The following is a 57,671-nucleotide window of genomic DNA, read 5'->3' on the forward strand; positions in this document are numbered from 1 at the left end:
ACCCTCCGTGCTCACTGCCATGGCGAAGTGTCACGCCACCGAAATGATGCGCACACTGGTCAACCACAGCATGGATGTCCTCGGCGGACGCGGCATTCAAATGGGGCCGCGCAATTTTATGGCCCTCACTTACCAGACCGTGCCCATCGCCATTACCGTCGAGGGAGCCAATATTCTCACACGGTCGCTGATGATTTTCGGGCAGGGCGCCATCCGCTGTCACCCTTTCCTTGCCGATGAAATGCTGTTGCTCAACGACGACAGTGCCGAGGCGCCCCAGCGCTTCGATGCCCTGTTCAGCGCTCACCTCGGCCACACCGCGAGCAATGTCAGTCGCGCCATGCTGCTGGGCTTCTCCGGCGGACGACTCAGTACAGCCGGGCAGGGGAAAACACTGCGCAGACACTATCGACAAATGGAACGCTTCGCCGCGGCCTTTGCCGCCACTGCTGACGTGGTATTGGTCAGTCTGGGGGGCGATCTCAAGCGCCGGGAGATGCTGTCAGCACGGCTGGGCGACGTTCACAGCCAATTGGTGATCGCATCTGCATTGCTGAAATTCCATCACAGCCAGCCCCACAGCGATGCGGCCATTGCACACGCCGACTACGCGCTGCAGCGTTGTTTTTCCGCGGCCCAGCAAGCCTTGAACGCCCTGTATGCCAACTTCCCGGTGCCGGGCCTCGGCCCCGTGCTGAAACGCCTGTTCTTCCCCTTTGGCGACGCCGCCAAAGCACCTGACGATCAGCAGATTCGCCAATTGGGCGAGCTGATCATGCAACCTCAGGCCGTACGCGAACTGCTGGCAGACAAGGTTTACGTCAGCCACAACGCCGACGAATCGGTGGGACGGGTATTGGAAACCTATCGGCAACTGCTGGACATTGAGCCGCTCTACGAGCGCTTCCTGAAAGCGGAAAGCCGTCTGAGCGGCACCAACCGGGACGCCCGGGTCACCGCCGCAGTGGCTGAAGGTCTTATCACTGAGGAAGAAGCCGCGGCTCTCCGCGATTACGAGGCCATGCGCTACGACTGCATGCTGACCGATGCCTTCGACCACTCTCTGCAAAACCTCGATCTGCGCCCCTTGCGCCCCTGACTCTAGCGTGGCGGGCCGATACGCGGCCCGCCACAACATCTCCCATTGACCGAAATATCTGCTATAAGCCCTACAGCAGCCAATGCACGGGCCTTGGCCGCGCGCGACAATACATAGTTAAGTCGTTATTTGGGTCGCTCCCGAGTAAAGACCTCGTTGTATTTACGTCTTGCATCCATAACAAAAAGCGCACCCCTGGCCAGTAGCGGGTAGCGCAAGCGGTTCAGAGGGTCATCAATGAAAATTCGTATCCGCGCAGCTTCATCGCTGCTTCCCCTGCTTGTTTCCGGCGCAGCCGTTGCCGGCCCCGTTCTGGAAGAAGTCGTTGTTACGGCACAACTGCGCCAGCAAAGTCTGCAAGATGTGCCGGTCTCGGTGAGTGCCATTGGCGGTGAAAAAATGATGGAGGCGGGCATCGCCAAAATCGAAGACCTGCAAGCCTATGTGCCCAACTTCACCATGTCGGAGTCGGGCATTGGCACCGACATCTACATCCGGGGTATCGGCTCCGGCGAGAACCAGGGCTTTGAGCAATCCGTTGGTATGTATGTCGACGGCATCTACTACGGCCGCGCCCAGCTTGCCCGCGCGCCGTTTCTTGATCTGTCCCGAGTAGAGGTGCTGCGCGGCCCACAGAATATTCTGCTGGGTAAAAACAGTATTGCCGGTGCCATCAATATCAAGACCGCCGATCCCACCGAGGACTTCGAAGGCAATGTTCAGCTGACCTACGAGCCCGAGCTGAATGAGCGCATTGTCGACCTGGTATTAAGCGGCCCGATCAGCGACCGCTTCGGCTACCGTTTCGCCGCGCGTAAACGCGAAATGGATGGCTACATGGAGAACCTCGTACTGGACCGCGACGAAGCACAGCGCGACGAGGAAACCCTGCGCTTTAAACTTTTGTGGGATGTCAGCGACGACGTTGTCGCCAATTTCAAAATTGAATCCGGCTCCTTCGATGTCATCGGCCGCACCTCTGAAATCATCACCAACGAGCCCTCCACCGACGACGTCTTCCTGTTTAATGGCCGCACCTACGGTGAGATTATGGACCGCACCGTCTTCCCCGATCTCGGCGGACTGGGCGGGCTGGTCGGTATCCTTCCGCAATTTCTGCTGGACGCCCTGCAGTTACAAGGCAGCGGCGCGCTGGTCGATATCGACTCCGACTCCGGCGTACTGAATAACACTGCCGACCGCAAACGCCACAGCAACGGCGACTTCAGTTACAACGACACCTACAATTTTACCGCCAACGTCGACTGGTACCGCGATGGCCACCAGTTCACCTCGATCACCGGCATCATGGGCTACGAATACGACGAGGACTGCGACTGCGACTTCACGGGCGCTCCGCTGTTCCAGGTCGAGTTCGAGGAAGAATACAAGCAGTTCAGTCAGGAATTCCGCTGGATTTCGCCCGCTGGCGAAGAGTTTGAATTTATCGGCGGCCTGTACCTGCAGTACAGCGAGCTGGACTTCTTCGATTCACTGTACCTCCCCTCTGATATCGTGCCGCAACTGGTTAATGCTGCCGACCTGATCGAAGGCGGCGCTCGCGGCGACTATGATCCGCTGGCAGGTGCATCCAGCGCCTTCGAAATCGCCGGTATCGGCGACGCCGGCAACGCGCTGCGCGGCATCCGCACCCCCCGCACCTTCTACAGCGAGTCGAAAATTGCCTCAACCTTCCTGCAATCTACCTGGAATGTCAGCAGCGAGTTCCGCCTGACGCTGGGTGGCCGCCTGACATGGGAAAATAAGGAGGGCTCTCGCGACTTCAACTTCACCTTCGAAGACGGCACCGTGCAGCCCGCCGGAGAAGTGGATACCGCCGCTGCCGTCAGCTTCGGCGCCGAGCGCCACAGCCTGAAAGGCGAGCGCGAAGAAGTGCAGTTTGCGCCGCTGATCAATATTCAGTGGGACGCCACCGACACGCTGATGGCCTACTTCTCAGCCAGCCGAGGCTACAAGTCTGGCGGCTTCGATGCGCGCTCCAACGCCTCCCCCAGCGCCGACCCCACGCCGGTCAACCCCAACGCCCTCACCACCAACCAACAGGTGCTGATCGGCAGCTTCGAATTTGAAGAAGAGGAAGCACTGAGCTACGAGCTGGGCTTTAAAACGTCACTGCTGGACGGCGCCGCCGAGCTGAACGCGGCCCTGTTCCGCACCGAATTCGACAATCTGCAAGTCAGCGTCTTCGATGGCACCCTCGGCTTTAACGTGGGCAACGCCGCCAGCGCGATCTCACAAGGTCTCGAGCTGGATGGCCGCCTGGCATTGACCGAGAACCTGATACTCGCCGGGGGCCTGGCCTTCCTCGACTTCGAGTTTCTCGACCATGCCTTCGGCACCTGTATTCAAGACCAGGTACCGGACAACCCCAATGGCGTGAACTGCGACTTCAGTGGCAAGACCAACCAGTACGTCGCCGACTATTCCGGCAACCTGCTGCTGTCTTACGAGCGTCCTCTGAGCGACTGGCTGATGTTCCGCGCCAATATCGATGCTATCTTCACCGACGAATACCACCCCTCGCCGAACATGGATAATCGCATCAAGCAAGAAGCCTATATCCAGTACAACGGCCGAGTCGCCGTATCAGCCATCGACGGCAGTTGGGAACTGGCCCTGCTCGGCAAGAACCTCAGTGATGAACTGGTGGTTCTGTACGGCGTAGACGCTCCCACCGCCAAAACGGTTACCGGCGCCACCACGCACCACGCGCTGATCAATGCACCACGCACGGTTGCACTGCAAGCCAGCTACCGCTGGTAAGCCCGTCCCCGCTCTGGCGAAGTCGCTTGCCGCTTCGCCAGAGGCATGTAACAATCTTCTGCGGAGACTGCGGCATCTGCGTATACCAAAATTCTCGCGTTCGGATAACGTAATCACATTGGACAACTGTGGTTGATTTACCGAGCAGATTTTCAAGGTATACCGATATGACTCCCGGACTATTTTTACTCGCGTTCGCGGTAGTGCTGGTCGCCTGGCACTCACTGGTTCCCGCCCTCGGCACCAAACCTGCTGGCGGCGCAGAGAAACCAAGCCAACCGCACGATACGGAGTAACGCAATTCAGATGGATGCGTGATCGCACCGTTGCGTTTTTGGGACGGGTGACATCACTTTACGGGAAACTGCCGAAATGGGCGGCAGTGGACTAACACGATGACACCGATTTTATGGGGCCTTTCAGGCCCCTTTTTTATGTCTGCGACACGCCTCCAGAGATCATGACATCTGCCGCTGCAACCGCGACAATGGCTTTTTTTGACAAACAGCAGACTATGGCAGACACAGCATATCTCGGCGTCGACACCGGCGGCACCTTCACCGACTTTATTCTCGTCGATGGCAAGCACATTGCCTTGCACAAATGCCTGTCCACCCCGGCGCAGCCAGAGCAGGCCATACTGCAGGGCATTGCCGCCCTCGGGCTGAATGCCCGCGTGGCCGACGGCAGCCTGACCGTGGTCCACGGCTCCACCGTCGCCACCAACGCCGCGCTGGAAGGTAAAGGTGTGCGTACCGCGTATATTGGCAACCGCGGCTTCGCCGATCTCTTGAGCATAGGCCGCCAGACCCGGGAAAAGCTCTACGCACTTCGCCCCGCCGCAAAGGCTACACCCGTTCCGGCCGAGCTTTGCCTTGAAGCCGACTGCCGCGTCGATGCACAGGGCCAGGTATTACAGCAAATCAGCGCGGAACAGCTGGCCGAGCTGCGCGCCGCCGTCGACGCGCTGGAGGTCGACGCTGTCGCCATTAATTTACTGTTCTCCTTTCTCAACGACGAGGACGAAAAGGCCATCGAAGCGGCCATGCCTGACGGTGTATTTTGTGCCCGTTCGTCGGCCATCCTGCCCGAGTACAAGGAATACGAGCGCGGCATGGCAACCTGGCTGAACGCCTGGCTGGGCCCCAAAGTGCAGAGCTACCTGCAACGTCTGCAAGTGGCGCTGCGCAGTACGCCGCTGTCGATCATGCAATCCTCAGGCGGCACAACCGATGCCCACAATGCCGGTAACCGCGCGGTGAATCTGCTGCTATCCGGCCCCGCCGGGGGCTTGGCCGCCGCCCGACAACTTGGGCATAACATCGGCAAAAAACAGCTTATCACCTTCGATATGGGCGGAACGTCCAGCGATGTCGCGCTGATCAATGGCGATATTGCACTGACCAGCGAGGGCCGAATCGGGCCCTATCCCGTCGCCGTGCCCATGGTCGATATGCACACCATTGGCGCCGGTGGCGGCTCCATTGCCAGTCTCGATGACGGTGGACTGCTCAAGGTCGGCCCCGAATCCGCCGGGGCCGACCCCGGTCCCGCCGCCTATGGCAACGGCGGCACACAGGCAACGGTGACCGACGCCAATGTCGTACTCGGTCGCCTGCCTGCCAACGCGAAACTGGGCGGCAGCATGAGCTTGCGTTACGACGACGCCCACCGCGCTGTATCGGCGCTGGCCGGAGAGCTGGGTATGGCGACGGAAGAGGCCGCCGCCGGGATTATTGCGATTGCCAACGAGCACATGGTGCGCGCGCTGCGGCTGATATCCGTTCAGCGCGGCTTCGATCCGGAGGCCTTCAGCCTGTGCTGCTTCGGCGGCGCCGGCGGCCTGCACATTTGCGAGCTGGCGGAAGCCCTGGGCAGCCGGGAGGTGATCGTCCCCAACCACGGCGGCGTATTCTCGGCGCTGGGGATGTTGCTGGCCCCACGAGAACGCCAGCTCTCGCGCACCCTCAGTCAACCGCTGGCGGCATTGACTTCAGCAGCACTGCAACGTCCCCTCGACGAGATGCTCAACGAAGGGCGAACCGCGCTGTTGGCCGAGGGCGTGACCGCGGAGCAAATCCACACACAGTTATCGCTGGATCTGTGCTACCAGGGCCAATCCTACACGCTGAATATTCCCTATCAGGGCGATCTGAACGACTGCGCCGCCCAGTTTCACCGAGCCCACCAGCAGCGCTATGGCCACGACCTTGCCCTGCCGGTACAACTGGTCAATTTACGCATGGCACTGCGTGCCCCCGCCGCTGTCACAGCACTGCCGACACCTGAACCGCAGCCGACCGAACCACCCCGGTATCAGTCAGTGGCCTTTATCGATACGCCCGTACCCTGTTACAGCCGCCCGGCACTGGCGGTGGGGCAACAGATCGACGGTCCGGCACTGATCACCGAGGCCGTCGCCACAACCTGGCTGGCGCCGGGCTGGCGGGGCCGCGTCGATACGCAGGGCCACCTGCTCTTGCACCGCTCATGACAGCGAGCACGCGGCAGGCTACAGTGTAGACCTCAGGCTCAAGGTCAACAGTGATGCCAGGACGCGAGGCACTTTCCAAACTCTTCGACCGCGGAATCAATCCACACCGCATTGCCGAGCTGCGCGCCCGCTTCATGCAACTTAATACCGCCCGCCTGCAGCGCAATCGCACCGCACTGCAGGAACATCAACGCCTGCTCTTCGATCTGGTGCCGCTGCTGCTGCACGTCAACCATCCCGCACTGCCAGGCTACGTGAGCCGCCACACTCCCTGTGGTATCGACGGCTACCAGCCCAGTGAGCAGCTGCTCGGCCGCGCCCGACAATCATTGTCCAGCGGCTTCAGCTACCGCCCCCATGACGGCACGACCCACATCCACAGCCTGTTTGTAATGGGTTCCTGCGGCAGCATCGCTCAGGCCGAGGACTCCGATCTCGATATCTGGCTCTGCCACCGCAGCGACCTCGACCATAGCGCCCTGCAACAATTGCAGGACAAAGCCGATGCGCTGTCAGCATGGGCTGCTGGCCTCGGTCTGGACCTGCACTTCTTTCTGATGGACAGCGAGCAATTCCGCCGGGGAGAACGCGAGCGCCTGAGCGCTGACGGCACCGGCACCAGTCAGCATTATTTGCTGTTGGATGAGTTCTACCGCAGCGCCATTTTGCTGGCTGGCCGCTACCCGATCTGGTGGCTAGTGCCCCCCGATGAGGAGGCCAACTACCCGGAATATACCGCGCTGCTGCATGTGCAGAATTTTGTCGGTCCGGACGAAAGTATCGACTTCGGCGGGGTAGCGGCGATTCCCGCCGGGGAGTTTATCGGCGCAGGTGTCTGGCAGCTCTACAAGGCGATCGCCTCGCCGTACAAAGCCCTGCTGAAACTGCTGCTGACCGAAGCCTATGCCAGCGACTACCCCAATGTGCAGGCCATCTGCCTGACAATGAAAGCGCGGGTGCACGAGGGCGATACCAACCTCGACGAGTTGGACCCCTACATTATGGTTTACCGTCGCCTGGAGCAGCATCTCCGTCAACGCGGTGAAAAGGATCGACTGGAGCTGGTACGCCGCGCTTTTTACTTCAAAACCGGCCTGCACCTCTCCCGCCCCGGGCTCAGTAAACAGGCAGACCGACGAACACGACTGGAAGCGCTGGTAAAAGAGTGGCAATGGCCGTCTGAAACGCTGCTCAACCTCGACACCCGTCACCGCTGGAAGCTGCGCCGAGTCCGCGACGAACACCGTTTTCTGGTGGCCGAACTTACCCACAGCTACCGATTTCTGCAGGACTTTGCCGCGCGCAGTCAGCAGTCAGCGCTGATCAACTCTGAAGAAATGACTCTGCTGGGGCGAAAGCTCTATGCGGCCTTTGAACGCAAGCGCAACAAAATTGAATGGCTCAACCCCGGCATCTCTCCCGACCTTTCTGAGCAACAGCTGTACTTCTATACGATCGGCTTCGGCGATCGTCGGCGCTGGGTGGTTAGCAGCAGCCCCCGCAACGACTTCCACAGCGAAACAACGCTCAAGGAGGACGATCAGCTCTGCCGACTGCTCTGCTGGTGTCTGTGCAACGGACTCGTTCAGGAGAACAGCCGCTTGCGACTGGGCAGCCACAAGCTCGGCGTTACCGAATCCGACCTCAATCGCCTGGCCTGCTGGCTGCAAAAAGCGCTACCCGCCCGCCTGCCCGCCGCCGACCCCGACAAACACGAGGTTTTCAGCCGCCCCAAAGCACCGGAATACGTCCTGCTGTGTATCAACCTCGGACAGGACAGTCTGTCGCAGCTCAGCAGCCAGGGCGTAGGACAGCACCGCAGTTGTTACCCCGTCGCCAACGCCGAACTGGTCGTCGTCAACAGCTGGGGCGAAGTCTCCGCTACCGCAATCAGTGGCAGCGACACGCTGCTCAACAGTCTTCGCGCTTACCACCAGATCCGCATCGCTGCCGACCACGTCGGGGTTAGCCCCACTATCCAGATGCTCTGTTTCAACGATCCCGACGATCAACTCGTCAACCGCCTGCAACAGCTCACCACAAGCCTCGACAACTGCTTTCAACAGAATGCCAACAGTCGCTACATTCTCAAACTGGCCGACGGATTTCATATTGTCCGGCAGCGCAACAATGAACTGGATGTGGCAACACTCAGCAGCTACCCTGAATTAATCCAATGTCTGGAGCGGGGACAGGAGCAATTCAGTCCACTGCACCTGGATCCGTTTTGCGTACCTGATTCCGCACTCGCCGCCATCGTCGCCCACAGCCACAGCGACGACTGCCATCTTTTTCTTCACCCGCGTGAAGCCCTGGTCGACATTTTTGTCCGCGATGAACGTGGCTCACTGTGCTACCTCGCCAACGAAAGCCGCGACCCCGAAGCCCTGCTGCAGCAATTGCTGGGCTTTCTCCAACACTGCCGGCAGGAGCAGAACCGTCAGCACCGCGTACAGCTTCATTCTCTGCGGCGACAGGACGGCCGCTGGCAGGCTGTGGACTGTCCGCCACCACCCTGTCGCGCCCGCTCCGGACTCTATCTGGAAGCCATCGCCCACCCCCGGCCCGGCGCTAAACCGGTCTTCGACCTGCGCTGGAATAATCAGTTGCTGTGTCATGCCGACGAGGGCGACAGCGTCTTTCGACGACTCGCCAGCCAATTGCGGGAACGCTTCCCCAACCAGCGGCGCTTCTACCTCGACCGGCTCAGTCTGGCAGATTCCGAGCCACAGCAGACCTCGGTCTATCTTCGCTACAAGCGCTATGTAGAAGAATTATTGCTTCAAGCGATCAACGAGACTTAAAGAAAACAACAAACTACTGCGGAGGCACGACCGCAGTGATCACCTATACAGTAACAACAGGAAACACTGAGTTATGGAAGACAAAACATTAACTTACGGAAAATACTGGGCTGCTATTAAAGATGGAAAAGTCGTCAACTATCTTTCCATGCGCACGTCCAATGACATTGATTTCGAAGAGTTTCGCAGCCAAGCAATACGCACTCTCGAACTTCTAGGGGAAGTGAAGTCCGGAGAGATTATTTCTCGTGGTGGCAAAAGGCTGTTCCTGCAACGACTTTCCCACACCAATCGAGGCAAATCACCAAGAGCGCCACGAGAATATCCACTACCTGCGCCAATCGTGTTGGAATAAACCACATGAGACGCTGCCCATCATCAACCCCGATTTTGGGTCAGCGTCTTTATTCCCAAAAACGACGCGCCCACCAATAATCCACACTCAAATATCGTCCCGCGCCGGTAAAGAACAGCGACAGCAGCATGATGAAGTAGGTGGCCGCAAATTCGATACCGTTGTTAAGCACCACAAAGGGACCTGTTTCCGTCAGCCAGTTGTAGTGGCCATGCTCCTGCAGCAGGCCACGCGCGGCGTCCAGCCGTTTGCTGACTTCTTCACTGTTTTGCAAACTGGCCTCGGCACCGGGAACGCCGATAGCGGCCAGCGGCTGCGACATGCTGGTGGCAGGGTCAGAGGGGGCGATCGCATACCAGCCGTTGTCCCAATGCACCGCGAACGCCGCTACCAGCATGGTCACCATCAACGGCACGGCGATATAGCGGGTAGCCAGACCCAGCAACAGGAAGACACCCCCTAACAGCTCGGTGGCAACGGCGAGAAAGGCCATCAGCCAGGGCAGGGGCAGGCCCAGTCCCCAGTCGGCATTGCCAAACCATTCCACCGTGCTGTCGAAAGCCAGCAGCTTGTTCAAGCCCGCAGAAATAAACACCGGTGCGAGAAACAGGCGAAGCAGCAGCGGGGCGATAAAGTCGAGCTGACGACTGCCGTCAAGCCAGCCATGTACACGCTGCGGCAGGGATCGAATCATGATGAGTCTCCCGAAAGATTGGGGCGTTGAGAATTCAATAAACCGGATTCACGGCCTTTGCATCGTCCCGAGAATCAGGCCACGCGCCTGAAAATCGGTCAGCATATCGGCGCCAAAATGCAAAACCTGCTCCACCGGAATCTGCGGCAACTGCGTCGCAAGTCGTTGCAAATGCTCTCGGCCTGACAACTCGGGCATGCTGTTGAGCTGCTCAACGAACGCGGCGGTGATGTCGTTGATCTCCATAAACCGCACGACGTCACCGGCATCGCGGTACAGCAGCACCAGCATTGGCGTGCTCAATGGCGCATCGGGCTCACAGTTCACCGCAATCTGGCTGACCGGCCAGTGGTATTGCGCCAGTTGATAAACGGGGTTCAGTACCGGCACGTCATCTAACAAATCGCCCTGTGTAGCGGGCGGTACAAGCTTGGTGTCTTCGGCAATTTCCAGCACCAGTTCCAGCCACTCGTAGTGCGCCAGCTCAGGCAGATAGGGTGGCAGGGGGAGCGCCACCTCATCAGCCAGATAGGCCACAAAGCGCTCGGGCAATTCCGTAAAATAGGGGCTGTCGCAGCGGGCATTGGTGTAAAAATCGCGGACCAGGACATGCCACTGATCCCGGTCATCAAGTATCTCCCGAATCACCGGAAAGCTTTTGGCAAGCAGGCCCTCCACCGTGTTGTAGAACAGCTCGCGATAGACCTTGAGTCGCCGTTCTTCGATATTTGCTGGTGGCATCGTATTTTCGGGGTCGCGCATATAGGCGCTGAACTTCCGCTGCACATCACGGAAAGATTCGCTCATCGCAGTGCCCTCGCCGGTATCTCAACACCGGCCTGTAACTGGCGAATCTGTTCCACTTCCACCATCAAGTCCGCCAGCGGCGGAAAGTTGAAATCCCGCTCCAACAAGGTAGGCAGGGCACCGACACGCTGATAGGTCTGCGACAGTAAGCCCCATACCGGGTCGATGACATCCGCGCCATGGGTGTCGATTTTCAAGTCGTCCGCTTCATCGTAATGCCCGGCCACATGGATGTAGCAGACGCGTTCCAGCGGCAGTGCCTGCAAATAGGCAAGCGGATCGTAGCCATGGTTGATGCTGTTCACGTAGATGTTGTTCACATCGAGCAGCAGCTCGCAGTCAGCTTCATTCAGCACGGCGTTAACAAAGTCGATTTCCGACATATCGGCGCCAGGCGCCGCGTAGTAACTGACGTTTTCAATGCCGATACGCTCGCCGAGAAAATCCTGCACGGCTGCGATACGTCCGGCAACATGGCGCACGGCTTCCTCGGTAAACGGGATCGGCGCCAGGTCGTATAAGTGGCCATTGTCACTGCAATAGCTCAGGTGTTCGGTGTATTTCTGTACACGGTGCTTGCGAAGGAAGTCGCGCACTTCGCCAAGAAACGCCCAGTCGACGGGGTCGGTGCTGCCCAGCGACAGCGACAGGCCGTGACAAAGCAGCGGCCGTCGCTCAGCAAGTGCAGCGAAGCGGCGGCCAAAACGACCGCCCACCCGTATCCAGTTTTCCGGTGCAACCTCCAGAAAGTCCGGCCACGCTGTTTCCTCGTTCTCCAGCGGGTCCATCAGTGCCCGGCGCAGGCCGAGACCAGCGCCGGACACCTTGCCAAAGTCAGTGGAAAACATGGCCTTACTTCCTATCAGTTGTGCGTCAAATTAACCGCCGCACTTACCTTCGCCACATTTACCTTCCTGGCTTTTCATCGATTTCTTCTCTCCGCACTTGGCTTCCCCACACTTGCCTTCATGCTGTTTGGCAGCTTTCTGCTCGCCACATTTCGCCTCGCCACATTTACCTTCCATTTCCTTGGCGGGCTTGCGTTCGCCACACTTGGCTTCGCCGCATTTGCCTTCCATATCCTTGCTCGCCAGCTGGTAACCGCTGCCCAGATCTTTCGCAAGAAAGGGGTTTTCGCCCGCTGACGCCTGTGCTGAAACTGCCAGCCCCGTGGACATCAGCGCCAGACCGACCGCACTTTTTACCGCATTGATGGATTTGCTACGCATGGTGAACTCCTGATTATTAACAATGTGTTGGTGCTACGTAGATGCGACAGACCGCCAGCTTGTTACAGTCTTTCGCAAAAAACTATTCGCCACCGCCCCGATGCCCATCTGACGACCTGAGACCCCGCATCACCCGCTTGACTTCCTCGTCACTGGCCGGTTTGTGCATAAAGGGGATCGCGCCGAGCAATGCCCGCAACTGACTGAGATAACGGCGGCAATGTTTACAGATAAACCAGTGCAGGCGCATCGACAGACGCTGACGAACCGTCAGTTCGCCCTCTACCAGCGCATCAACGGTATCGACAAACTCCCGACATTTCAGCATTCCCCGGTCTCCTCGTAGTGATCCACCAGTTTCACTAACTGGCTGCGGGCACGGTGCAAAATCACCCGGGCATTGGATGCAGAAATCGACAGTTCGTTACAGATTTCCTCGAAGGCAATGCCAGCCGTATCGCGCAGCTCAAGCACCGCGCGCTGTGTTGTGGGCATTGCTTCCAGGATCCGATCGAGACAATCGGACAGGTCATCGCGCATCAGCAGACTGTCGGGGCTCTCCAGATCCCACTGCACCAATGGCGACTGCCAGTGACCGCGACGATCGAAGCGGCCCTCCAGAACGTCCGCCGCCAGCGCATCCGGGAAAATATCCGTCAGGCAAGCTTCGCGGCCGCCCTTGCGGAGCAGCATCTTGGCTTCATTGAGGGCGATACGTCCCAGCCAGGTACGAAGACTGGAGCGCCCCTCAAAACCCGGCAGCGCACGATGGGCCTTAATCCAGGCATTCTGCACCGCCTCCTCCGCGTCGCTGTGGCCGACCAGCGGCACCACCAACGCGAGCAAGGCGCGATGATGCTCTCGCACCACGTCAGCAAACAGCGCCTCGTCTCCGGCCTTGAGTTTCTCCAGCTTTGTCTCGTCCACCACACTTTCCGTTATCACCAGCCGATGCCTACAACGCTACACCGATTTCACAACGGAAAACATCTCGCTGGCGACAACTCAATCACGATTGCCGCAGATCAACCCGCCGTCTGTCCGCCATCAATCGCAAACGCTACGCCGGTAACGAAACGCGCCTCGGGAGAAGACAGGTAGGCAACGGCTGCCGCAACTTCGTCGGGCTTACTCATCTCCAGCAGCGGAAACATACGTCCCAGCAGCGCCGGATCCGACCCTTCCGGCATTTCAAACGCCGAGCTGAGCGGCGTCTCCACCGCACCGGGACAAATCGCATTCACCCTCACGCCCTTGCCGGAAAACTCCAGCGCCAGCGATTTGCTGAACATCACCACCGCCGCTTTGGTCGCGCAGTAGGCCGCATTGTAGGCCAGGCCTTCCAGCCCGGCGGTAGACGCCATATTGACAACATTTCCCCGAGTCTCGACCAGTCGCGGCATGGCAGCCTGACACATGAAAAACACGCCATTGAGATTGATAGCCACAATGCGCTGCCACTCTTCAGCCGTGATATCCACCAAGTGCCGACAGAGGGATATGCCCGCAATATTGCACAGCACATCCAGCCGCCCGAAATCCCGAATACACTGTTCAACTGCCTGCTGGCAGCTATCCTGTTGCGTCACGTCAAGTTCAACGCACTGCGCTGCTGTCGACGCAGGCAGCAAGGCGCGAGTCGCCTCCAGTCCCTCCCGATTGACATCCGCCAACATGACGCTGGCGCCCTCTTCGGCCAGCCTGACCGCGGTGGCGCGCCCAATACCTGAAGCCGCGCCGGTAATCAGCGCGACATGTCCCCTGTGCCTTTGCATAGTCATCCTCCCATCAATGACTCGCATTTTTGCAGCAGCACAGGCTGGACGCCCTCATCAGAATGGGCGACAGACAGGCACTCAGAAACACGGCACTTAGCAAAAGAGAAAGAGAGGGCTGAGGGAGTATGGAGGGGAAGCAAGGAGTCAGCGGAAGAGACAAAGCCCTTCCGCTGACTGAGGTTTACAGCTGATTAACGTCTCGTACCGCGCCCTTGTCGGCACTGGTCGCCATTTTGGCGTAGGCCTTCAACGCCGCAGAGACTTTGCGAGGGCGCTGTTTGACCGGCTGCCAGGCGCTGTCACCTTTGGCATCCATGGCCTTGCGGCGCTTGGCAAGTTCGGCGTCATCGATCAGCACGTTGATGGTCCGTGCAGGAATATCGATGCGGATGATATCGCCCTTTTCCACCAGACCAATCGCGCCACCTGATGCCGCTTCCGGCGATACGTGACCGATAGACAGCCCCGAAGTCCCCCCGGAGAAACGCCCGTCAGTCAGCAGTGCACAGGCTTTGCCAAGGCCCTTGGACTTGATGTAACTGGTGGGGTAAAGCATTTCCTGCATGCCGGGGCCACCTTTCGGGCCTTCGTAACGCACGATGACCACATCGCCCGCTTTCACGCGGTCGTTGAGAATATCGTCAACGGCATCTTCCTGACTCTCGCAAATGTGCGCCGGGCCTTCGAAGACCAGAATGCTTTCATCCACGCCCGAGGTTTTCACCACACAGCCGTCTTCCGCAATATTGCCGTGCAGCACCGCCAGACCACCTTCCAGAGAAAAGGCATTTTCCAGCGAACGGATACAGCCATTTTCGCGATCGGCGTCCAGCGACGGCCAACGCGTATCCTGACTGAAGGCCGTCTGGGTAGGAATACCCGCCGGGCCGGCTTTATAAAAGGTTTTCACCGCATCGTTGTCGGTGACCATGATATCCCAAGTCTGCAGCGCAGAGGCCAGGCTGCTGGCGTGTACCGTGGGCAAACCGGTGTTGAGGAGATCAGCGCGAGCCAGTTCGGCAAGAATGCCCATCACCCCACCCGCGCGATGTACGTCTTCCATATGGTACAGCGGCGTATTCGGAGCCACCTTGCACAACTGGGGAACACGGCGCGACAGCTCGTCGATATCCTTCATGCCGAAGTCCAGCTCCGCTTCCTGTGCTGCGGCCAGCAGGTGAAGAATGGTGTTGGTAGAGCCGCCCATGGCGATATCCAGCGCCATCGCGTTGTTAAAGGCATCGCGATTGGCAATATTGCGCGGCAGAACGCTGTCGTCATCCTCTTCGTAATAGCGCTTGGCCAGCTCGACAATGCGACGACCCGCTTCCAAAAACAGCTTTTCACGATCGGCATGCGTCGCCAGCAAGGAGCCGTTACCCGGCAGTGACAGACCCAGTGCCTCGGTCAGGCAGTTCATGGAGTTGGCAGTAAACATCCCCGAACAGCTGCCGCAGGTTGGGCAGGCTGAGCGCTCATATTCGGCAACAGTTTCATCATCGGCGCTGTCATCCACGGCGATCACCATAGCATCGACGAGATCGAGCTTGTTTTCAGACAGCTTGGTTTTACCGGCTTCCATCGGGCCACCGGAAACAAAAATGACCGGCACGTTCAGCCGCATCGCCGCCATCAACATTCCCGGCGTGATCTTGTCACAGTTGGAAATACACACGATGGCATCGGCGCAGTGCGCATTCACCATGTACTCAACGGAATCGGCAATAATGTCGCGGCTGGGCAGGCTGTAGAGCATGCCGTCGTGACCCATGGCGATGCCGTCGTCCACGGCGATGGTGTTGAATTCTTTGGCAACGCCACCCGCTTTTTCAATTTCACGCGCAACCAGCTGCCCCATGTCCTTCAGGTGGACGTGACCGGGTACAAACTGGGTAAACGAGTTAGCGACCGCAATGATCGGCTTGTTGAAATCGTCGTCTTTCATGCCCGTGGCGCGCCACAGGGCACGAGCACCCGCCATATTGCGACCGGCGGTGGAAGTTTTGGAACGGTATGCAGGCATGTGGACCTCTGTAGTTCAGCTCTCCGTTTGTAGCCGCACAGTCTACCACAGGGCCGTCGCGTCACTGAATGCGTTTGGTGGTCAACCGCCTGCGCCGCTACACTGAGCAAAAACGCATTTGGAGCGGGAATGGAAGAGACACTGACATCGCTGCCGTCGACCCTGGCCAGCGCCCTGCTGCCCTGGTTGCCGACCGCGATCGTAATGGGCGCACTGGTGATTGTCTGGCTGGTGGTTCGCCGGGTGTTCGCCGCGCAGAAAGCCCACGGGGCCGATATTCGCTACCGCGAGCAGGGCAGCCGCCTGGCAATGCGCCTGCTGGGCATTGTGCTGATTGTCGCGACAATCCCGGTGGACAATGATCTGCGCGGCCAGTTGTTCTCACTCATCGGCTTGCTGGCCAGTGCCGCTATCGCACTGTCGTCCACCTCGGTGATGGGCAACCTGATGGCGGGGTTTATGCTCAGAACGGTGAACAGCTTTCGCGCCGGGGACTATATTGAGTTTCGCAACGAGCTCGGCCGGGTCAGCCAGCGCGGCCTGCTCCATGTGGAAATTCAGAACGAAACCAGCGAACTGGTCACCGTACCGAACCTGCTGCTGGTCCAGGAACCCTACAACGTCGTGCGCGCATCGGGCACGGTGGTCTCTGCCGAGGTCTCGCTGGGTTACGACGTCGACCGACGCGATGCCGAAGCCGCGCTGCTGCGCGCCATTGAAAATACCGAGCTGGGCAACGGCTTTGTGCAGATTCGCGAACTGGGTGATTTCTCTGTGCTGTATCGGGCCAGCGGCTGGCTGGAAGAAGCCGGATTGCTGGTCAGCACCCGTTCCAAGCTGCGCGGTAAAATGCTCGACGCCCTGCACGATGCCGGGATCGAGATTGTCTCACCGAATTTTATGAACCAGCGTGTACTCGACCCCACCGAAGCCATTATTCCGGTCAAACAGCGCTTTGTACCGGAGCGGGACAAGACAGGCCATGCGGAAGAAGTGCTGTTCAACAAAGCGGAAATGACCAGTGCGGTGGAGGCGCTGGAAGGCAAAATCAAAAGCCTGAAAGCGCAGCTCAATGCCGAGCCGGAAGAAGGCGCCGAAGAACTCGACCGCGACGCCGTGAAAGCCGAGCTGAGCAAACTCACCGAAGAGCTGGAAGCCGCCCGCCTGCTGGCCAAAAATGAGGTCGAAAAAGATCGCCTCGCCAGCAAGGAAGAAGAGTAGGCGCCCTCAGGGCGCCGCGTTTAACAGGGCCTCAATCTGGCGCCAGTCCACCAGTTTGAAGTTTTGCGGTGCCGCCGGCGCCCGGTTGCGCCCGTCCTGTACCACCAGCACCCCCTTGGGATACCCGGTCAAGGCCGCGGTGCTCACGGCCAGACCATCGGTCTCCGACACACCGTCTATCCCCCGCGCGTAGTCGGGCACGATGCGAAACTTCGCCACATAGCGCCAGGGATCAAGCTCGTAGACAACATAGCTGTCATCCCCCTGACTGGACGCAATCAGCCAGCGCTGCTCGCCGTCGTATATATCCAGCCCTTCCACATCGGCCACCAGATGGCCCTGCTCAATGCTTTCGATCAGGCGGCGCTCGCCGCTTTCCGGATCAATCTGCCAGATACCGCGATCTTCCTGACCCACGTAGAGCAGATGGCGCCGCGCATCGTACACACAGCCCTCTGTTTGTGAGTCAAAATCGAAATCGCGGCGCTTGCTGGCCTGATCACCCTCGAGCCGCCAGTATTCCACGCGCCCTTCGGAATCACCGATGAACACCAGTGGCTGCCCGGTCGCATTGCGCCCCATGCACAGGCCGTAGGGGTCCTCGAGCGACACAGGGATACGTTGCGTCAGGGCAATGCTGTCCGCCTGCATGTCGGCCATAAACAGATCGATACTTTTGTGGGTGCGATTGCTCGCCGCCAGCAGAAAACGGTCGTCGCCCAGAGGCAGGGCATCGACGTTATTCTCACGTCCCTCGGGCAAAAAATGTCGCAGCTCACCGTCAGCGCTGTACACCGCCAGACCGCGCTTCTTGTCGGTGCCCACTACCCAGAAATTGCCGTCGGCCGCAGCGAGTATCGCCGGATCATCTGCGGCGTCACCCGGCCCCTGAACCGGTGTCGTTTCGCGGTCTGCGTGTACGCCCGGCACCTCAGGCTCCGGCATTCCATGAAGAGTGTCGGCAAACATCAGATAGCTGCCACTGTCCAACTGGCTTTGCTGCGCCGCCGTTAACGGCGCCGCCAGTGGCTGCAGGATCGCATCGCTTTCCGGATTGCGATCTGCGCGAATCGGGCCTAAATACGGGTCATTGAGCAGCAATTCATTGGCGGTCAACAGACACTGCTCAATATCGGGATTGGTATGCAGGCTGCGCACCGGGCGCAGTGACTGCGACGCCCAGTCCAGCCAGTACTGGAACACCCGGCCATCCCCGTCGCTGATCAGTACATCGAATACGCCAGGTGCAACCGGGGCAAAACACAGGCCATCCGCATCGTGATCGAGGTTCGCCAGCTTATTGGCATCCAGTCGCTGGTCGCCGAGTTCACCCGCCCACAGTGCGGCCTCGGCATCTTCTATCCACAGCAATTGCCGACCATTGCCAGCCACCGCTTCGATTTCGGACTCGGCCTCATGAATCACGGTGGCGACACCAGCCCGACTCAACATCAATTGGTGGTCGTCGGCGGAGACCGTCGCCAGCGTTGCCGGAGCCTCCGGCAGGCTGGCGCAAGCACCCAGCAGCAGGGCATTGAGGGTCAGGGCGGTACGTTTCTTAAAAATCATTTTCGCTCTCCCTCTCAGAAACGGCCGCGGAAGGTCAGGATGACGGAGGGGCTGGTTTCCTCAACCTCAACTTCGCGGGTATCAAAATTATCGGCGCGGTAGGCTGCAGAGTCGTCGTATTCTTTAATCAACTCACGCTTCTCCGCATCCAGCAGGTTTTGGCCGGACAATCGCACCACATAGTCCCCGTTGGCAAAGCGCTTCTCAATGAAAACCTCCAGATTGCCGTCGTAGGTAATGCGGTTCACCTCACCACCCTCGAACTCTTCAGCCGCCCCCTGGCGCTGATAGCTCATGCCGTAGCTGAACGCCATTGACTCAATTTCGTGCTCAAAGCCGATGTTATAGACATACTCGGCCTGCCCGCTGAAGCGACGCTCAACGCCCTCAAAATAGGGATCTTCCACTTCCGAATCCAACAGCGTGTAGTTGAGGAAACCCTGGAGATTGGGAAGACCAAAAGCCGTGAATGGCGTGCTGACATCCACCTCAACGCCCATGATGGTGCCATCGTTGCGGTTATTGATCGGCTCGCGTAAGTCGAAGTCATCCACGCCGACAGTAATCTCGGTCTGCTGGTATTCAATCAGGTCGCTGACTTCCCGATAAAATACATTGACCCCCACCACACCGGCATTGCCAATGAAGTGGTCGTAGCCGATATCAAGGCCCCAGGCGCTCTCTGGATCCAGTTCAGGATTACCGCGAAACTTTTCGTCATCGATGGTCAGCTCCACGGGGTTAAGCTGATCGAACTGCGGATAGCGCAGCGTGCGCGCCACGCTGGCACGAAACTGATCCTGCTCGGAGATATGCCAACGCAGATGAACTGACGGGTTGTACTCCCAGTTATCGCGATCGCTGTCAGTCTTTGCGCCCGCAAAATCCCGCCCTTCCACTTGCTGGTCGCGGTATTCAGCCCGTACACCGGCTTCCACTTCCCACTTGGGGTTGAGCGTCATTTTGCTGGTGGCGTAGAGGTCGTAACCGTCGATAGTGGCGCGGAAGTCGGCAAACTCGTCGTCTTCATCGTCCACAACACCGCTGTCGTCGGCCACATACACCGAAAACTCACGTTCCCGACGGCTAATCTCGGCACCGAACTTTGACGTCATCGACTCGCCATCCACCTTCCAGGCAACCCCGACACGCGTATCGCTGTCATCGATATCCGTCACCTCGATTTCATCCAGCTCCAGTGGATCGCCCAGATCTGCCTCGCGATTGGTTTCGGTTTTGTCCTGCTCAAACTGGTTGCTGTATGCGTAGAGATTCAGCTCACCGCGAGCGAGTGCCAAGTCGTAGTTCACCCCGAGGTTGGCGTTGCTCTGCTCAATTTTTTCAAGCTGGTTCTCGAGGGTTTGTTCATCCAATACAAACGGCGAGTTGCTGTCGGCGCGAAGGAAAACATTCTTGCGCGTGTTCTCTTCTTCGTCGCGCTCGGTATCCATATAGAAAAGGTTAAAGCCGAGCTTGGCGCGATCGCTGAGATGCACAATCGCATCCCCCGCGAGCGAGACATCGCGGCTGTCGCGCACATCAGATTCCACCACGTCCTCGCGCTCGTCGCCGTCGAGCTTGCTGGCAACTTTGCTCTTGGGATTGTGACGCTCCTGAATATTCGCCGACACATTGTATTCCAGTGTCTCACCCATGCCGGTAAAGCCGATAAAGCCGCTGCCGTCGGTTTCTTCCATATGCACCGCGCCCAGCCGCCAGATGCCACCCTGATATCGGGCGCCCTCTTTAAGCACGATATTCAGCGTGCCGCCAATGCCCTCGCTATCGATGTCACTGGTGGGGCTGCGCAGAATTTCGATCTTTTCCACCATTTCGGCAGGGATGCGATCCACCGCAATGGCGCCGTCATTCTCCTCACCCGGCAGCTTGCGCCCGTTGATCAGTACCTGCGTGTACTTGGAGTCCAGCCCGCGCAAACGCGGCAAATCATACTCACCGACATCGCTGGTAAAGCTGACACCCGGCACACGCTTAAGCATGTCGCCAACCGAAATCGGCTCGAAGCGCTGGAAAAACGCAGAGTCGTAAACCAATTTGGGGGATGGGCTGTCCACATGGTTGCGCTGCACAACACGGTCGGCAAAGACGTGAACGCTTTCCACTGGTTGAGATACATCATCGGCATAAACGCTCGGGGCGGCGACCGTAAACGCCGCCAGAACCAGACTAAAGGGGGAGGGTTTCATTTTGGCTCCTGGTTTCATCCATGCGGCCCCTCTACCCGGTGAGTAGAGAGCCTCGCTGCAATCAATTCAGGTGCACACGCTAGGCCCCGCAGATGACAGAGACTTGACAGCGCAAAGGCCGGGCGGTGAAGAACGGCGAATTTCGCGTCCTTTTCCGCCTGCTTGAGCCAATATGACCTTTTGCCGTCATACAGGGCTGTTAACGTGAGCCGCACGATCAGGCTGTACCTATGCAGACCTGCCATGTGACAACGATGAACAGGGCATCAGGCCGTGAAAAAACGCGATTCGCTGAGCTTATTTGACCCCCGCACACTCCGGCACTGGGCCAATACCGCCAGCTGGCAGGCATTTCTACACCGCTATGCCTACTGGCTGATCAGTGTGCTGGCGGTATCGACCGCTCTCTCGGCCATCACCCACGGCAACGCCAAAGCCTGGCCGGACATTGACTGGATGGACCTGTTCGGCGAGGGCAGTCTGGCGCTTGCCACACTGATGTGGCTTCACTTCATCCACCGCTGGCGGCCACCGGGGCCGGTGACCAGCCTGCTCACCGGCGGTTTTGCACTGCTGAGCTACGGCTTTTTTCTGGATACGCTGGATGAAGTGGTGCGGCTGGATGAGAGTTGGTTAGGCACTCAGCTTGAGTCGCTGGCGCTGCCCGCGGCTATCGGCATGATTACGCTTGGGCTGGTGAGTCTGGGCAGAGAGCAGCGCGTATTCAGCCGGCAATTGCGGCGGCGGGAAGCCCACTACCGCAACCACAGCGATATCGACCCGGTCACCGACCTCTACAGCGGCGCCTACTGCCGCGACGCGGTGGCCTCGGCACTCGCAGAAGGCCGACCGATTTCCCTGTGCCTGATCGACCTGGAAGACTTCAACAGCATTAATCAGCGCTATGGCTTTGCCATCGGCGATGCCGTACTGAACCGCGTTGCTCACACACTGGTGGCTGCCGCACCCAGTCACTCGCTGGTCTGCCGCTATGGTGGTGACCGCTTTGCCGTGATTATCGAGGGACATTCACCACTGCCCGATCTACGCCAGCGCCTGAATATCTTACTTACCGAAGCCGTGGGCTTGGCGCTGCTGCTGGAAACCGGTGAGCAACCGGATATCGGGGTACAAGCCGGGCAGTTGATTGCCCGACAGGATGAAACCGCCGAACAACTTCTGCAGCGCGCCGTGGCCGATGTGCAATCCCGTAAGCGCAGCAACACCACCGAGGCCCGTTGAGCCATGCGCAGCGATGTCCTTCTGCAAAACGACAAAGTGATTCCCGCCTGGGTGCAACCGGTAGTACTGCTCGACCTGTGTCATGCCCGCGGCGTGCCACTGCCCAAGCTGCTTCATAATACCGCGCTGTTTCTCGGCGACCTGCCGTTTCGCGGTGCGCAGCTTAGCCTGTCGCACTACCGTCAACTGCTCAGCAACGCCAACCGCCTCTGGCCCGGCGAGGACTTCCCCTTTCAGCTAGGGCACCAGCTCGCCAACAGCGGCCTCGGACCACTGGCTGAGCTTTTATCGCGTTGCGAGCGGATAGACGAGCAGCTTAATACGCTTTGCCGCTTTGCCTTTCTGTTAAACCCGGCGCTGCGACTTCAGGTTTACCGGCCCAACTCACAGTCGGCCATGGTGCTATGCCATGCCGCAGGACAACTCTGCTTGTCGGATACCGAACGCCTCGTTGCCATGACCACCTTGCGGCAGCTATTGAGCCAACACCCCGCTACTGACGAGATAAGCTGCTATCTGTCTGCCCCACGCCGCCATGCGATTGAGCACTACCACAGTCACCTCTCAGCAGACTGCCACTTTCAGGCACCCTGGGATGGCTTGCGACTGTCCCTGTCAATCAGCGCGGCGCCTGAAACATCATCGTCTTTGCGCTTCAGGGTGGTAGAAGCAGAGTGTGATCAACTTGTGAACGGGCGCCGTTACCTGATCGACGCGCTCCACCGCTACCTGCATCAACACCCCGATGCCAGCGACCTGCCCGATGCCGCCGCCTATCTGGGCACCAGTATTTCCACACTGAAGCGGCGCCTGCGCGAACATGCTTGTACGTATCAGGAAGTGCTGGACAGTGCCCGCCGGGAGCAGGCACTGGTCGAGTTGCTACTGAACGATGCGTCGGTGGATGCCATTTCTGAACGCCTGCATTTTCACGACAGCAGCAACTTCCGCCGCGCCTTCAAACGCTGGACCGGCACCACGCCGTCGCTGCTCAAGTCGGCGTTTCAGTAAGCCGGTGCGTTGACAATACCCTGGCGGGCCAGCCAGTCGTTAATCGCCAGACCGGTGCCCATATCCCAGCCTTTCAGCTGATCCACCGGCACGATTTTGTAGTCGTCCAGCTCGTGGTTGAGTTTGATCTCGCCCGCCGCTTTCACGTGATAGGCGATAATGACCTGATTCTGGTGGGGGAAGGGGTAAGCGCCTATCAGCTCGGTTTCCAGAGCGTGAAGGTTCAGCTCCTCCATCGTCTCGCGGCGGGCACATTCCACGGGGTCTTCCCCGGCTTCGAGAAAGCCGGTGATAATGGAATAGAACTTTTTCGGCCAGCTCACATTGTGCGCCAGCACCACGCCGCCCTCGACTTCAACAATCATCGCGACCACGGGTACCGGGTTGTTGAAGTGGATAAAACCGCAGGCGCGATCCGGGCAGCCGCTGCGAATTTCATCATCGACCAGCACCTCGGCAAGCGGACTGGCACACTGGGGGCAGTAGTTCATTATTCTTTTCCTTGTTGTCAGTTAGCACGGCGGCCATCGGCCTGAATCGGGCATACGGCGTAAACACCCGAAGTAAACCCGTCGGAGAGTGCCGCAGATTTTGCTATAAATGGCTTTTCCTCGCCACGAAAAACCGATGCGGAGACCCGTCTATGGACCTGCAACTTGCCGATAAAACCGCGCTAATCAGCGGCAGCCACCGCGGCACTGGCGCGGTGATCGCCCGCGCCCTGCGCGCCGAGGGCGCCACCGTCATTCTTCACAGCGATATCGACGGCGCCAGCGACGCGCTGGCAGACGAGCTGGACGCGCCCGCCGTGTGGGGCAATTTAAGCAGCGACGAGGGCTGCGATCTGGTGCTGCAACAACTGCACCGCATCGGCGAAGTGGATATTTTGATCAACAACCGTGGCGGCAGTGATGGCGGCGACTGGTCGGATGACACTGAACAGTGGCTGGCGGCCTATCAGCACAATGTCTTGTCGGCGGTGCGGCTCTGCCAGGCGCTGGCGCCCGACATGCAAAGCCGCGGCTGGGGCCGCATTGTGCAACTGGGCACCATCGGCAGCCGCCAGCCCCGCGCCGCCATGCCCCACTATTACGCCGCCAAAGCGGCACTGGCCAACACCACGGTGAGCCTGTGCCGGGAGCTGGCGGGCAGCGGGGTGACGGTGAATACCGTGTCGCCGGGCTATGTACGCACCCCCGAGGTGGAAGCCTGGGTGCGGCGCTGGGCGCGCAAACGCGGCCTGGAGGGTGACTGGGGCGATATCGTTACCGCCTTCTGCGCGGCCGAGTACCCCAATCCCTGCGGGCGTATTGGCGAGTGCGAGGAAGTGGCCGATCTGGTGTGTTTTTTGTGCAGCGAACGGGCGGGCTTTATCAACGGCCAGAATCTGATGATCGACGGTGGTGCGCTCGCCAGCTGCTAGCCCGGCAGAAATTCCTGCAGAATGCTGTCGACAAAGGCGTAGCCGCGCTCCGTGCAGGCAATCTGCTGCGCCGACGACTGCAACAGGCAGCGCTGCAATAGCTGCTCGACTTTCGCTTCGATTCCTGCCCAGGGCAGGCCGGTGCGCTGCGCGTACATAGCGGGCGTAAAACCCTCGCGCAGGCGCAGCGCATTGAGCATAAACTCAAAGGGCAAGTCATCGGCGGCAATCACTTCCGGCGGTTGACTGCGAGACGGGCTGCGCTGCAAATAGTCCTTGGGGGCGCGGGTTTTCTGGTAGCGGAAAATGGCGCCATCGGGCCGGGTAATTTTGCCGTGGGCACCCGCGCCCAACGCCAGGTAGTCGCCGAATTGCCAATAGTTCAGATTGTGCCGCGCCGGGCGACCGGGGCGCGCAAAGGCCGAGACTTCATAGCGCTGAAACCCCGCTTCGCTCAGCCGCGCAAAGCCCGCTTCCTGGATCGCCATCAGCTCGCCCTCGGGCGGCAGGGTCGGGGGCCGCCGGTAGAACTCGGTATTGGGCTCGATGGTGAGCTGATACCAACTGATATGACTGGCACCGCTCTCTATCGCCGCGTCGAGGTCGCGCAGGGCGTCAATGCGGTGCTGGCCGCTGAGGCCGTGCATCAGGTCCACGTTGAAGTTATCGAAACCGGCCTCGCGAGCGCTGGCGATGGCGCGGCGAGCGTCGTCGCCGCTGTGAATCCGGCCGAGCTGCTGCAACTGCAGCGGGTCAAAACTCTGCACGCCGATCGACAGGCGGTTAATCCCCAGCTCGCGATAGGCCGCAAAGCGCCCCTGCTCCAGCGTACCGGGGTTGGCTTCAAGGGTAATTTCCGCCTCGTCGGCAAAACGCAGCCGCTGGCGCAGACCGGCGAAAAGCTGGCGATAGGCCTCGGCAGAAAACAAACTGGGAGTGCCGCCGCCAATAAATACGCTCTGAATCGCCCGGCCAGAAACGTAGTCGAGGTCTTGATCCAAGTCTTCCAGCATGGCGGCCACATACTCAGCCTCGGGTAGCTCGCCCTGCTGAGTATGGGAGTTAAAATCACAGTAGGGGCACTTGCGCACGCACCAGGGAATATGGATGTACAGCGCCAGCGGCGGCAGCACCGGGGAAGGCATCAGAGGCCGAGGTCCGACCAGATCTCATCCACGCGGCGCACCACCTCCGGGTCTTTTTCGATGGGGCGGCCCCACTCACGCTCGGTTTCACCCGGCCACTTGTTGGTGGCGTCCATCCCCATTTTCGAGCCGAGGCCCGACACCGGCGAGGCGAAGTCGAGGTAGTCGATAGGGGTGTTCTCCACCAATACAGTGTCGCGCTGCGGATCCATGCGGGTGGTAATCGCCCAGATCACATCGTTCCAGTCGCGGGCGTTTACGTCGTCGTCGCAGACAATCACAAACTTGGTGTACATGAACTGGCGCAGGAAGGACCACACGCCGAACATCACGCGTTTGGCATGGCCGGGGTACTGCTTTTTGATGGTCACCACCGCCATGCGGTAGGAACAGCCCTCGGGCGGCAGATAGAAGTCGATAATTTCCGGGAACTGGCGGCGCAGCAGCGGCACCAGCACTTCGTTCAGCGCCACACCCAGTACGGCGGGCTCATCCGGCGGACGGCCGGTGTAGGTGCTGTGGTAAATCGGCTGCTTGCGGTGAGAGATGTGCGTTACCGTGAATACCGGGAAACGATCCACTTCATTGTAATAGCCGGTGTGATCGCCGTAAGGGCCTTCGTCGGCCATTTCCTCGGGGTCGATATACCCCTCGAGAATATATTCGCTGTTGGCGGGCACCTGTAAGTCATTGCTCAGGCTGGTGACCAACTCCGTTTTCTCACCCCGCAGCAGCCCGGCAAAGGCATATTCACTGAGGGTATCGGGTACGGGCGTGACCGCGCCCAGCGTAGTCGCGGGATCAGCGCCGAGTGCCACCGAGACGGGGAATTTTTCGCCGGGATGGGCGGCTTTGAATTCCTGAAAATCCAGTGCGCCACCACGGTGGGACAGCCAGCGCATAATCAGCTTGTTTTTGCCGATCAACTGCATCCGGTAAATGCCAAGATTCTGGCGTTCTTTATTCGGCCCGCGGGTAATGACCAGCGGCCAGGTAATCAACGGCGCGGCGTCGCCGGGCCAGCAGGTTTGAATGGGAAGGCGATGCAGATCGACGGCGTCGCCCTCAATCACGCATTCCTGACACACCGCCTTGTTGACCAGCTTGGGCCCCATATTGAGCACCTGCTTGAACACCGGCAGTTTGCTCCAGGCATCGCGCAGGCCCTTGGGCGGATCAGGCTGACGCAGAAAGGCGAGCAGTTCGCCCACCTCGTGCAGCGCGTCGATATCTTTCTGCCCCATGCCCATCGCCACGCGCTTTTCGGTGCCAAACAGGTTGGCCAGTACCGGCACGTCGTAGCCTGTGGGGTTTTCAAACAGCAGCGCAGGACCGCCCGCGCGCAGCACGCGGTCGCAGATTTCAGTCATTTCCAGATGGGGATCAACAGGGTGCTTGATGCGTTTCAGCTCACCCTGTTTTTCCAGATAGCGAAGAAAATCGCGCAGGTCTTTGTGCTTCATAGTCCGAGGTCTGCTGTCCGTATCCGGCGCCGCACCCGACTCCCGGATACCGGATTACTTGCGTTTCATCGAATCGAAGAATTCGGCGTTGGTCTTGGTGTCCTTGAGCTTGTCGATCAGGAACTCAATCGCCGGGGTGTCTTCCATGCCGTGCAGCAGCTTACGCAGAATCCACATGCGTTGCAGCTCTTCCTCACCGGTCAGCAATTCTTCGCGACGGGTGCCGGAGCGGCGGATATTGATCGCCGGGTAAACGCGCTTCTCGGCGATCTTGCGATCCAGGTGCAGCTCGTTATTACCCGTCCCTTTGAATTCTTCGTAAATGACTTCGTCCATTTTCGAGCCGGTGTCGATCAGCGCGGTAGCGATAATCGACAGGCTGCCGCCTTCTTCCACGTTACGCGCGGCACCAAAGAAACGCTTGGGGCGTTCCAGGGCGTGGGCATCCACACCACCGGTCAGTACCTTGCCGGAGCTGGGCACGATGGTGTTGTAGGCACGGGCCAGACGGGTAATGGAGTCGAGCAGCACCACAACGTCGCGCTTATGCTCTACGAGGCGCTTGGCCTTCTCGATGACCATTTCCGCCACCTGTACGTGGCGCGCCGGGGGTTCGTCGAAGGTCGAAGCCACCACTTCCGCACCGCGTGCCCCCACCGAGCGCTGCATCTCCGTCACCTCTTCGGGACGTTCGTCAATCAGCAGGACGATGACATAACACTCGGGGTTGTTGCGGATGATGCTCTGCGCGATGTTCTGCAGCATCAGGGTTTTACCGGCTTTCGGCGGCGCAACAATCAGGCCGCGTTGGCCTTTGCCGATGGGCGCCACCAGATCGATGATACGGCCGGTGAGGTCTTCGGTAGAGCCGTTACCCAATTCCAGCGTCAGGCGCTCGTTGGGGAACAGCGGCGTGAGGTTTTCAAACAGGACCTTGTTCTTGGACTGCTCAGGTTTGGTGAAGTTGACCTGATCGACCTTGAGCAGCGCGAAGTAGCGCTCGCCTTCTTTGGGCGGGCGAATCTTACCGGCAATGCTGTCACCGGTGCGCAGATTGAAGCGGCGGATCTGGCTGGGCGACACATAGATGTCATCGGGGCCAGCGAGGTATGAGCAGTCTGCGCTACGCAGGAAGCCAAAGCCATCCTGCAGGATTTCCAGTACGCCATCGCCGTGAATATCTTCGCCGCTTTTGGCGTGGCGCTTCAGGATGGAAAAGATGATGTCTTGTTTGCGCGAGCGGGCGATATTGTCGAGGCCAATTTCTTTGGCGATGTCCAGCAGTTCCTGGGCAGACTTGGTTTTCAGATCAGTAAGATTCATAGGTTCAGGGTTGTTGGTTTATATGAGATGCGGCTAGAACGAGACGCAGAAACGGCAGGGACGCGGCCGAAACGTACTCGACGTATTAGCGGAAGCGAAAATAAAAAGGTGTTATTTGAATAGTTTGGGGATTGATTGATCGAACTCTATCACCGAATGGTGATGCCGTAAAGCCTTTAAAAACAGGCCCCACGCGGGCGCGCAGGGCCTTGGTATTACAGTGCGCTGTCGATGAAATCGCAGAGTTGCGTTTTGGACAGGGCGCCGACCTTGGTCGCTTCGGCATTGCCGCCTTTGAAGATCATCAGCGTGGGAATGCCACGTACGCTGAACTTCGCCGGGGTTTCTGAGTTGGCGTCAACGTCGATCTTGCAGATCTTGATCTTGCCGGCGTAGTCGCCAGAGATCTCGTCGAGTACCGGGGCGATCATCTTACAGGGGCCACACCACTCCGCCCAGAAATCTACCAGTACCGGCAGCTCGGACTTCAGCACTTCTTCTTCGAAGCTGCTGTCAGTGACGTGAACGATGTTGTCGCTCATCTTGGGTCTCCAAGTTGAAATCGTGAAAGTCGGAAAGCGCGATCATAGCACAGCTGACTCGCGGATGTGCAAGGCGTCCACATGGCCTGCGCTGGTCAGCATCGCCCCCGACCGCTATGCTAGCCGCCGAACTGTTATCTGCCGAATCGCCATGCCGCGCCTTTTTTACAGCCTGCTCCTCTACTTACTTGTGCCGCTGATTCTGCTGCGCCTGCTTTATCGTGCCATGCGGGCGCCGGATTACCGACGCCGCGTTGCCGAGCGCTTTGGTTTTTTCAAACCACCGGCCGCCACCGGCGGCCTGTGGGTGCACGCGGTGTCGGTAGGCGAGAGCATTGCCGCTGCGCCGCTGATCCGCCACTTTCTGGAGACGCACCCCGAATTGCCGGTCGTGGTCAGCTGCATGACCCCCACCGGCTCCGAGCGCATTCGCGAGCTGTTTGGCGACCGCGTATTCCACGTTTATGCCCCCTACGATCTGCCCGATGCAGTGTCGCGCTTCCTGAACCGAATCCAGCCCCGCGCAGCCGTCATTATGGAAACCGAAATCTGGCCGAACATGGTCTGCCAGACCAGCGCCCGCGGCATTCCGGTGCTGCTGGCCAATGCGCGGCTGTCGGAGCGCTCAGCCCGCGGCTATCAGCGGCTCAGCGGCCTCAGTCGGCCAGTGATGCGGGCCATGCACCGCATCGTTGCCCAGGGACGGGCCGATGCGGAGCGCTTTGCCGCCTTGGGGGTTAGCCCGGACGCGCTGTGCGTATCCGGCAGTATCAAATTCGATGTCAGCATTCCTGACGCCCTGCGCCAACAGGCCCTTGCATTGCGCGAGGCAATGGGCACGCGCCCCACTTGGATTGCCGCCAGCACCCACGACGGTGAAGACGGCATTCTGCTGGACGCGCATCGACAACTCCTGACGCAGTTTCCCGACGTGCTGCTGATTCTTGTACCCCGCCACCCGGAACGCTTTGACGGCGTTGCCCGGCAAATTGAGCAGGCGGACTTGCGCTATACGCGACGCAGCCTTGAGGGAACCGCCGCCCGCGACAGCCAGGTACTGCTGGGCGACACCATGGGCGAGCTGTTGCTGTTGTTGGGCACCGCGGATATCGCCTTTATTGGCGGCAGCCTGATTCCGCGAGGCGGCCACAACAGCCTTGAGGCGGCAGCCTGGGGGCTGCCCGTTCTGACGGGGCCCAGCGATTTCAATTTCGCGGAAATCAGCCGTCTGCTGCAGGACGCCGGCGCACAGCGCATCGTCGACAGTGCACAGAGCCTGTTCGATGCTCTGCAACGCTTGTTTGCTGACGCCGAACAGCGCCAGCAGCAGGGCCGTCATGCACTCAGCGTGGTCGATGGCAATCGGGGGGCATTGCAGACCCTGATCAACGAGGTCGAGGCAGCGCTGCAGCAGAAAAGCTGAACCGGACTAAGTACAAGATAAGAAAGGAAGAAAAAGAAAAGGGCACCGCAGTGCCCTTCAGGTTTTAGCTCTGAGATTTCAGGCTGGCTGCCGGGGCATCTTTCAGCCATTTGTTCAGCTGATGGATATCTGCCGGGCTCAAGGTGCCAGCATTCTGCTTCAACTGCAGCATATCCAGCACGTAATCGTAGCGCGCATTGCTGTAGTCACGAATGGCCGCGTACAGCGCACGCTGGGCATTCAGCACATCCACCACGTTGCGGGTACCCACTTCATAACCGGCTTCGGTCGCGTCCAGCGCGCTTCGCGCCGACACAATATTCAGCTTGCGGGCTTTCACGGTCTGCACATCGGTGCTCACCGCAATGTGCTGAGCGCGCGTCGCCGACACCACCTGACGCTGGGTCAGCTGGGCATTGTGGCGCGCCGCATTGTATTGCTCGTAGGCCTGACGGCGCCCGGCGCTGATACCACCCCCGGCAAACAGCGGGACTTCGAGGGTAATGCGCAAGGCTTCGGTTTCGAAGGAGCTATCCGGCGGAACGGCAAAGGTGCTGGCAGGATTGAATGTACGACTGCCGTCCATGTCCTCTTTGGAATAGCTGAAGCTACCGCTGATGGTTGGCAGGTGCTCCATTTTCTTCGCACGGGCCGTTTGGTAGGCCGAATCCGAGGACGCCTGCGTAACTTTGAGCTGGTAGTTATTCTTCAGCGCGAAATCCACCCAGGAAGCACGATCAGCGGGTACTGGCGGCTCGATGGGGAAATCTTCGCTGAGCGGCCACAGCTTGCCGTGCTCGGCACCCGTCAGCGTAGTTAGGTTCTCGCGCGCAATCGCCAGTGACCCCTCGAAGCCCAGACGCTGGGCCACGGCGCTGTCGTAAACGGCACGCGACTCGTGGACATCGGTAATGGCAATCAGGCCGACATCAAAGCGCTGCTGGGTTTGCTCCAGTTGGCGCTTGGCGGCACGCTCTTCGGCCATCGAGGCATCGAGGTTTTCCCGCGCCTTCAACACTTCGAAGTAGGCCTCGGCAACACGCACAATCAGCGCCTGCTGATCGAAAGCCAGTTGGGCTTCGGCCCGCTCAGTGACCTTTTTACCGGCCTTGAAGCTGAACCAGGCAGGCAGATCAAAAATGGCCTGATTCAGACTGACTGAGTAGTGCTCGGTTTCCGAGTCAGTGGTAGAGGCTTGGTCGATAATCGTGACGTTCGAACCACCAAATGGTCCAGAAGTGATGTTAGTGCTCTTCGACTCAGCGTCCGTTTCCGAATCCTGATAGTAGGCCTGGCCCACCACCTGCGGCAGCAGCGCAGAGCGGCTCAGCTTTTCCGTTTCCAGATCGGCGCGATAAGTGGCTTCCGCCGCTTTTAACTGGGGATCGTTTTTTAAAGCAAGTTCGTAGACGTCGAGCAAGGTGTCCGCACTGGTGGCGGAAGCACCCGTAGCAAGCGCCAGTGCAACACTAAGTAAGTGACGTTTGGCAATCATAAAGGTAACCTGTTCTGCTAACGGAGGAGCTGCGTCAGCCGCTCAGTGTATCAGAATCACTCTTCTCAAGAATGATTATTAACGAATGTTATTAAAATCTACCGTGCAAATTTCAATGCGGCGGGACACGTGAAGACATCGCGCTATCAAATCAATCTCAACGCCCATCTCGCCGACTGTGAGATGAATTACCTGCGCTTGAGCAAACTGCTTCCCGAGCCGCTGGCGGCGGGTCAGACGCTGACGATCGGCCTGGGCGCTCACGCCCTGAATATCGATGTTCGCGAATGCGCCCCCTACACCACGTTTTTAGAAATGCGCCTCGCACAGGCCAGCCAGCAACCCTGGTCATCGATCTGCCTGAAGGTACGCATGTATCACGACGCAGCAATGGCCGAAGTCTCGGGGGCAGAAGGCGTACACAGTCTGCGCCAGCGCTACGACTACCCCAACAGCAAGATGTTTCAGCAGGATGAAAAGGCGCAGCTCAACCGATTCCTCGGCGAGTGGCTCAGCCTGTGCCTGCGCCACGGCCATCACAGCAACATCGCGGTAGCCGATATTCTGGGCGAAACGGACAAGCCCTGAGCCCGCCGGAGGCAGCCGCAAGGGGACCATGTTCGCAAATTTTCTGTCCGCAGCAGTGAGCATTAGAAACCGTCGCCGGGTCACTGGATTTGTCTGAAGGCATCCCGTATAACAGCTCAGATACGTCACGAGGCCGGCCGTGAAGCACACTCAATCAGATTCAGACAACGCTACTGACCTCTGCGTCGTGCAGGTCAGCGATTGCCATCTCGGCCGGGAGCCGGGAGAGCGCCTGCTGGGCATGGATACCGACCATAGCCTTGATGAAGTGCTGAAACTGGTGCGCCGCAACCACAGCCACATCGACCTGCTGGTCATGTCCGGCGACCTGTCTGCCGACGGCGACGCCAGTGCCTATCAGCGCCTGCTGCCCAAACTGGAAGGACTGGCCGCACAAACGGTCTGGCTACCGGGCAATCACGATGACGTCCCTACGATGCAGCGCTGCGTCGGCACAGCGCGAATGCCCTCGCAAATCACGCTGGGCGACTGGCAGTTTCGCTTCCTCAATTCGGCGGTGCCCGATGAAGTGGGCGGCCACCTCGCTGACAGCGAGCTGAATGCCGTGAAATCGCTCAACAGCGACCAGCCTGCAATGATTTTTTTGCACCACCATCTGCGCCCGCTCGGCGCCGCGTGGCTCGATGAACAGCGCGTTGATAACGCCGATGACCTGTTTGCACTTCTCGATGAACAGCCCAGCGTCGCCGCTGTCGTCTCCGGCCATGTTCATCAGCAATCCGACACACGCCATGGCAATCAGCGCTTGCTGACCACGCCCTCCACCTGTATACAATTCGCGCCGGGCAGCCACGATTTTGCCCTGGACGACCTCAACCCCGGCTACCGCTGGTTTACCCTCAGCGCCAATGGCGACTGGCAAACCGGCGTCGAGCGGGTGAGCGGTGTGACGTTTACAGTAGACAGGACAGCAAACGGCTACGCATGAGCGCGACAGTAATTTATATCCACGGTTTTCTTTCTTCTCCTCAATCCCACAAAGCGCAACTGGCCGCTGACTACTTCAAACGCCACCATCCCGACATTCGCTTTCTGGTGCCGGACATGCCCAATCATCCGGCGGGCGCCTTTGCCCGGCTCGATCAACTGGTGAAAGACGAACTCGCCCGTCAACCCGACAAACTGGTGCTTATGGGCAGCTCACTGGGCGGCTTTTTCTCCACCGTGCTGGCCGAGCGCTACGATTTGAAAGCCGTCGTGGTGAACCCCGCCGTACGTCCCCACGAGCGCGGCGAGCAGTTTCTGGGCGATTACCACAACCCCTATACCCAAGAGCCATTTTCAGTCACCCAGAACGATATTGACTGTCTGGCCGAGCTGGCCCCTGCGCAGATCACGCCGCAGCGCTACTGGCTGATGGTGCAGGAGGGTGACGAAACGCTGGATTATCGTCTGGCGGTGGACGCCTACGCGGGCAGCAAGCAACTGATTGAGCCCGGCGGCGACCACAGCTTTGTAGGCTTTGAGCGGCATTTGCCCGCAATAGTGGAATTTCTCGGCGTAGCTGGTTAACAATAGCCGCCATTCTGTTTCATTCAGCGTGCGGCCACCGGCCGCCACTGCACTTGGTAGACCATGTCTCAATACACCTCACAATCTATTGAAGTTCTTACCGGTCTGGAGCCGGTGCGCAAGCGCCCCGGCATGTACACCGATACCACCAGGCCCAACCACTTGGCCCAGGAAATCATCGACAACAGCGTCGATGAGGCCCTCGCCGGACACGCCAGCCAGATCGTTGTCACCCTGCACAACGACGGCTCGCTGAGCTGCAGCGACGACGGTCGCGGTATGCCCGTGGACATCCACCCCGAAATGGGCCTGCCGGGCGTCGAGGTAATTCTCTCCACGCTGCACGCGGGGGGTAAATTCTCCAACGACAACTACCAGTTCTCCGGCGGTTTGCACGGCGTGGGGGTATCGGTGGTGAACGCCCTGTCCACCCTGCTGGAAGTGACCATCAAGCGCGACGGGCAGGTGCACCAGATGCGCTTTGCCAACGGCGAAAAGGCCTCAGATCTCGAAGTCATCGACAGCTGCGGCAAGCGCAATACCGGCACGCTGCTGCGCTTCTGGCCCGATCCGCAATACTTCGACAGCGCCAAGTTTTCAGTGCGCCGCCTCAAGCATGTGCTGCGTGCCAAAGCGGTACTGTGCCCCGGCCTGCATGTGCGCTTTATTGACGAAACCGGTGAGGAAAGCGAAGAGTGGCACTACGAAGACGGCCTGCCCGACTATCTGGCCAGTCACACCCGCGACTATGAAACCCTGCCCGCGCAGCCCTTTGTGGGCCATTTCAGCGGCAATACCGAGGGCGTGGACTGGGCCGTGCAGTGGCTGCCGGAAGGCGGCGAGCCACTGACCGAATCCTACGTCAACCTGATTCCCACCGCTCAGGGCGGCACCCACGTTAACGGGCTGCGCAGCGGCCTGCTGGACGCCATGCGCGAGTTCTGTGAATTCCGCAATCTGCTGCCCCGTGGCGTCAAACTCAGCCCAGATGACATTTGGGACCGCTGCAGCTACGTGCTGTCGTCAAAACTGGCCGACCCGCAGTTCTCCGGCCAGACCAAGGAACGCCTCAGCTCCCGCGAAGCGTCCGCCTTTGTCTCCGGCGTAGCGAAAGACGCCTTCAGCCTTTGGCTGAACCAGCATACCGAAGAAGCTGAAAAGCTGGCCGAGCTGTGCATCAGCAACGCCCAGAGCCGCCTGCGCAAAGCCAAAAAAGTAGTCCGCAAGAAGGTGTCTGCCGGCCCCGCATTGCCCGGCAAGCTGGCCGACTGTTCCGGCGTGGAAAGCGAGCGCTCAGAGCTGTTTCTGGTGGAAGGGGATTCGGCGGGCGGCTCGGCCAAGCAGGCACGGGACCGTCAGTATCAAGCCATTCTTCCCCTGCGCGGTAAAATCCTGAACACCTGGGAAGTCGACTCCCAGCAGATTCTCGCCTCGCAGGAAGTCCACGATATCTCCGTGGCACTGGGCGTCGACCCCGACTCCAGCGACCTGAGCGGCCTGCGCTACGGCAAAATCTGCATCCTCGCCGACGCCGACTCCGACGGTGCCCACATCGCCACACTGCTGTGCGCGCTGTTTTTGCGGCACTTCCGCCCGCTGGTAGAGCAGGGCCACGTGTTTATCGCCATGCCCCCGCTGTACCGTGTCGATGTGGGCAAAGAGGTGTTCTACGCACTGGATAACGACGAAAAGCAGGGCATCGTCGACCGGATTGAAGCCGAAAAAATCCGCGGCAAAGTCTCGGTTACCCGCTTCAAAGGCTTGGGCGAGATGAACCCGCTGCAACTGCGCGAGACAGTTATGGACCCGGACACCCGCCGGCTGGTGCGTCTGGGCATCGAGCCCGACGACGATACCGACAGCCTGATGGACATGCTGCTGGGTAAAAAGCGCGCCGCCGACCGCAAAGAGTGGCTGGAACGCAACGGCGATGAAGCCGAAGTACTGATGTAAGGCCTGTCACCAATAGACAGTAAAAGCGTCGCCTAAAAGCATTTCTAAAATTGCGCCACCGACTACTATCGTTTGGCACAGTAACAATAAAAAAAGGAATGCTTCATGGAACAACGCGAGCCGATCCCCGGCTGGGCGCGGTTTTTTCTCGCCTTTGCCGATCTCACCATCTGGAAAGCCCCCGGCGCGCCGCGCATTCGCGTGGCCTGGGCGGTGGATCTCCACAAGATCATCACCCTGTTTATCATTTACGGGATGATGCAGTACTACAACAACTTCAGCACCGCGACCTGGGTCTACCTCGGCCTGCACGGCATTTACGGCTACTGCTGGCTGATCAAAGATTTTGGTTTCCGCGACCATCAGCTCAACCAGAAACTCAGCCTGCTGGGCGCGATCAATCTCTATGTTTTCCTGATCGGCTGGTACTGGCTCACGCCGTGGCTGATGATCTCCCGCTTTATCGAACCCAGCGGCCCCATGCTGTTTGCCGCCATCGCCGTCCACACACTCGGCGTGGTGCTGATGGTTGCCGCCGATGGTCAGCGTCACTGGGTGCTCAAGTATCGCCAGCAGTCCGGGCTGATTACTGACGGCGTCTATCGCTACACCCGCAACCCCAATTATCTGGGCGAGCTGATGCTCTACGCCGCCTACCCGCTGCTGGCCCAGCACTGGATCGCCTGGGTGATTTACGGCTACATGGCGGTGTACTTCCTGGCGCGGATGAAAAACAAAGACCACGCCATCTCACGCCATCCCGGCTGGCAGGACTACAAATGCCAGACCGGCCTGCTGATTCCCTGGCGCCTGCTGACGGGCGGCGCATTGGCTGACCGTCTCAAAGAGCACAATCAGGGCAGCGGGGAGGCCAGCGCCAATGCAAAATGAGCAAAACTGGAAGCGCTTCTACCGCTTCGCCGCCATCTTCAACTTTGCCGCGGCGGCCATGCTGTTGTTTGCCACCGAGCAGTTCTTCGCCATCCTGCAAATGCAGAGCATCTACACTCCCGAACTGCTGCCTTGGGCGCATCAGTTCGGGGCGCTGGTGCTGGTATTCGGATTGGGGTACTGGCGCATCGGCAGCAGCCCTCGCGACCACAAAGACATCATCTGGATGGGCTGCGTCGGCAAAACCTTGGTATTCATCACCGCCTGGGTCGACACCCTCAGCTTTGGCGCGCTGATGCCCTTTGCCATCTTTGTGTTTGCCGACCTCGCCTTTGCGGCGGTCTACGCCGTTTACCTGCTCAACAACGCCAAACACGACGCGCAGCAGCTACTGCGCTGACCACCCGGTAATGCCCACCTCTTGTGAAAGGCCGAGCTATGGCCTTTCACTTTTTTATCACCGAGAAACCTCAAGTATTATCTTTCAGCCAGAGTGCGAGCGCACCCTTCGACGATACCTCCAGCTTCTGGTATACCCGTGCCAAATGCGTTCTAACCGTTGTCGGCGACACTCCGAGACTGGCAGCAACTTCTTTATGGCTACTGCCACTGGCATAAAGCCAAGCCACTTCTTCCTCTCGAGCACTTAGAGATACTCCTGTGCACACTGCAGCCCTGACGAGCAGGCGCCCATTCAGACGCTCGGCATGTAGTGATAACCCACATCCTCGGTAGCGCTTTCCCGACCACAGCAAACGGTTTACCGACTCCGGTAAACGAAACCGCGCGGCAGTACCTAACGTATTGACCAGCAGTTCTGTGAAACTCGGCAGCGCCGCGTGTATATAGCCACGATGATCCAGCAAAGCAGCTGGCGCCTGCTTAGAGCGAAGGAAATGCATGTCGTTATGCCGCGCCGCTAAAAACAAATGCTTGGTCAGCATACTTTTCCGACGAAGGTCGCAACGCTCAAACTGTGATAGGGCACTATCACGCGCCAGCGTCACAAATACGTGCAGCCCGGTGCTCTTATCCACCTCCATGGTCGAAACCATTTGCTGCGCACAATATAGCCCCCAGTGCTCTCGGTAGGCTCTGCTCTTTCGGAAGTCCGGCAACTGTTCAATGGACCATGTTTTCCCTGTGTTACCAATAACCAGATTCGCGAAGGGGTCCTCTTTTTTCACCGCCTCCCAGGTATCGAACAGATGATCCGACTGGTCAAGGATAAGGGCCTGACTCAGATCACGGCGCAGGCCATCACCTGAACCCCAGATTGCAAAGTCAAAGTCGATCTGGCGGCGAACTTCCGTCAGCGCCCAGCGGCTGAACTCAACAGGGGAAAGGTGCATGCTGGCGTCATGCATTGCCAAAATAAAGTCATCCATGTCCAACTGCATTTCTAGAAAATCCTTTTAATACATAATTTTATCTCACACCACCCTCAAGTCTGTGGTGCAATTGCAGGATAAAACTTCTACCGTCGGATCAATACCATTTTGGACTAACCGCGTCGAGTCACACCGGCATGAAGCCTGTGGCTATGGCGTGCAGCTGACCTCATAGGTGCGGCTTTTAGCCGAATGGAGAACGACGATGACCCCCAACCCCTCTTTCAAAAGAAGCCTCTACATCACCCTGCTTGGCAGTGTACTGGCCGCCTGTGGTGGCGGTGGTGGTGGTGGCAGCAACGGTAGTGGCGGCGGCGGAAGTAACAGCTCGCAACTGCTGTCCAGCCTTAGTGGCGATGCTGATAATCACGACTTACTGTACTTCACCCTCAACATTGAACGAGAAGACGGGACCGGAGAGTCGTCGCTCATGGCCGTCAATCCCGCCGACATGTCAGATATCCACACTACCGAGCTGACAATCCGCGACGTCTACAACGCCAATGACCTAGGCAGGGCCGCCTATGTGCCACTTTACGAAGCCGATATCAGTCAAGACGACAACAGCGTCAGCGAATATCGCGTTGCCAAGGTCGCCTTTCTGCACAACCGCGAAGCGGGGGCTGAAACATCCGAGGGATTTGCTAGCGTCAGTACTGATGTAAATTCCCTCACCACTCCGCTAGACGCCACCAGAGCCTCTTCTGAAAGCTATTTGAACGCCGGCCTCAGTGGCGCGGGCGCACTGATCCGTCAGAACTACGCCGACGCCACGCACGCCTCCGTTACCTACGGCCTTCCAGGAAGCATGCGTCACATGCGATTCAACTTCCCGGCAGATGTAGCTCCATATCGCATCCTGCCCGCCATCGTTGATTATGTGACCCCTGTCGGCAAACTCGATCAACCAGGCACTCAAACGTACCTAGCGCTCCGCAATAGCGATAACAGCGTATGCAACAATGGCTATTTCCTCGTGCGCGCACTGACCTACTCGCTTAACCTCGGCAGTAACGGCTCAACCGTAGACAACCTGCTGCCCAATGGCCGAGAGGCTGCTGGCATGAGGGTTGTGGCAGGGCCAGTGTCCAATGGCAACCAGTACCTGATCATCGATACCGTTGCCCCAGCGGCCGGCGGCAAATGCACTGCAGAGGCGGGGACACTGTGGCGCTACAACGAGAGCCTCCAACCCAGTCTTGTGCAGCTCACTAACGACGCAGGCGAACCACTTGAACTCCCCAGCAGCGTCACCGGGCTATCGCGCTTTCCTGAAGCTCGTCACACAGCAGTCCACGGCGATACCGTATTCTTTGGTATCGCGGACATCTTCGATCTTAATCAGCAACACCTCTATCGGATTAACGGCGACCAGTGGGACTACCTAGCAGAAGACCAGGAGAGCCTGGGCTTTTCCACGGGCTTTATTACCACCTCATCGCAACGCGTAGCCGCCTCTGTGGGAAATAAAGTCATCAGCTGGAATCACGACGGTACCGCCCCTGAATTAGTCGATGAAAGCTCGGCAACCTGGCTGGGTATCATGACCGAAGCTTTGGGGAGCCGAGACGGCTGGATCTTTTTCAATCGTGCGGATATCAATGGGAAAGACCACGCCGTCGCCGCCAAAATAGATGGCAGCGACACCATTGCAGTGCCAAATGCACAGTGGATTGGTGCATCCTCTACTGGCAATGGCGACTCGGTGAGCAACATAAAGGAATTAAGTGAGGTCTTTATGTGGCGAGGCAACGACATTCTCGCGACCAGCGCTGCAGACCCCAAAGCAGGCCTAATGCGACTGGGCACTCTGGCGACAACTCCGGAAAATGTCACTATGTATGGACTGGCTCCAGGCCCACACAGGCTGATTCAGGTTCACACCAGCAATGACAGTGCAGACGTTTATTACGCCAACACGCGGGAAACAGACTCCCTGCATAACATTATGGGAGACAGAAACGAGGGTGGCATCATGCGCCCAGTTAACGGCTTCTAAACAGTACGCCCGGACCATAGTCCGGGCTTTTCCAACCACCTGAAGATCTATTACCACCGCAAACTATCCCATCAGCGACTGATCACAAACGATGTTTTGCGGTGTGGACGGCAAACTCGTCCTTGCTCACAGTACCATTACCATCTGCATCAATATCGGCAAACGACGGCATGTTTCCCATATTCTTCATCGCATAGCCCTGCTGAGCGCGCTCACTGACACGCTGGGCGCGGGCCTTATTGAACTCTGACTCGGTCACCTTGCCATCACCGTCGAGATCATAGTCAGAAAACGTCGGCATATTCCGACCCATTTTCTGCCCCATGCCACCGGGTTTATTCATCGCCGAGCCATTAGCCGAACCCGGCATCATGCCCATACCGCGACGCTCCTTCATCTGCGATTGCTGCCCCGCCGAAAGTTCCTCTGGTGTCAGGAAACCATCCGCATCCACATCAAAGGTAATGAATGACGGCGCCCAGGCCGTCGGGCGCCCTTCAGCGGCTCTCGCCTGAAGGCGCTCACCGCGCACCTCATCAAACTCCATCTCACTGACCCGGCCATCGCCATCCTTGTCGTACAGCGCAAACGGTATCGGCCCTTGCAACGGCACATCCGCCGCCTGCACCCCCGCGACCAACATCAGTGAAAACGCGCCAAACAGAATTCGTGAACCACCGTGCTTCCAACTCTTCATCACACACCTCCAAGGCCATATTCCATGCAAAGCAGTCACCCTGCTTACAGCCTTTGTGACCGCCTATGACGCCTGACGTTTCAAGGAATCCTGTTGAAAGGCATAGATTCTATTCACTATCTTCCAGAGCAATACCACCGCAGCAATATCCATCACATAAGAGACTTCTGTCGCGATATTCAGCTTGATAAGCGTCGGCAGCGTGTCGGCCCCCTTCGCAGCCCGGCTGGCGATCTGCGACACGATTCCAGAGCCAATCCACAAGACCCACCACAGCGGAAGAATCCCATCCACTTTTTCAAAAGCCCAATCTGATGGCGATTTACTGGCTCGCCATATCTCCTTCATTGCCTGATAAGGCTTCCAAAGCGACAGAAAAGGAACAAAGAAATAACCAACCGCCCAGCCCGGCGAAAAGTCCATCTGCTCTGCACCAAGCTGCCTCGCGTTGTAATTTGCCCGGTGAATCCAGCGCAAAATCACAATGCCAGTGACGACAAATACGCCGATGTTGGCGAGACCTATCATCAATTGACGTTTATCGTTGGCCTCCGCATCCATGGCAGCCTGATAATCAGTGACATATACGCCACTCGCGAAATCCGACAGCAGCTGGTATTCCCAATACCCCGAGACCATCAATATCAACAGACCCAGCACCTGAACGCACAACAACCGTCGCACCCATACCGTCAACGCATCCATGTTTCTATAACCGCTGTGTTCCATCCGCGACATCATCCTCAGAGTTAAAAAGACCAAAACCCACTCTAACACAGCAGCTCAATGCCGCCGTCCGGACTCACCGAAGCCACCTACTCCTCTGACCTCTGTCGCTGATACTCATCATAAGAACGATTCGCCTCGCGCATACAGTCTTCATATTGCGATGGCGGTAACTCCGAACACTCAAAACGCTTGCTCGCCTGAATGCCCTCATAGGCTCCACGGTTTGTACAACCAGCGACAATAAGCATTGCTAATACGAAATATTGTTTCTTCATATCAATTCTCAAAGACACAGAGGGAGGCGATGTATGAGCGCTACTCGCGGCAAGTAAAAATTGCGTTAGGGAGACTCCCACTAAAAAGTGGAAGTAGCCGTGACGCGCCTTGTTAGTCATTAGCCGAGTGAATAGCGTGGGTTTTCAGATACCCGTCCAACTCCCGACAGGCTTGCACATATTCGAAAAAATCGTCTGCAAAAGTCATAAGATTATTATTGTCCAATCTGACCCTCGAAAAGATTTCGATATTGCTAAAATGTTTTGAGTCTTGGACTTCCATCAACAAAGCCACCAGTGGAGCTTCAAGAAATATAAGCTGCGCCATTATCTTATTAATGTTACGCGAAGATCTAATCCTGTAATTTTCAAAATATTGAAGCCAATCTGCTTGCCCTCCCTGCCAGGACGTTAACGGGGCGTTTCCATTAGGTTCTAATCTAGCGAAAACATCTTCGATATTTTGCTTTACCAAAGTTTGGAAATCGAGTTTTATCGGATCCACTTTAGAGAAGCCGGCTATCTGCGTTTTGCAATCTCGCACTACAAGATTCGCCCACCGGGTTACGAACGGATAGATTGTTTCCTTTTCTCGCACCTCGTTGAAATGCACTACTATCAAGTAGAAAACGTAACTTGCTAATACTGATGCAAGCACTGCTTCGAAAACCAGCCCGAGCTCATGAAAACCGTCAACTGGCTCGGAAATTTTATTGAATATGAACAACTTCACTAGCAGCAGAAGTATCGAGGATAACGCTGCTAAATTGACTGCTCTTGGAATAGTTCTCCAAAACACTCCGAAATCACTCCCTGACTAAAACATTAATAACAAGCACGCTCGGTGAACAGAATAACAAGGGGGGCTTATATGCATTACCTCAAAACCCCTATGCGGCTGTTTTTTATTGACTTTTATATTCGGCGCCTGAGATAAACGCGCATTCCTTTACTGTTTCAGCTTAATGCAGATGTTTTTTCTTGTATAGGCCGTCTGCCTCATCCCAATGTGGCACGAACTCACCTCCCCTCAGCACTGCCGAGCACGGCGCGGTCAGCTCGGGAATTGCGCGAGGACTGTCTGAGCCTACAGGCGAGTTCCGCTGCGCCCGAGCTGACCGCGCCGCGCGCAGGGGATCGGCGGCGACAAGCCGACGACAGTGATGCGAGGTGCCTTTTCTCTTTGCTTACTTTCTCTTTGGGCACACAAAGAGAAAGTAAGTCGCCCAGCAAGGGCGAAACCAGCACTCCCCGCAACCGCAAGCAATCAGAAAAACGTCCAACAAAAGGACAGTAAATGGCAAAACCAATGCCATCAAAATTGATTAAAAAAGAGTTGGAAAACGAGACACCGGGAACGGCCCTAGGCGATGTACTCCCAGCAAAATTTCCATCTGGTTACACATCCTTTGCGAGCCCCACAGCATTATTGTCGTATTTTCAGTACGCGTTACGCAGGCACTTCTTCGTGTGGAAATAATCCGGCTCTGCCTTTGGATACGCCATCCGCTAATTTGCGGTTATTGACTCTCGTCATATACACTCCCTCAGTAGGAAGCTCGGTAACGAATGTGCTTCACATAAAAGTCTTCATATAAGGTTAAGCTCAGGAATAGCGGTAATCGGCAAGCTCAAGCTTTCCCAACACCGTACTGAACGGGCTGGCCCAGCAAGCAGTTACCTACGTATTCGTATGACGCACTACGCTGTTGTGAGTGGTGCTTGCACGCCACACTGGCGGAAAGGATTCGTCGATTCACGCTGAATGTCGTCGCTGCAGCATGGGCATATTTGGGCTTTTGCAGAAGCGGGGCAACTATCTACCATTGGAGATGCCAATGACGCGCTCGCTTTTGATACTGTTAATCACAACGGTTCTCGCAAGCTGTGCAAGCCCTCAGTCTTCCAGCGGCACGGAGCCTGGCAAGTCTCCCCATTCGCCAACGGCGGCGCCCGAAATCAGCTACCGCGATCCCCTTTTTGCGCCATTGAACGGCATTGATCTGACCCAGTTCAAACGGGTCGGCGAGGGCCTGCGGCTTATCGGCAGCAAGGGCGAGTATGAACTCCTTCTAACCGAACCTGGCCACCCGGTCAAAGTGTCAAAGCATGACTTCAGTGGTATTGATTGGAACAGAACGGACAAATTTCTCGAATATTCCGGTTATATGCTGCGCTGGAAAAAGAACACAGACGAGGCGGTTCCCTACATTGGTCGACTGACTTTTCCCACTGACGACGGCCGTAAAAAAGTCTATACCGGCGCCTTTGACGCGCGCTATTACCGCAAAAAGTTATTTAGTGGCACCAACCGCAACCCAAAGGTGTTTCTGGAGGGTTGGGTAACGGCATATAACAAGGCGGGGAAGGTGATTGAACAGGTCTACCGGGTAAATCGCTACGCCGTGACATATATCGGGCCAGAGCGAGATATACGTTTCTACACCATGGCCGATGCCACCCACCGCCAACTTTTGATCGCGCCCTCCGAATCGGGAGGCAAACCTCTCTACACCACCGCCTCTGCGCTGCCGGAATACGAATTTGTGCTGCCGCGACCCGAGAGGCTGATGGCCCAGAGCGGCTGGGGCGATGACCGGGAGTTATTCACGCGGGAATTTTCACTGGCAGCACTGTTGAGAGCCCACAAGATCAATCCCGATCAATTGCTAATGCCCGCGCTAAGACCAAGGAAAGAGAAACTGGGAGGCCGCGGCCAATCCACGTTTATCGGACACCGGGCCTGGGTTGATAAGGGGCAAGCTGCCTTCCTGCATAGCGCAACCACGGGCAAAACCTATCTCCAGCCCTACCAACAGCAAGCCGCACTCACCCTGCCCTCGGTAAAAGAGATCGTCATTAATGGCCAGCTCAGCGTTAACCGCCAGTGCATGGGTAAATCTGACGGCATGGTGGTATTGTCTGGTCAGTGCGACCCTGCAGCACCGGCGTTTCCGCTGACGGTAATGACCCAGATTTCCGCCACCCAATACAGTATCAACGTCTGGTCAGACATTGATCGTCGCAGCAGCTACCTGCTTACCGGTGGCCAGTTTCCCAAAGAGGACTTTTATCGCTGGTCCATCGACGCCTTCATGGTTGAGGAACTCGTAGACCCTGAGGCAACTATCGCAACGCTGGCAACGGGCGATGATCCCTTTTCGCAAACCTTGATCGCCTTCGCCAGCCGGGGTGCCGATCAGCAGGTGTGCGACAAGCTGGCTGCGGCCGCAGACAGCGCCGCGAAGGCACTCAAGCTCAACCCAGATATTGAGGGTCATCTGGCCGACTATAAAAAGTATGGCTTGGATATGGACTGGCGCAGCATGGGTATCGCCATCGACCGGATCAAGCCCAATAATACGCCGGTGACCGATTTCAATAAGTACGTCTGGAACGATCTGGTTGCCATGGAGAAGGATCTCAAACAACGACTGAGCCTGCTGCAACGCTACCAAGGTGTTAGTAATTCCGCCTGCCAACCTGACTCTGACCGAATGACAGGGCTGGTCACCGCTCTGAGCCACTTCCAGCAGAGCCTGACAGACGCTATGGATAAGCTCGACGAAACCTATTACGCCGAGGCAGTAGCGCTTGAAAAGGAAATCTACTATTGGAGCGGACGCCTGGAACAAGCGAAGCGCGATGCCGCCGTGGCACAGTTTTTCAGCAAACTCGAATCCTCTCTCAATGCCGAGCGTTCAGCCAAACAGCAGGAGAGGGCATCAATCCGGCGAAGCCAGCAAGAGGCACGCCAGTTGATCAGCGCCCAGATCAACGATGTCAAAAGCCGCAACGCCGCATTCCTGAAGAACACCTCGCCGGTAGTAGCAGCGCCCGGCGGCAGCAAGATTGCCCCGGTTGCCATGCCTGCAAAACCGATGGATAGCGCCGCCGACAGCAAGATTTATATCAGCGCAACTCAGTCGGGCCGCCTGAGTACCCGCGAAGCGATTGCCCAAGCCCAAGCTAAAACCAAGCGACTAGCCGAAGAAAATCAGCTCAAGGCGAGCAACGTTAGTGAGTCCACGACGGTCACGGAACCTACCTACGGCCCCGGAGGGGCGGCAATCTGTGTCGCTGTCGGTCGCAACAGCGCAAACAACCGCACGGATATAGACTATTTTTATGCCTACGATCTGCAGCGCACTCCCCTAAACGTAGAGCGCCAGGCCCGTCAGAAACACGGTGCCGCCTACCGAGGTACACCATCCTGCAGGCACAATCGCGATGGACAATTGGGCGCGTTGGTCGTGGTGGTGTGGCAAGGCCAGGACTACACGGGTGCGCCGTCCAGAACCTATGGCATGGGCTTCGGGCCATCCCTCGGCGCGGCTGAAAAAGATGCCGTGGAAAATCTCGCCACCCGGAACTGGGCCTGGACCAGCGCGAAGGGTTATGAGCTTGAGTTTGCAAAGCAATACTGAATGGGCTGGCCGCTACTACTCAGGACTTATGCGCCGACACGAGGGCCCTGTATTTACAACCATAAACGGCCGAGTATGGCCTTGGGAGGAATAACCCCGAAACAACGGCTAGCGCAGCTGGCCCATTAGCCTCGGTTAAAAATAGGGGATTACCAATGACGCGTTCTTTGCTGTGAATACTTGCCTACCTACTCGTTGAGATAGGGTTCTACTCAAGTGCGGAAACACCCACCGGGGCCGACAGTGGGCATTTCCTATCCCTGGAGGGGAGTTCTTACCGGGCGGTGTAACCACCGTCCATCACCAGCTCCGAGCCGGTCATATACCGCGACGCATCAGACAGCAGAAAAACAATGCCACTGGCAATTTCTTCCGGCTGGGCCATGCGTCCCAAGGGAATACTCGCCACCACACGCGAGGCAAACGCAGCTGCATCGTCATCCGGCAGTTGCGCGAGTGCGCCACTGACCAGCGGCGTTTCGACATAGCCGGGGTGCAGGGAGTTAACGCGGATGCCGTACTGACGGTCGGCGCAATACAGGGCCAATGACTTGGTCAGCGCCCGCACCGCGCCCTTGCTGGCGTTGTAGGCGGGCAGCATGGGGTCGCCGACAATACCCTCGATGGAAGACACATTGACTATCGATCCGCCCTGCGCCTTCATGGCCTGAATGGCCGCCCGACTGCCGAGGAACACGGCGTCGCTGTTGATGCGCTGGGTGCGACGCCAGCCGTCCAGGCTCTCGTCTTCCGGGCCGCAGATCACCGCAATACCCGCGTTATTCACTACACCATCGATCCGACCATAACTAGCCACGACCATTTCGAGGCAGGACTGCCATTGCTGTTCGTCGCAGACATCCAGCGCAAAGAACTCGGCATCCGCGCCGCTGCTGCGCAGTGCTTCACACAGCTCGCGACCGGCGGCAGCGTCGATATCGCTGACCGCCACTTTGGCACCGGCTTCTGCCAGCGCCCGGCAGGCGGCCGCACCGATGCCCTTGGCAGCACCGGTAATCAGCACCACCTTGTCTTTACAATCGATACTCATCACACACCTCTTAGGCTGCAGTAAAGCCGCCATCCACGGTCAGTTCCGCGCCGCTGATATAGGCGCTGGCGTCGCTGGCGAGGAACAGGGCCGCATTGGCGATATCTTCAGCAGTGCCGAGGCGTCCCATGGGGATCATCTGCTGTTCGAGCACAGCCGTGGCTTCCTCGCGGCTTTGGGTAAGCCCCACATCCACGAAGTCATCGTAGACCTGCTGTGCCATCGCCGTGTCGATCAAACCGGGGTGCAGGGAGTTAACGCGAATGCCGTAACCAAAGCGGGCAAATTCCACCGCCGAATGTTTGCTGATCGAGCGCACCGAGCCCTTGGTAGCCCCGTAAATGCTGTGGCCGGGTACACCGATCAAGCCAGCAATAGATGACAGGTTAATCACGCTGCCACCCTTGCCGAAGCAGCCGCCGGGCTGCATGGTTTCTGCCGCGTAGCGCAGGCCGAGGAATACTGACTGCACATTCACTTCGTGGATGCGGGTCATCTCTTCGATGCTGTTGTCTTCCAAACGACCGCCAATATAAATTCCGGCATTGTTGACCAGAATATCCCAGCGGTTGTGCCACTGCTTCAGTTCGCTAACGAGGGCGTTCCAGTCTTCCTCCAGAACGACATCCTGCTGAATGGCTCTGGCGTCGTAGCCTTGTTCGTTTAATTCTTCCGCGAGGCGTTGGCAGCTCGCACCGTCGATATCACTCAGTAAGACTGATGCACCGGAATACGCCATGCGCTCTGCACATGCCCGTCCAATGCCTGCGGCCGCCCCGGTCACCACCGCCACTTTGCCTTGTAGCGAGAAAGGATCTTTATTTTTCATTGTTATATTCCGTTTTTTATTTATCGTTATGATGCAGCGATATTCACGACAGCGCGACCGCGAATCTGACCCTGCAGAATTTGCCCGGCCATCTCGGGCAATTTATCAAAGTCGATCTCGACCGCCATGGCTTCGAGTTTGGCAAGATCTACCGATTCTGCCAGACGCTGCCAGGCCTGCTCACGCAGCGCCATGGGGGCGTGCACCGAGTCGACGCCCAGCAGTGCCACATTGCGCAGGGCAAACGGCATCATATTACCGGGCAGATCCAGTCCCTGCGCCAGTCCGCAGGCCGCCACCGCGCCGTTGTAGTGAAGCTGTGCAAGCACGTTAGCCAAGGTGTGGCTGCCGCAGGAATCGACGGCCGCCGCCCAGCGGGTTGCCTGCATCATCTCGCCCGGTTCGGACAGCTCACGGCGATCAATCACCGTATTGGCGCCCAGACTTTTCAGATAATCACTCTCCTCAAGCCGACCCGTAGACGCCGCCACGGTGTAGCCGAGCCCGGCCAGTAACATGATGGATACACTACCCACGCCACCCGAGGCGCCAGTGACCAGCACTTCGCCCGAGTCGGGCGTAATGCCCAGCTGCTCCAGACGCAGCAGTGACAGCATGGCGGTATAGCCCGCGGTGCCCAGCAGCATGGCGTGGCGCGTAGTAAACGCCGAGGGGACTTTCAACAGGTAATCACTGGAAATACGCAGGCGTTGGGTATAACCGCCGTTGTGGGTTTCGGAGGCGCCGTAACCGTTCATCAGCACTTTGTCGCCGACCTTGAAGCGGCTGCAATCCGACTTCACAACAGTGCCGGCCATATCGATGCCGAGGATGAGCGAAGGCTTCTGCACAATGGGAATCGCATCACTCATTGCCAGACCGTCTTTGTAGTTGACGGTAGAGTACTCAACCGCCACTTCCACATCACCGTCGCCGATTTGCTCACTGCTGAGCTGCTGGAATTCCACGCGATAACCGCTTTCATCGCGCACGCCCACCAGGGCTTTGTAGCTTTCTGTCATGATGATACCTCTAGTTGTCAGTTACCCAGACGGCGCAGCGCACCGTTGGTCAGATAGCGGTTATAAACTTCGTGGTCGTTGACCAACATGCGGTGGCCGCCGGAGATCTCGGCGAGCTGTTCGATGCGGGTCATTTTGCCGGTCTGTACGTCGAAGGCGTGGACATGGCACCAGGACCAGTAGGGATGATCGCCGTCCATGACCTTGCGGTCGCCGTCGTCGTACAGGCCATAGGCGCCATCGAAGGAGCGGAACATATCGCCGCGACGATCGAAGGTGACCATGCCCAACGGCAGTTGCGTGCGGGCATCAAACCACACGCGCTTGACGCCCACCGGCGCTCGGGGGAAGCCGGTGGGCTCGGCGTCCACGGCAATCGCCTCCGGCACCAGCTCCACTTCGGTATCCCAGAAGGTTTCACCTTTGGGGCCGCCGTGGGTGTTGTGCGACCAGTCTTCGCTCTGCGATGCCCAGCCGCCGCTGACCGCCGCCAGCATCGGGCCGCGACCGACGATACGGTAGTTGCCCCAGGTGTGGAGCGGATCGCCCGCCGCCCAGGCGTCGGACAAGTACAGGCTGGACCCCGGCACCAGCGGTTCAAAGCGCTGATCGGTGGGGAAGCGACGAATGCGTTTGAAGTCGGGGATGTAGCCGTAAAGCTCGGGGAATTTGTTCTGGTCGTAGTGCCAGATATTCAAGAACGAGGTGCCCCGCACGCTGTCCGGCGCGGTGAAGAACACGCTCTGATAGCGCAGCTTATCTTCATGCCCTTTCCAGTAGGGGCCGGGCAGCACAACGCGTCCGGTGGGCGCATACTCTGCCCAGCCGTTTTCGTAGCCGTAGCTCACCTTGCCGTCGCGGTTGAGATCGTATTCGCGAATCGCGTAGAACGAGGCGTCGTGACGCCCCCAGCTCAGAGTGAGCCCGGCGAAGAGTTCAACGCCGGTTTTGGCATCGGGGAAGGGCAGACCGCCGATCCAGGGTTTGCCATCGGCCGTGACGACATTGCCGTCGGCGTCGAACTTCGCCTGGCCGCGATGGCGGAAGCTGGCCTCGAGGTATTCCCAGGGGCTCAGCTTCATAATATCGGTCGTGGTGGCGCGCAGCTTCAGGCGTCGCCCCATCTCTTTGACCTGCATATAGGTCACCGGCCCGAGCAGCTCTTTAACCAGCTCGACATTACCGGCATCGATGAAATCACCGGCTTTCAACTTGCCGCCGGTGTAATCCTCAATTGAGCGCAATTCTTCCGGGTAAGCCGCATTGGCCTCGCCGTGTTTTTCCATTGCCGCCCAGACGGGCATCAGCAAACCGGCACCAACAAAGCCGCTGCCAATACGCAAAAATTCTCGCCGCGAAAATTGACGGCCAAAACGTCGGATGTGAAAAGTCATGCAGCGTCCTCGCGGAAAAAAGCCGGCGACAGAGCCGCCGGCAAGGTCCCATTACTTCCTGAGGGTGGGTATGTGAATACTCAAAACTGGTAGGCTATACGTAGACCGAATTCATCAGCCCAGTCCACGGTTTGAATAATATTTTCGTTCTCATTTCCATATAAGTCACCCTCCATGTAGTTGTAGAACATTTCAATGTTCCAGTTACCCGAAGGCTTCCATTTCAGTGCGGGCTGAACAAAGACACCGCCACGCGTGTCGTACAATACTGCTAGATCCGCACGCCACACCAGGCCAGGAAAGGGTTGCTGTACAGCTAGGGCTATACCATTCCAGCCATCAACTCCTTTTGGTGTATTGTTGACGGTAGCACCCATGCCACTAAGATGGCGGCCAAACAAGTCGGATTCGCTACGATACATCCATTGAAAAACCAAGTATGCCGCAGGAAAGTCTCTACTAAATCGTTGATTCTTCTCTAAAATCAACGCTGTGACATATTCATCCTCAACAATATATTCTTGACCCAAATCGATCGGCGTAAAGGTTTTATCCGGGGTATAAGACACCTCGAAGTTAAGAATCAACTGGTCGGTCCAGCTACCCGGCTCGCCGCTAAATATGTAGCTAAAGCCTGTGCCAAAGACATCTTCACGGTGATAGGTGCGCTCAAGATGTCCGCGTAGACCACCGTTACCGTTACCGGTCAGCACGCTGCCAACACCACCGGTCAAGATAAAGAACAGATCCAGTTCTTCTTTCGCTGCATCGATATTCGGCACCGGGCGCGCCAGCAACAACTGCGACGCAGGGAAGTCGGTAATCAGCTTGTTCAAGCCCTCCTGACCGTCCAGACGCGCCATGCCTGCATAGGTGAACCATTCCTCGGCACTCCATACCCCGGTCGGATCAATCTCGAGTGGCGTCTGCGCCAGGATGGCACCCGTGCCAGGCAGACCCGGAACATCACGATTCACACCGGATGCCGTCCAGCGCAAGGCACCGTCTGGGTTATAGCGGTTGGTGTACATGAACTGCAGACCAAAATCGCCGAGAAAGCCTTTCAGGCGGAAGCCACTATTAATTTTTTCATCGTACTGGCTAAAGCGATCATGCACCGTAAACTGCGAAGGAATAACATTGTAAGGTGTGTTCGGGTTGCCGTAGATACTGGGCTGAAACTGCTGGGCAAACATATCCAGTTCCCAACTGGAACCAAACTGATAAGACACTCGCACCGCCGGAGAGGAAATACGCTCATCTGCGTATTCTTCTGATGCAAAGTCCAAAATTGAGTGTCGCCGCAAATCCAAGCCATTGGCCACGTCAAAAACGCGGAAGAATAGCGCTTGCCCCCAAGCAATTTGCTGATTACCGGCACGAACCAGCAGCGGGCCATTCTGGTAATCGACATACAGCGAGGGAAAATCCACCATGTAATTGTCGCCAGCGACTTCAAGGCGATTTTGCTCGCCACCGGTATAAAAGTCGTCGTATTCAAAATAATTGGGCTCGCCGTAGAGATAGCCATCGGCTCGACTCCCCACTTGGTTAGGGTCAAATTCATCGTACTCAGTAGCGTCAAAAATTCCACGCACTTTCACCGTTGCTGCCCAATTATCTGAAAAACGCAACTGCAATGTGCTCTCAAGACGCGCCTGGGTGTGGTTAAAATCATTGCTGGCTGGCTCGACCGAACGGGTCGCCGAATCGGTAATCGGTACCGAAATTGGCAAAGGGAGATTCAGGCCAAGCAAAGTTCCCACATTCAAGCCGCCATCACGGTCAACGGTTTTGCCGTTGAACAGGTTACCCCGTTGGTTATAGGGGTTTTCTTCATCCGTCGTTTTCGCGGCGACTTCTACTCGCAACAAACCACTTAGGCTGTAATCAACGCCCAACAGCTCGCCACTCAGTGACCAGGCCGGGCTGCTGAATGCCACCGCCGCGGCGGTAAGCGCCGCAGCATGTGTTTTATTATTTTTCATTTCAGTTCTCCACTCGGTATCTATCTACAGCGAAATTTTGACGACGCGCGCAAACTGTCCGACGGCGTAAAACTCATTGCCGAGAACAGCGACGTCGCTGTACCAGTTTTCAAGGAACAGATCGTGATGCAGGTTTTCGGCGCGCTTCGCCTCCGGTGCGATGCTGATCGCCTGACGGATGCCGGTCGCCACCGCCTTGCCGTCGGGACGAATCGCGACGTCCATCAGAATGGCTTCATTACCGCTGTCGATGGCCGCCCAGCTATCACCGCCATCGCGACTGCGCAGCACGGTGCCGCTCTGGCCAACCGCGTAAGCGAGACCGCTGTCGGACAGCGCAAAACCAAACAGTGAGGCGTCACCCTGATGCAGCGGTGTCCAGCTCTGGCCGCCATCGTCGGAGCGGGCGATCAAGCCAAACTCGCCGACAATAAACACCCGGCCGCGCGCATCGAAGCTGACGTTATAGACGTGAGGCTGGTAGTCCTGACCGATCAGCGCAGGCCAGTCGATCTCGGCCTGCGTCCAGCTGGCGCCGCCATCTTTGGAATAGAGAACGGTGCCAAACGCGCCGGTCGCCACGGCCCGCCCCATTTCACCTTGCGCAACGGCAAAGAGACGATCGTCGGTGGGGGCGTCCACTTCCTGCCAGCCGTCACCGGCATTGCGGAAAATTTCGCCTTCCTGACCGACGGCCAGCAGCCGTCCCTGACGCTCGGAAACATCAAACAGCGACGTTCCCGGCGCGGTGGCGGCCTGGATTGTCCAGGCTTTGCCGTCAGGACTGCGACGCAGCTCACCGCCGGTACCGACGGCAATAAGGCCTTCACTGCCACGACTGATGCCGAACAGAACGTCATGGGGATGCTCCTGATGCACTTGCTCGCTGCTGGCGGCGAGCGCGGGCAGCGCCCCCCCCAGCAACAGCGCACAGCCTGCCGCCCTTAATGTGCGTTTTAGTGGTTTCACATTAACCCCCGAGGCGTTGCATAGCCTGTACAGTCAGGAATTTGTTATAAACGTCAACATCCCCAGGGTTGTAGTTTGTCTTGTAGCCTCCGGTTACTGTTTTAACTTGTTGGAAACGACTCATTCGATTCGATTGCACATCGTGACTGTGAACACTGGACCAGGACCACGCGGGATGTGCGCCATCCATATTGGTCAGTTTATCGTTGGTCTGCAGCGCATAGTGCGGCTCGAACGATTTCCAGATTTCGCCGCGACGGTCGTAGGTCACGTAGGCCACGTACATCTGGTTGCGCACGTCGATCCATACGCGGCGCTTGCCGACAGGGGCACGAGCATAGCCGGTCGGTTCAGACTCAAGCACGATACATTCAGGCACCAGCTCCATGTAGGTGTCGAAGAAGGTCTGGTCTTTTGGGCCACCATGAGTCGGCTTTTCCCAGTTATCATGGTGTCCACCAAAGAAATTGCGAGACCCAATACAGCCCAACATCGGCTTGCGACCAACGATCTTGTAGTTACCCCAAGTCAGTAGTGGGTCACCGGCAGCCCAGGCATCGGACAGGAACAGCGTGATCCCCGGCACCAGCGGCTCAAAGCGCTGGTTAGTGGGGAACTGACGTACCCGGCGAAACGCAGGAATGTAACCGTGTAGTTCGGGGAATTTGCGCTGGTCGTAGTCCCAAATGTTCAGGAAGGACGTACCGGCACTGTCGTTGGGCGCGGTAAAGAACACCGATTGATAGCGCAGCAGATCTTTCTTGTTTTTCCATATCTGGCCATCAGTACGAGCGGTAGTATTCAGCTCACTCCAGACGAAGTCGTACTGGTAAGACAGGTCACCATCTTTATCGATATCCCAGTCGCGCACCGCATACTGCGACCAGTCGTGACGACCCCAGCTCAAGGTCAGGTTGTATTGTGCTTCCACACCGTTTTTCGGCTCCGGGAAGGGGTTACCGCCATTCCAGGGCTTGCCGTCTTTCGTCCAGACATTGCCGTCTTTATCGAGTACCGCCTGGCCTTTGTTGCGCAGGGTCGCTTCCAGGTATTTCGCCGGGAACAGTTGGCTGGCGTCTTTCACCGGCTCAACAATATGAATGCGGCGACCCATGGTTTTCACGTGCATGTAGGCAACGGGGTCGAGCAGGTCTTTAACGTGCTCAACGTTGTCGGCAGTGATGACATCGCCGGGCTTAACCTTGCCTTTGGTGTACATCTCGATGGACAACAGCTCATCGGGATAGGCTTTGCTCATATCCGCACCGTTGGCAATCAGCGGCCAGAGTGGCGCGATGACCCCTGCGGTACCAATACCTTTGACGGTTTTTTCAAGGAAACTGCGACGGCTAAAATCAGGTCCGTATTTTTTAATGTGCATCATTCACCTCCGGGTTAAACCCTCAATTATTGTTAGTACTGTCACCGCTTAGACTTCGGTGACAGCCTCAGCACGAAATGACGGCTTATTACTGCTGCCAGCACTCATGCCGTCTTCTTCCAGTATTTTGCTGATATCCATACCTTCACCCAGCACCAGAATGTCTTTACTCGCCACAAACTTCGGCTTCATTACCCACACCAGCAGCGGCAATACCACCAGTGCGATAACCATGTTGATCAGCATTACCAGCACCAGCAGCAGCCCCATGTCGGCAAGGAACTTCAGGCCCGACAGGAAGTACCAGGGCAGGATGCCGAGCAGCATGATGCTGGCGGTGAACATGATCGCCTTACCGGTTGTGGTTAGCGCCGAGGTAATGGCGACACCGTAATCTTCACACTCGTGGAATTCTTCGCAGATGCGGCTCAGCAGATAGATGCCGTAGTCGATACCAACACCCACCCCGATGGCGGCCACCATCAGCGAGTTGATGTCCAGACCAATCCCCATAAAGGACATGCTGGTCGTAAGGATCATGTTCGACAGGTTGACCGGAATCAGCAGCACAATACCGGCGACAATCGAGCGGTAGGCATAGCTGGCGACCGCCAGAATGACCAGGTTCAGCAGACCCATAATCAGCCAGTGGTAACGCTCAACCACGTGGTTAATCGCCTGTTGAATCGCAATGGTGCCACTGCCCAGTCGCACGGTGAACGCGTCGTGATCTGCGTTGACCTGAGCGATAGCATCGCGCGCCGCAGCCAGGGCGTTATCAACCGTGTCCTGTTTGTTGTCGGCGTACCAGAACGACACCGTGGAGTTTTGCAGCTCAAAGTCCACCACGTTCGAGAAGGCCTTGGGGCTGGTCCCCATCAGCACCGCCGAAGCTGCCGCATTGACTGCGCGGTCATTGCTATCGAGCGGCAGCCACTTGGTATGCCCGCCGGAAATCAGCCGGTTGGCGTCCATCAGGTAATCGGCGAACGACAGCGTCGCACGCGGTGCGTGCTCACCGGCTTCCATAATGGATTGCAGCTGCAACATGGTCGCCACCGCGTCGGCTTGCTTGGCAACACGGTCGCTGCCGCTGTCGCCCTTGGCTTCAAGAATCACTTCCAGGGTATTCACGCCGGGGAAGTGGTCATTGATCTTCGCCACCGACACGTTGAACTCAGAGTCTTCCCACAGCAGGTTACTGCCTTCCACCGGGTTACCAATCTGAATCTTCATGGAGTGGTAGAAAGAGAACGCACCGATGAGCAGAGTGATAATCAAGGTGTAAGGGGCCACACGTCCCTGCGACAGGCGGGAAATTGCTGCAAGTGCACCTTTAACCTTGCCGTGGAAACCACCCGAGTGATCGCTGACGATCTTGTCGAGGTTGCGCGGCTCGGGCAGCACAGACAGCAACAGTGGCGCCAGGAAGACACCTGTCGGCGCCAGCATCATCGCCCAGAACCCGCAGAACAGCGCAAAGCGTTCCATCGCCGGAATCGGCGCGATGGAGATCAGGAAGATACCGGCGGCGTCAGTGATAATGCCGAGAATCGACGGCGCCATCATCACGCTGGTGGTCAGACCGGCGGCTTTCACCTTGTCACCGAGCTGAGCAAAGATTTCGTAGAAGCGCTCGGTAAACTGCACACAGTGACTGAACGAGCGCGCAATGAGCAGCAGCGGCACGATCATCAACAAGGGCTCGATGGGCATCTTCATCCAGCCGGCAAAACCAAAGCCCCAGATTGCCGCCACGATACTGGCGAAGATCGGCGTCACCACACCGGCAATGTTCTGGGTATAAAACACCAGTGCCAGAATCAATGCGCTGAGCGTAATGGCAAAGATGCCAATCATCTGGTGCTGGTATTCATACACCCAGCCGGTCAGTGCAGGCTGACCCGCCATGTACACATCGTGATGTTCGTCGCGAGCATCATCGGCCAGCTTTTTCACGTAGGCAAAGGCCTCACCGTAATCGAGACGCTGCTCGATAAAGGTTGCGGTAATCAGCGTAGCGGTTTCATCTTCAGAGATCAGAAAGCGTCGCGCATTGGGCGACTTGCGAACATTGTCTTTAAAGAGCTGCACTTCTTCAGCGGTGGCCGGAACCGTATCGCCCATCAGCGGCTGTGCATCGATACCAAAGGGCGTCGCTTCTGCGTAGCGGGCTTTCTCGGAGGCAATAGAAAGAATCTGGTCGTGGTCAACGCCGGGTGACAAGTCGATGTCACGCGTCAGGTCCCACACTTTTGCCAGGGTTTCCGGGTTATAAATATCGCCGTTTTTATTTTTCACCATCAGGGTGAATGTCAGCGGATTACCGAAATTCGGATGGTCTTTAAAAACGTGAATAAAAGGATCATCTTTCGGCAGCAGATCAGAAAAGATCGTTTCCAATCTGACGTTCTTCAGACCTG

46 protein-coding genes (2 of these 46 cut by a window edge) are annotated in these 57,671 nt (G+C 57.8%); 18 read left to right on the plus strand and 28 right to left on the minus strand.

The window, feature by feature from the left end; translation table 11 throughout:
• From G411_RS0108480 to G411_RS0108500, 5 genes are all read left to right on the plus strand, one after another.
• Positions 1-1,099 carry the final stretch of an acyl-CoA dehydrogenase gene (locus G411_RS0108480; protein WP_022958763.1) on the plus strand. Its footprint begins 1,331 nt before the window's first position, so only the last 1,099 of its 2,430 coding nucleotides appear in the window; its start codon lies beyond the left edge, outside the window; its stop codon occupies positions 1,097-1,099.
• A 237-nt stretch (positions 1,100-1,336) separates the two neighbouring features.
• A complete protein-coding gene (locus G411_RS0108485) occupies positions 1,337-3,883 on the plus strand; it encodes a TonB-dependent receptor (RefSeq protein WP_022958764.1) in 2,547 nt (848 codons plus the stop codon).
• 514 nt (positions 3,884-4,397) lie between these two features.
• Positions 4,398-6,377, plus strand: coding sequence for a hydantoinase/oxoprolinase family protein (locus G411_RS0108490; protein ID WP_028968275.1), 1,980 nt, complete (start codon positions 4,398-4,400; stop codon positions 6,375-6,377).
• Between the two features lie 53 nt (positions 6,378-6,430).
• On the plus strand, positions 6,431-9,181 hold the full coding sequence (locus G411_RS19845; RefSeq protein WP_022958766.1) for a class I adenylate cyclase: 2,751 nt from the start codon (positions 6,431-6,433) through the stop codon (positions 9,179-9,181).
• A gap of 73 nt (positions 9,182-9,254) precedes the next feature.
• Positions 9,255-9,536: a hypothetical protein gene (locus tag G411_RS0108500; protein WP_022958767.1), complete on the plus strand. Its 282-nt coding sequence runs from the start codon at positions 9,255-9,257 to the stop codon at positions 9,534-9,536.
• A gap of 49 nt (positions 9,537-9,585) precedes the next feature.
• Here G411_RS0108500 and G411_RS0108505 read toward each other — a convergent pair whose 3' ends face one another.
• The 8 genes from G411_RS0108505 to ilvD all read right to left on the minus strand — a co-directional run bounded on the left by G411_RS0108505 (position 9,586) and on the right by ilvD (position 16,067).
• Entirely contained in the window at positions 9,586-10,230 is a 645-nt protein-coding gene (locus G411_RS0108505; protein WP_022958768.1) for an HvfX family Cu-binding RiPP maturation protein, read from the minus strand.
• 48 nt (positions 10,231-10,278) lie between these two features.
• Positions 10,279-11,037, minus strand: coding sequence for an HvfC family RiPP maturation protein (locus G411_RS0108510; protein WP_022958769.1), 759 nt, complete (start codon positions 11,035-11,037; stop codon positions 10,279-10,281).
• Positions 11,034-11,885 (minus strand): HvfB family MNIO-type RiPP peptide maturase, encoded by an 852-nt coding sequence (locus G411_RS0108515; RefSeq protein WP_022958770.1) that lies wholly within the window; start codon positions 11,883-11,885, stop codon positions 11,034-11,036. The genes G411_RS0108510 and G411_RS0108515 overlap by 4 nt, the downstream gene beginning before the upstream one ends.
• A 30-nt stretch (positions 11,886-11,915) precedes the next feature.
• Positions 11,916-12,266, minus strand: a complete 351-nt coding sequence (locus G411_RS0108520) for an HvfA family oxazolone/thioamide-modified RiPP metallophore (protein ID WP_022958771.1) — start codon at positions 12,264-12,266, stop codon at positions 11,916-11,918.
• Positions 12,267-12,348: 82 nt separating this feature from the next.
• Entirely contained in the window at positions 12,349-12,594 is a 246-nt protein-coding gene (locus G411_RS22330) for an anti-sigma factor family protein (RefSeq protein ID WP_022958772.1), read from the minus strand.
• Positions 12,588-13,193, minus strand: coding sequence for an RNA polymerase sigma factor (locus tag G411_RS0108530; RefSeq protein ID WP_022958773.1), 606 nt, complete (start codon positions 13,191-13,193; stop codon positions 12,588-12,590). The genes G411_RS22330 and G411_RS0108530 overlap by 7 nt, the downstream gene beginning before the upstream one ends.
• Before the next feature lie 98 nt (positions 13,194-13,291).
• Positions 13,292-14,041, minus strand: a complete 750-nt coding sequence (locus tag G411_RS0108535) for an SDR family NAD(P)-dependent oxidoreductase (protein ID WP_022958774.1) — start codon at positions 14,039-14,041, stop codon at positions 13,292-13,294.
• A gap of 184 nt (positions 14,042-14,225) precedes the next feature.
• Entirely contained in the window at positions 14,226-16,067 is a 1,842-nt protein-coding gene (gene ilvD / locus G411_RS0108540) for a dihydroxy-acid dehydratase (RefSeq protein WP_022958775.1), read from the minus strand.
• Between the two features lie 129 nt (positions 16,068-16,196).
• Between ilvD and G411_RS19855 the strand changes: the two genes are divergently transcribed.
• Positions 16,197-17,288, plus strand: coding sequence for a mechanosensitive ion channel family protein (locus tag G411_RS19855; protein ID WP_022958776.1), 1,092 nt, complete (start codon positions 16,197-16,199; stop codon positions 17,286-17,288).
• 6 nt (positions 17,289-17,294) lie between these two features.
• Here the strand turns inward: G411_RS19855 and G411_RS0108550 are convergent, their stop codons facing one another.
• Complete coding sequence (locus tag G411_RS0108550) at positions 17,295-18,857, minus strand: phytase (protein WP_022958777.1); 1,563 nt, start codon at positions 18,855-18,857, stop codon at positions 17,295-17,297.
• A gap of 14 nt (positions 18,858-18,871) precedes the next feature.
• Complete coding sequence (locus G411_RS19860; RefSeq protein ID WP_022958778.1) at positions 18,872-21,064, minus strand: TonB-dependent receptor plug domain-containing protein; 2,193 nt, start codon at positions 21,062-21,064, stop codon at positions 18,872-18,874.
• Between the two features lie 273 nt (positions 21,065-21,337).
• Between G411_RS19860 and G411_RS19865 the strand changes: the two genes are divergently transcribed.
• Positions 21,338-22,306 (plus strand): GGDEF domain-containing protein, encoded by a 969-nt coding sequence (locus G411_RS19865; protein ID WP_022958779.1) that lies wholly within the window; start codon positions 21,338-21,340, stop codon positions 22,304-22,306.
• A 3-nt stretch (positions 22,307-22,309) separates the two neighbouring features.
• Positions 22,310-23,317 (plus strand): helix-turn-helix transcriptional regulator, encoded by a 1,008-nt coding sequence (locus tag G411_RS0108565; protein ID WP_022958780.1) that lies wholly within the window; start codon positions 22,310-22,312, stop codon positions 23,315-23,317.
• Here G411_RS0108565 and G411_RS0108570 read toward each other — a convergent pair.
• A complete protein-coding gene (locus G411_RS0108570) occupies positions 23,311-23,808 on the minus strand; it encodes an NUDIX domain-containing protein (RefSeq protein WP_022958781.1) in 498 nt (165 codons plus the stop codon). The genes G411_RS0108565 and G411_RS0108570 overlap by 7 nt on opposite strands.
• A gap of 152 nt (positions 23,809-23,960) precedes the next feature.
• Between G411_RS0108570 and G411_RS0108575 the strand changes: the two genes are divergently transcribed.
• Positions 23,961-24,740, plus strand: coding sequence for an SDR family NAD(P)-dependent oxidoreductase (locus G411_RS0108575; RefSeq protein WP_022958782.1), 780 nt, complete (start codon positions 23,961-23,963; stop codon positions 24,738-24,740).
• Here the strand turns inward: G411_RS0108575 and hemW are convergent.
• The 4 genes from hemW to trxA all read right to left on the minus strand — a co-directional run bounded on the left by hemW (position 24,737) and on the right by trxA (position 29,213).
• Positions 24,737-25,885: a radical SAM family heme chaperone HemW gene (gene hemW / locus G411_RS19870; protein ID WP_022958783.1), complete on the minus strand. Its 1,149-nt coding sequence runs from the start codon at positions 25,883-25,885 to the stop codon at positions 24,737-24,739. The genes G411_RS0108575 and hemW overlap by 4 nt on opposite strands.
• A complete protein-coding gene (ubiD, locus tag G411_RS0108585) occupies positions 25,885-27,348 on the minus strand; it encodes a 4-hydroxy-3-polyprenylbenzoate decarboxylase (RefSeq protein WP_022958784.1) in 1,464 nt (487 codons plus the stop codon). Before ubiD ends, hemW begins: the two co-directional genes overlap by 1 nt.
• Positions 27,349-27,402: 54 nt before the next feature.
• Positions 27,403-28,671 (minus strand): transcription termination factor Rho, encoded by a 1,269-nt coding sequence (rho, locus tag G411_RS0108590; RefSeq protein ID WP_022958785.1) that lies wholly within the window; start codon positions 28,669-28,671, stop codon positions 27,403-27,405.
• 215 nt (positions 28,672-28,886) lie between these two features.
• The gene (gene trxA, locus G411_RS0108595) at positions 28,887-29,213 is read right to left on the minus strand and encodes a thioredoxin TrxA (protein WP_022958786.1); all 327 of its coding nucleotides are present in this window, start codon (positions 29,211-29,213) and stop codon (positions 28,887-28,889) included.
• A 151-nt stretch (positions 29,214-29,364) separates the two neighbouring features.
• On the opposite strand from trxA, the gene waaA reads away from it, so the two are divergent.
• On the plus strand, positions 29,365-30,636 hold the full coding sequence (waaA, locus tag G411_RS0108600) for a lipid IV(A) 3-deoxy-D-manno-octulosonic acid transferase (protein ID WP_028968279.1): 1,272 nt from the start codon (positions 29,365-29,367) through the stop codon (positions 30,634-30,636).
• 64 nt (positions 30,637-30,700) lie between these two features.
• Here waaA and G411_RS0108605 read toward each other — a convergent pair whose 3' ends face one another.
• On the minus strand, positions 30,701-32,131 hold the full coding sequence (locus G411_RS0108605; protein ID WP_022958788.1) for a TolC family outer membrane protein: 1,431 nt from the start codon (positions 32,129-32,131) through the stop codon (positions 30,701-30,703).
• 129 nt (positions 32,132-32,260) lie between these two features.
• Between G411_RS0108605 and G411_RS0108610 the strand changes: the two genes are divergently transcribed.
• The 6 genes from G411_RS0108610 to G411_RS0108635 all read left to right on the plus strand — a co-directional run bounded on the left by G411_RS0108610 (position 32,261) and on the right by G411_RS0108635 (position 37,496).
• The gene (locus G411_RS0108610; RefSeq protein ID WP_022958789.1) at positions 32,261-32,719 is read left to right on the plus strand and encodes a DUF1249 domain-containing protein; all 459 of its coding nucleotides are present in this window, start codon (positions 32,261-32,263) and stop codon (positions 32,717-32,719) included.
• Positions 32,720-32,858: 139 nt separating this feature from the next.
• Positions 32,859-33,668, plus strand: coding sequence for a phosphodiesterase (locus tag G411_RS0108615; RefSeq protein WP_022958790.1), 810 nt, complete (start codon positions 32,859-32,861; stop codon positions 33,666-33,668).
• Positions 33,665-34,252 carry a YqiA/YcfP family alpha/beta fold hydrolase gene (locus tag G411_RS0108620; RefSeq protein ID WP_022958791.1) on the plus strand — a complete coding sequence of 196 codons (588 nt, stop codon included), beginning with the start codon at positions 33,665-33,667 and terminating at the stop codon, positions 34,250-34,252. The genes G411_RS0108615 and G411_RS0108620 overlap by 4 nt, the downstream gene beginning before the upstream one ends.
• A 63-nt stretch (positions 34,253-34,315) precedes the next feature.
• Positions 34,316-36,205, plus strand: a complete 1,890-nt coding sequence (gene parE / locus G411_RS0108625) for a DNA topoisomerase IV subunit B (protein ID WP_022958792.1) — start codon at positions 34,316-34,318, stop codon at positions 36,203-36,205.
• A 105-nt stretch (positions 36,206-36,310) separates the two neighbouring features.
• Positions 36,311-37,096 carry a methyltransferase family protein gene (locus G411_RS19875; RefSeq protein ID WP_022958793.1) on the plus strand — a complete coding sequence of 262 codons (786 nt, stop codon included), beginning with the start codon at positions 36,311-36,313 and terminating at the stop codon, positions 37,094-37,096.
• Entirely contained in the window at positions 37,086-37,496 is a 411-nt protein-coding gene (locus tag G411_RS0108635) for a hypothetical protein (protein WP_022958794.1), read from the plus strand. Before G411_RS19875 ends, G411_RS0108635 begins: the two co-directional genes overlap by 11 nt.
• A 70-nt stretch (positions 37,497-37,566) precedes the next feature.
• Here G411_RS0108635 and G411_RS0108640 read toward each other — a convergent pair whose 3' ends face one another.
• The gene (locus G411_RS0108640) at positions 37,567-38,484 is read right to left on the minus strand and encodes a helix-turn-helix transcriptional regulator (protein WP_211218298.1); all 918 of its coding nucleotides are present in this window, start codon (positions 38,482-38,484) and stop codon (positions 37,567-37,569) included.
• Positions 38,485-38,692: 208 nt separating this feature from the next.
• On the opposite strand from G411_RS0108640, the gene G411_RS0108645 reads away from it, so the two are divergent.
• A complete protein-coding gene (locus G411_RS0108645; RefSeq protein WP_022958796.1) occupies positions 38,693-40,486 on the plus strand; it encodes a hypothetical protein in 1,794 nt (597 codons plus the stop codon).
• Between the two features lie 82 nt (positions 40,487-40,568).
• Here the strand turns inward: G411_RS0108645 and G411_RS21405 are convergent, their stop codons facing one another.
• From G411_RS21405 to G411_RS0108665, 3 genes are all read right to left on the minus strand, one after another.
• Complete coding sequence (locus G411_RS21405) at positions 40,569-41,183, minus strand: EF-hand domain-containing protein (RefSeq protein WP_022958797.1); 615 nt, start codon at positions 41,181-41,183, stop codon at positions 40,569-40,571.
• Positions 41,184-41,246: 63 nt separating this feature from the next.
• Complete coding sequence (locus G411_RS19885) at positions 41,247-41,888, minus strand: DUF4328 domain-containing protein (RefSeq protein WP_169530644.1); 642 nt, start codon at positions 41,886-41,888, stop codon at positions 41,247-41,249.
• A 411-nt stretch (positions 41,889-42,299) separates the two neighbouring features.
• Positions 42,300-42,986: a hypothetical protein gene (locus G411_RS0108665; RefSeq protein ID WP_022958799.1), complete on the minus strand. Its 687-nt coding sequence runs from the start codon at positions 42,984-42,986 to the stop codon at positions 42,300-42,302.
• Between the two features lie 1,039 nt (positions 42,987-44,025).
• Between G411_RS0108665 and G411_RS0108670 the strand changes: the two genes are divergently transcribed.
• The gene (locus tag G411_RS0108670; protein ID WP_022958800.1) at positions 44,026-46,614 is read left to right on the plus strand and encodes a hypothetical protein; all 2,589 of its coding nucleotides are present in this window, start codon (positions 44,026-44,028) and stop codon (positions 46,612-46,614) included.
• A gap of 274 nt (positions 46,615-46,888) precedes the next feature.
• Here the strand turns inward: G411_RS0108670 and G411_RS0108675 are convergent, their stop codons facing one another.
• The 8 genes from G411_RS0108675 to G411_RS0108710 form a co-directional block, all read right to left on the minus strand.
• Positions 46,889-47,665, minus strand: a complete 777-nt coding sequence (locus G411_RS0108675) for a glucose 1-dehydrogenase (protein WP_022958801.1) — start codon at positions 47,663-47,665, stop codon at positions 46,889-46,891.
• Between the two features lie 10 nt (positions 47,666-47,675).
• Positions 47,676-48,494, minus strand: a complete 819-nt coding sequence (locus G411_RS0108680; RefSeq protein ID WP_022958802.1) for an SDR family NAD(P)-dependent oxidoreductase — start codon at positions 48,492-48,494, stop codon at positions 47,676-47,678.
• Between the two features lie 26 nt (positions 48,495-48,520).
• Positions 48,521-49,516: an MDR family oxidoreductase gene (locus G411_RS0108685; RefSeq protein WP_022958803.1), complete on the minus strand. Its 996-nt coding sequence runs from the start codon at positions 49,514-49,516 to the stop codon at positions 48,521-48,523.
• A gap of 17 nt (positions 49,517-49,533) precedes the next feature.
• A complete protein-coding gene (locus tag G411_RS0108690; RefSeq protein WP_022958804.1) occupies positions 49,534-50,910 on the minus strand; it encodes a DUF1329 domain-containing protein in 1,377 nt (458 codons plus the stop codon).
• A gap of 80 nt (positions 50,911-50,990) precedes the next feature.
• The gene (locus G411_RS0108695; RefSeq protein WP_022958805.1) at positions 50,991-52,898 is read right to left on the minus strand and encodes a DUF1302 family protein; all 1,908 of its coding nucleotides are present in this window, start codon (positions 52,896-52,898) and stop codon (positions 50,991-50,993) included.
• Between the two features lie 24 nt (positions 52,899-52,922).
• Positions 52,923-53,867: a YCF48-related protein gene (locus tag G411_RS19890; RefSeq protein ID WP_169530646.1), complete on the minus strand. Its 945-nt coding sequence runs from the start codon at positions 53,865-53,867 to the stop codon at positions 52,923-52,925.
• Position 53,868: 1 nt separating this feature from the next.
• Positions 53,869-55,251 (minus strand): DUF1329 domain-containing protein, encoded by a 1,383-nt coding sequence (locus G411_RS0108705; RefSeq protein ID WP_342664308.1) that lies wholly within the window; start codon positions 55,249-55,251, stop codon positions 53,869-53,871.
• A gap of 45 nt (positions 55,252-55,296) precedes the next feature.
• Positions 55,297-57,671: the 3' portion of an efflux RND transporter permease subunit gene (locus tag G411_RS0108710; RefSeq protein ID WP_022958808.1), read on the minus strand. The gene runs 94 nt beyond the window's last position; only the last 2,375 of its 2,469 coding nucleotides appear in the window; its start codon lies beyond the right edge, outside the window — the gene reads right to left on this strand; its stop codon occupies positions 55,297-55,299.

This window comes from Spongiibacter tropicus DSM 19543, from assembly GCF_000420325.1.
Lineage (GTDB): Bacteria > Pseudomonadota > Gammaproteobacteria > Pseudomonadales > Spongiibacteraceae > Spongiibacter > Spongiibacter tropicus.

What these genes read in the sequence shown, in the direction of transcription:
- G411_RS0108640 (WP_211218298.1), bottom strand. Translation starts at nt 38,484, where the DNA reads ATGGATGACTTTATTTTGGCAATGCATGACGCCAGCATGCACCTTTCC.
- G411_RS19885 (WP_169530644.1), bottom strand. Translation starts at nt 41,888, where the DNA reads ATGGATGCGTTGACGGTATGGGTGCGACGGTTGTTGTGCGTTCAGGTG.
- G411_RS0108605 (WP_022958788.1), bottom strand. Translation starts at nt 32,131, where the DNA reads ATGATTGCCAAACGTCACTTACTTAGTGTTGCACTGGCGCTTGCTACG.
- G411_RS0108510 (WP_022958769.1), bottom strand. Translation starts at nt 11,037, where the DNA reads ATGAGCGAATCTTTCCGTGATGTGCAGCGGAAGTTCAGCGCCTATATG.
- trxA (WP_022958786.1), bottom strand. Translation starts at nt 29,213, where the DNA reads ATGAGCGACAACATCGTTCACGTCACTGACAGCAGCTTCGAAGAAGAA.
- G411_RS0108550 (WP_022958777.1), bottom strand. Translation starts at nt 18,857, where the DNA reads ATGATTTTTAAGAAACGTACCGCCCTGACCCTCAATGCCCTGCTGCTG.
- G411_RS0108505 (WP_022958768.1), bottom strand. Translation starts at nt 10,230, where the DNA reads ATGATTCGATCCCTGCCGCAGCGTGTACATGGCTGGCTTGACGGCAGT.
- G411_RS0108565 (WP_022958780.1), top strand. Translation starts at nt 22,310, where the DNA reads ATGCGCAGCGATGTCCTTCTGCAAAACGACAAAGTGATTCCCGCCTGG.
- G411_RS19845 (WP_022958766.1), top strand. Translation starts at nt 6,431, where the DNA reads ATGCCAGGACGCGAGGCACTTTCCAAACTCTTCGACCGCGGAATCAAT.
- ilvD (WP_022958775.1), bottom strand. Translation starts at nt 16,067, where the DNA reads ATGCCTGCATACCGTTCCAAAACTTCCACCGCCGGTCGCAATATGGCG.
- G411_RS0108680 (WP_022958802.1), bottom strand. Translation starts at nt 48,494, where the DNA reads ATGAAAAATAAAGATCCTTTCTCGCTACAAGGCAAAGTGGCGGTGGTG.
- G411_RS0108570 (WP_022958781.1), bottom strand. Translation starts at nt 23,808, where the DNA reads ATGAACTACTGCCCCCAGTGTGCCAGTCCGCTTGCCGAGGTGCTGGTC.
- G411_RS0108685 (WP_022958803.1), bottom strand. Translation starts at nt 49,516, where the DNA reads ATGACAGAAAGCTACAAAGCCCTGGTGGGCGTGCGCGATGAAAGCGGT.
- rho (WP_022958785.1), bottom strand. Translation starts at nt 28,671, where the DNA reads ATGAATCTTACTGATCTGAAAACCAAGTCTGCCCAGGAACTGCTGGAC.
- ubiD (WP_022958784.1), bottom strand. Translation starts at nt 27,348, where the DNA reads ATGAAGCACAAAGACCTGCGCGATTTTCTTCGCTATCTGGAAAAACAG.
- G411_RS0108490 (WP_028968275.1), top strand. Translation starts at nt 4,398, where the DNA reads ATGGCAGACACAGCATATCTCGGCGTCGACACCGGCGGCACCTTCACC.
- G411_RS22330 (WP_022958772.1), bottom strand. Translation starts at nt 12,594, where the DNA reads ATGCTGAAATGTCGGGAGTTTGTCGATACCGTTGATGCGCTGGTAGAG.
- G411_RS0108575 (WP_022958782.1), top strand. Translation starts at nt 23,961, where the DNA reads ATGGACCTGCAACTTGCCGATAAAACCGCGCTAATCAGCGGCAGCCAC.
- G411_RS0108675 (WP_022958801.1), bottom strand. Translation starts at nt 47,665, where the DNA reads ATGAGTATCGATTGTAAAGACAAGGTGGTGCTGATTACCGGTGCTGCC.
- G411_RS0108705 (WP_342664308.1), bottom strand. Translation starts at nt 55,251, where the DNA reads ATGATGCACATTAAAAAATACGGACCTGATTTTAGCCGTCGCAGTTTC.
- G411_RS0108670 (WP_022958800.1), top strand. Translation starts at nt 44,026, where the DNA reads ATGACGCGCTCGCTTTTGATACTGTTAATCACAACGGTTCTCGCAAGC.
- G411_RS19855 (WP_022958776.1), top strand. Translation starts at nt 16,197, where the DNA reads ATGGAAGAGACACTGACATCGCTGCCGTCGACCCTGGCCAGCGCCCTG.
- waaA (WP_028968279.1), top strand. Translation starts at nt 29,365, where the DNA reads ATGCCGCGCCTTTTTTACAGCCTGCTCCTCTACTTACTTGTGCCGCTG.
- parE (WP_022958792.1), top strand. Translation starts at nt 34,316, where the DNA reads ATGTCTCAATACACCTCACAATCTATTGAAGTTCTTACCGGTCTGGAG.
- G411_RS0108645 (WP_022958796.1), top strand. Translation starts at nt 38,693, where the DNA reads ATGACCCCCAACCCCTCTTTCAAAAGAAGCCTCTACATCACCCTGCTT.
- hemW (WP_022958783.1), bottom strand. Translation starts at nt 25,885, where the DNA reads ATGCCTTCCCCGGTGCTGCCGCCGCTGGCGCTGTACATCCATATTCCC.
- G411_RS21405 (WP_022958797.1), bottom strand. Translation starts at nt 41,183, where the DNA reads ATGAAGAGTTGGAAGCACGGTGGTTCACGAATTCTGTTTGGCGCGTTT.
- G411_RS0108485 (WP_022958764.1), top strand. Translation starts at nt 1,337, where the DNA reads ATGAAAATTCGTATCCGCGCAGCTTCATCGCTGCTTCCCCTGCTTGTT.
- G411_RS19860 (WP_022958778.1), bottom strand. Translation starts at nt 21,064, where the DNA reads ATGAAACCCTCCCCCTTTAGTCTGGTTCTGGCGGCGTTTACGGTCGCC.
- G411_RS0108535 (WP_022958774.1), bottom strand. Translation starts at nt 14,041, where the DNA reads ATGCAAAGGCACAGGGGACATGTCGCGCTGATTACCGGCGCGGCTTCA.
- G411_RS0108695 (WP_022958805.1), bottom strand. Translation starts at nt 52,898, where the DNA reads ATGAAAAATAATAAAACACATGCTGCGGCGCTTACCGCCGCGGCGGTG.
- G411_RS0108515 (WP_022958770.1), bottom strand. Translation starts at nt 11,885, where the DNA reads ATGTTTTCCACTGACTTTGGCAAGGTGTCCGGCGCTGGTCTCGGCCTG.
- G411_RS0108690 (WP_022958804.1), bottom strand. Translation starts at nt 50,910, where the DNA reads ATGACTTTTCACATCCGACGTTTTGGCCGTCAATTTTCGCGGCGAGAA.
- G411_RS19875 (WP_022958793.1), top strand. Translation starts at nt 36,311, where the DNA reads ATGGAACAACGCGAGCCGATCCCCGGCTGGGCGCGGTTTTTTCTCGCC.
- G411_RS0108520 (WP_022958771.1), bottom strand. Translation starts at nt 12,266, where the DNA reads ATGCGTAGCAAATCCATCAATGCGGTAAAAAGTGCGGTCGGTCTGGCG.
- G411_RS0108635 (WP_022958794.1), top strand. Translation starts at nt 37,086, where the DNA reads ATGCAAAATGAGCAAAACTGGAAGCGCTTCTACCGCTTCGCCGCCATC.
- G411_RS0108500 (WP_022958767.1), top strand. Translation starts at nt 9,255, where the DNA reads ATGGAAGACAAAACATTAACTTACGGAAAATACTGGGCTGCTATTAAA.
- G411_RS0108620 (WP_022958791.1), top strand. Translation starts at nt 33,665, where the DNA reads ATGAGCGCGACAGTAATTTATATCCACGGTTTTCTTTCTTCTCCTCAA.